The following is a 56,184-nucleotide window of genomic DNA, read 5'->3' on the forward strand; positions in this document are numbered from 1 at the left end:
GCCGTCCTGGAACATGGACAGGTCCACCTGGCCGCTCACCGAGTCGGCGACCGCCTCCAGGATCTCGTCCTTGGTGCGGAAGTGGTTGTAGAGCGAGGGCCCGCTGACCCCCAGTTCGGCGGCGAGCCGCCGCGTGGAGACGGCCGCGAGGCCCTCGGCGTCCACGAGCGCGCGGGCCGTCTCGACGATCCGGTCAGTGCTGAGCAGGGGCTTGCGCGGTCGGGCCATGGCGCACATAGTAGGGGTGGACACAAAACTAGCAGTGCTAATTTAAATGTACGGCTTTCAAATGGGGTGACTCGTGGTGAATCTGGAGCTCAGCGAGGAGCAGAGCGCGGTACGGCGGCTCGCGCGGGACTTCGTGGAGCGGGAGATCACCCCGAACGTCGTCGAGTGGGACCGCGCCGAGGAGGTCGACCGCGCGATCGTCAAGAAACTCGGGGAGGTCGGCTTCCTGGGGCTGACGATCGACGAGGAGTACGGCGGCTCCGGCGGTGACCACCTCGCGTACTGCCTGGTCACGGAGGAGCTCGGCCGGGGCGACTCGTCCGTGCGCGGCATCGTCTCCGTCTCGCTGGGGCTCGTCGCCAAGACCGTCGCCGCCTGGGGGAGCGAGGAGCAGAAGCGGCGCTGGCTGCCGGGGCTGACGTCCGGCGAGTCGGTCGGCTGCTTCGGCCTGACCGAGCCCGGCACCGGATCGGACGCGGGCAACCTCACGACCCGGGCCGTACGCGACGGCGGTGACTACGTCATCAACGGCACCAAGACGTTCATCACCAACGGCACCTGGGCCGATGTCGTCCTCCTATTCGCCCGCTCCACGGACGCCCCTGGCCACAAGGGCGTCTCCGCCTTCCTCGTCCCGGCCGACACGCCCGGCCTGACCCGCCGCGCCATCCACGGCAAGCTCGGACTGCGCGGCCAGGCCACCGCCGAACTCGCCCTGGAGGACGTGCGCGTACCGGCCTCCGCGATGCTCGGGGAGGAGGGCAAGGGGTTCTCCGTCGCGATGTCCGCCCTCGCCAAGGGCCGGATGTCCGTTGCGGCCGGGTGCGTCGGGATAGCCCAGGCGGCGCTGGACGCGGCGGTGCGGTACGCGGGCGAGCGCGAGCAGTTCGGCAGGACCATCGCCCACCACCAGCTCATCCAGGAGCTGATCAGCGACATCGCCCTGGACGTCGACGCCGCCCGGCTGCTTACCTGGCGGGTCGCCGATCTGGTCGACCGGGGGCAGCCGTTCGCCGTCGAGTCGTCCAAGGCCAAGCTGTTCGCCTCGGAGGCGGCCGTCCGCGCCGCGAACAACGCCCTGCAGGTCTTCGGCGGGTACGGCTACATCGACGAGTACCCGGCGGGCAAGCTGCTTCGGGACGCCCGCGTGATGACCCTCTACGAGGGCACGAGCCAGATCCAGAAGCTGGTCATCGGGCGGGCGCTGACGGGGGTCTCGGCGTTCTGAGTACGCGCCTGAGTACTTCGGCGGATGTGGCGCGGGCCGCGTCCGCCGGAAACTTGCCCCATGAGTGAGACACCGGGCAGCAAGCAGCAGAACACGGCCGCCTTCTACGGCCAGGCCGTCGCCTCCTTCTCCGTCGCCATGGCGGCCACCGCGGTCGGCATCTACCAGCTGAGCGCCGACGCCTGGGTGCGGGGCTTCCTCGCCATCGCAGTCCTGTACCTGGTCACCTCCTCCTTCACCCTCGCCAAGGTGATCCGGGACCGGCAGGAGGGGGCGGCGGCGCCCTCGTACGGCCCCTTCGAGAAGCACTGACCGGCCGGAGTGCGCGGTCGCGCCGACGCTCGCGCCTGCCGGCCGGACTAAGCGACCGCTCACCTTCGGCGGTATGGTGTTGTCCCTGTCAGTGGAGAGGGGCGAGTGATGAGTACGGCGGAGGAGACGGCCGGCGGCGAGGCGCAGGCGTGGGGCGAGGTCACGCCCGACGCGGCGCGGCGGCTGCTGATCGCCGCGGTGGAGGCCTTCGCCGAGCGTGGCTACCACGCCACGACGACCCGTGACATCGCGGGTCGCGCCGGGATGAGCCCGGCCGCGCTCTACATCCACTACAAGACCAAGGAAGAGCTGCTGCACCGCATCAGCAGGATCGGGCACGAGAAGGCCGTGGAGATCCTGCGGACGGCGTCCCGTCGCGAGGGCAGCCCGGCCGAGCGGCTCGCCGACGCGGTCAGCTCCTTCGTGCGCTGGCACGCGGGCGGCCGGACCACCGCGCGGGTCGTGCAGTACGAACTCGACTCGCTCGGGCCCGACGCCCGCGCCGAGATCCTCGCGCTGCGGCGCCAGGTCGACGCGGAGGTACGCGGGATCATCGAGGAGGGCGTGCGGTCGGGCGAGTTCGAGGTCATCGACGTGCACGGGACGACGCTGGCGGTGCTGTCGCTGTGCATCGACGTGGCCCGGTGGTTCAACGTAGACGGGCCCCGGACGCCGGAGGAGGTCGGCGCGCTGTACGCCGACCTCGTGCTGCGGATGGTCGGGGTGGCGGGCCCGGGGGCCGTGCCTCAGAAGTAGTAGCGCGAGACGGACTCGGCGACGCAGACGGGCTTGTCGCCGCCCTCGCGTTCCACGGTGAAGGCGACGGTCACCTGGACGCCGCCCGGCACGTCGTCGACGCAGGTGATCGTCGCGGTGGCGCGCAGGCGGGAGCCGACGGGGACGGGTGCGGGGAAGCGGACCTTGTTCGTGCCGTAGTTGACGCCCATCTTCACGCCCTCGACGGAGATCAGCCGGGGGCCGAAGAGAGGGAGCAGCGACAGGGTCAGATAGCCGTGCGCGATGGTGGTGCCGAAGGGGCCCGCGGCGGCCTTCTCGGGGTCGACGTGGATCCACTGGTGGTCGCCGGTGGCCTCGGCGAAGAGGTCGATCCGCTTCTGGTCGACGTCGAGCCAGTCGGTGTACCCCAGCTGTTCGCCCACCGCCGCCTTCAGGTCGTCGACGGACGTGAAGATCCTCGGCTGTGCCATGTCGTCCAGGCCTCTCGTGTACGGGGAGACTGCGTGCGCTAGGTCTAAGCGACTGCTTAGCATGGTCGGCCTCGGCACCTGTGTCAACGGACTCGGTAGGGTTCGAGGGGTGCCTCAGATTTCAGAGAAGATCCATGAGCTCACGGTCGGCCAGCTCGCGGCGCGCAGCGGAGCCGCCGTTTCCGCCCTGCACTTCTATGAGTCCAAGGGCCTGATCAGCAGTCGTCGGACGGCGGGCAACCAGCGCCGCTACACGCGTGACACGCTGCGCCGGGTCGCGTTCATCCGGGCCGCGCAGCGGGTCGGTATCCCGCTGGCGACGATTCGCGAGGCGCTGGCGGAGCTTCCCGAGGAGCGCACGCCGACTCGGGAGGACTGGGCGCACCTGTCGGAGGCCTGGCGTTCGGAGCTGGACGAGCGCATCAAGCAGTTGAACCGCCTCCGGGACCACCTCACCGACTGCATCGGCTGCGGGTGTCTGTCCCTCGACACGTGCGTCCTGTCCAACCCGGGGGACGTGTTCGGTGAACGGCTGGCTGGTTCGCGCCTGATGGTGGAACGCGAGGGTGGGGGCGACGCGTAGCGGTTGCGCGGGTGGGGTGGCGGTGCGCTGCCGGCGTCTGCCGCGTGTCGCCTGTCGCCGGGTGATGGGTCGGGGCCGCGCCGGGGGTGTCCGTCCTCGGAGCGGCGCGATGGGGTCTTCAACTGCTGGGCGCTGGCGCACCTGGCCGGCGCCCCGCGCGGCCGGCGTCTATCCGCCCCCGTGCTCGATCAGCGCCGCCGCGACCAACTCCGCGTTGGAACCAGCCCGGTGCCCGTCCGGCAGGACCAGCACATCCTCCAGCCCGACCCGCGTGGCCAACCCCAGCCTCCCCGCGAGCCGCAGCACCGGCCACGCGCCCCCGTCCTCCCCGTGCAGCAGGACAGGGCGACCGTGGGCGGCGCCAAGGCCGGACAGCAACGCCCGGGCGGATTCCACCGCACTCGACGGGTCGGTGTCCGTCACCTCGGCCAGGACCCGCAGCACCTTCGGCCCCAGCGGCGAGGCGGCGAACCGCTCCGTGCCGTCCGTCCCGGACCAGACGCCGGCCTCCACACCCACCCCGAGACCGAGGAGCAGGGCGGCGACCTCCTCCGCCCCGGGCTCATGCCAGTTGACCGAGGCGTGGTCGGGCAGGACGGTCCAGCCCCGTATCCGCTCCAGCCTGGCGGCAGGGTCCGGCTCGGCCCACGCCCCCGTGGTCACACCCACCGGCACCGGCACCCGCGCCCGGATCGCCGACAACGTCACCGCGAGCACCCGCGGCGACAGCGTGTCCCGCCCGCACGGCGTCTTGGGATGGACATGGATGTCCGTGGCCCCGGCCGCGACGGCGTCGGCGGCGGACTCGGCCATGGATTCGGGCGTCAGCGGCACCGCCGTACCGTCGGCGGCGGTCCGCGGACCGTTCAGACACACCTGCACCATGCCGACGATGGTGTCAGGCCCCACCGACAGTGGGGGTGCCGCATCCCCGGCGCCCCCCGCGCACCCGCGTCCGTCAAGCCGACACCAGCAACCTGGCCCGCCTGGCGTCCGCCAGGGCCTCGGGGGTGAGTACGGGACGCGGTACCAGGATTCCGCAGTCCACGCAGACGGGACCCGCCGAGGGCTCGTGGTCCAGGCCGTACCTCCAGGTGAGCTGCGCACCGCCGCACACCGGGCACTCCGAGCCCGGTTCGCGCTCCAGCGCGGCGATCAGCCGGCGCAGTACCTCGGCCAGCGGTTCACGGGGGTGGACCGCCGGATCGTCGCACCACGCCACACCGAACCCGCCCCAGGTCAGCCGGTGCCAGTCGTCCACGCTGCCCGGCCTGCGCAGCCCGTCGTGCTTCTCCTTCTTGCGGCGCTCGGCGAACTCGACCTCGTAGGCCAGCCAGACCGCCCGCGCCTCCTCCAGTTCGTCCAGTGCGGCCACGAGCCGCACCGGATCGGGGGAGCGGTCCTCGGGACCGAACCCTGCCCGGGAGCACAGGTGGTCCCAGGTCGCCCTGTGCCCGTAAGGGGCGAACCTTTCAAGGCACTTGCGCAGCGAATACCGTCGCAAGGCCAGATCGCACCGCGGATCGCGGACCTGTCTCGCCAGACTTCGGAAACCGGCCATCGTCCTGCACCTCCGTCACACCTGCACCTGAAATCCGGTCACTTCGGCGTCGTCGTAAGGACGTCGTCGAATAGACGTATCGACAAGCGAATCGGCTCCATCCGATTTCAAATGGCCTCCATAAGCCCTCCGAAGAGGCTCGCGTGTCGACTCCCCCGGTCCGTGTGCCTGTTGTGCTGACTTCCGAAAGTGACGCTTGTTCATCTTCAATCGTGGGGATACCGGCGGTAACGCCCCGCCCACCCCACGGGAGGAACCCCCATGCGCCGGCGTCACCCACGCACCCTTCTCGGCAGAATGAGAACTCCCCGCGGAATCCCCGGGTTCCTGAAGACCGCTTCGGTATGCGCCCTGATCGCAGGTCTCTTGTCGCCGCTTGCCCCCGCCGCCGCCTCGGAGACGGAGACCGCGCGGGTCGCGGCCGCCCCGAACGACCATTGCGGCAACCAGTGTTCGGACATCCTCCCGCCCGGTCAGAACGGCAACGCCACCCTCGCCCAGATCCTTCTCAACCAGGCCTTCGGCACCCAGCCCGAGCACGCCGACGACCAGCTCGGGCCCTATGCCGGCCTCGCCAAGGGCTACACCGGCCTCACCAACGACAAGATCAACACCTTCTTCAACGACGCGTCCTTCGGGGTGCCCGCCGATCAGGTCGCCTCCACCGTCAGACCCGCCGGGCGAGACGACGTGACGATCGTCCGGGACAAGAAGACCGGTGTGCCGCACATCACCGGCACCACCCGCTACGGCACGGAGTTCGGCGCCGGCTACGCGGCCGCCCAGGACCGGCTGTGGCTGATGGACGTCTTCCGGCACGTCGGGCGCGGACAGCTGACGTCCTTCGCGGGCGGCGCGCCCTCCAACCAGGGCCTGGAGCAGCAGTTCTGGCGGCACGCTCCCTACACCGAGGCCGATCTCCAGGCACAGATCGACAACGTCGCCGCCACCAACGGCGAGCGCGGCGAGCAGGCCCTCGCCGACGCCAGGGCCTACCTCGAAGGCATCAACGCCTACATCGACGCCTCCGACAAGGGCCGCTACTTCCCCGGCGAGTACGTCCTCACCGGGCACAAGGACTCGGTCACCAACGCCGGGAGGATAGAGCCCTTCAAGATCACCGACCTGGTCGCGCTGGCCTCGGTCATCGGGGCGCTCTTCGGCTCCGGTGGAGGCGGCGAGGTGAACAACGCGATCTCGCTCCTGGCCGCCCAGGAGAAGTACGGCGTCACCGAGGGCACCAAGGTCTGGGAGTCCTTCCGGATGCGCAACGACCCGGAGGCCGTCCTCACCCAGCACGACGGCAGCTTCCCCTACGCCACGAGGCCGGACACCCCGCAGGGGACGGCCCTGCCCGACGCCGGCTCGGTGAAGCCGGAGCCCCTCGTGTACGACCGCACCGGCAGCGCAGCCACCGCCGGCGCCACCGGCGCGTCCCGCGAGGCGGCCGAGGCGGCCCTGTCGTCCGCCAAACGCGGCATGTCCAACGCCCTCGTGGTCAGCGGCGAGCACACCGCATCCGGCCACCCCGTCGCCGTGTTCGGCCCGCAGACCGGCTACTTCGCCCCCCAGCTGCTGCTGCTCCAGGAACTCCAGGGCCCGGGCATCAGCGCCCGCGGCGCCTCCTTCGCGGGCCTGAGTTTCTACGTCGAACTCGGCCGCGGCCAGGACTACGCGTGGAGCGCCACGACCTCCGGCCAGGACATCATCGACACGTACGCCGTCGAACTGTGCCAGGACGACTACCACTACCTCTACCGCGGCACCTGCACGCCGATGGAGAAGGTCGAGCAGAAGAACGCCTGGAAGCCGACCGTCGCCGACGGCACCGCGGCCGGTTCGTACACGATGCGGGTGTGGCGCACCAAGTACGGGCCCGTCGACCACCGCGCGACGGTCGGCGGCAAGAAGGTCGCCTACACCACCCTGCGCTCGTCCTTCCTGCACGAGGCCGACTCCATCATCGGCTTCCAGATGCTGAACGACCCCGGCTACGTCAAGGGCCCGGAGGACTTCCAGAAGGCGGTGCAGCACATCAACTACACCTTCAACTGGTTCTACGCCGACTCCGAGCACACCGCGTACTACAACAGCGGCGACAACCCGGTGCGCGCCACCGGCGTCGACGCCGAGTTCCCGGCGTGGGCGCGGCCGGCGTACGAGTGGCGCGGCTGGGACCCGGCGACCAACACCGCCGACTACACCCCGCCCTCCGCCCACCCCCACTCCATCGACCAGGACTACTACATCTCCTGGAACAACAAGCAGGCCGAGGACTACGCGACCGCGCCCTGGGGCAACGGCTCCGTGCACCGCGGCAACCTCCTCGAGGACCGGGTCAGGAAGCTGGTCCAGCGGGGCGGGGTGACCCGGGCCGCGCTGGTGCGGGCCATGGCGGACGCCGGGATCACCGACCTGCGGGCGGAGGACGTCCTGCCCCGGCTGCTGAAGGTGGTCGGCAGCGCGCCGGTCACGGATCCCGCCGCCGCGGCGGCCGTGAGCAGACTCCAGGCCTGGGTGGCGGCCGGCGGCAAGCGCACCGAGACCACGGCCGGCTCCAGGAAGTACGCCGACGCCGACGCGATCCGCATCCTGGACGCCTGGTGGCCGCTGCTGGTCAAGGCCGAGTTCCAACCGGGCCTCGGCAGCGAGCTGTACACGGCCATGACCGCCAACCTGCCCGTCGACGAGTCCCCGTCGGCCGCGCACGGCCCGACCGGCTCGCACGCCGGAAGCTCCTTCCAGTACGGCTGGTGGAGCTACGTCGACAAGGACATCCGGGCCGTCCTCGGCGAGCAGGTGAAGGGCCCCCTGGCCCGCACGTACTGCGGCGACGGCAGCCTCGGCGCCTGCCGCGACGCCCTCCTCGCCACCCTGAAGGAGGCGGCCGGCAAGACCGCGGCTCAGGTCTACCCCGGCGACGACGTGTGCCCGGCGGGCGACCAGTGGTGCGCCGACTCGATCAGCCACCGCACCCTCGGCGGCATCAAGCACACCACCATCAGCTGGCAGAACCGGCCGACCTACCAGCAGGTCGTGGAGTTCACCTCGCACCGGTGACGCGCGGTGGGCGGCGGGTCAGCGGATGCGGCCCGCCGCCGGCACCAGCCGGGCCGGCTCCTCGTGCGGGACGTCGCTGAGCGCGCCGGCCGGCGGGCCGTCGCGTCCGGCCACGTGGCCGCGGCGCCGTTCACGCACCCCGGGGCGGGGGCGGTCCCGCCTCCGGGGCCTCGGCGAGGGGATGCGCGCGTGCCCGGCACCGCCCGCACCCGCTGCATGGCGTGGAGCCCGAAGCGTCCGGCGCACCGCGGTGCTCACGCGGGCCGCCGCCGAGGCCCGGTGATCATCTCCGGTTCGCCGTCAGCGGTAGAGAAGGTACTTCCGCCGCATCCTGCGGAAGGCCGCCAGCTCGTCCTGCCACCCGGCGACGACCTCGTCGGTGTCCGCGCCGGCGTCGATCATCGTGCGTACGCGCGTGCTGCCGGTGAGCTTGTCGATCCAGTTGTCCGGGCGCCAGGCGAAACCGCTCCAGACCCGCTTGGCGGTCACCAGCAGGGCGATCCCCGTGCGTACGGGATCGAAGGCGGCCCGGTCGTGCACATGGACCTGCACACCGCCGATCGTCCTGCCCTGGAACTTCGAGAAGACCGGCGCGAAGTAGGCCTCCCTGAAACGCACTCCCGGCAGGCCGAGTCCGTTCGCCTCGGCGGCCCAGCGCCGGTCGATGCCCTCCGCGCCCAGCAGTTCGAACGGCCGGGTCGTGCCCCGCCCCTCCGACAGGTTCGTGCCCTCGAACAGACACGTCCCCGCGTAGACCAGGGCGGTGTCCGGCGTGGGCATGTTGGGGCTCGGCGGCACCCAGGGCAGTCCGGAGGCGTCGTAGAACGCCGAGCGCTTCCAGCCCGACATCGTGACGGTCTCCAGCGGCACGGGCTCGGTCAGGAACTCCCCGTTGAACAGCCGCGCCAGCTCGGCGACGGTCATGCCGTGCGCCTGGGAGATGGGCTGCCGTCCGACGAACGAGGCGAACTCCCTGTGCAGGACGGGACCCAGGGCCGCCCGTCCGGTCACCGGGTTGGGCCGGTCCAGCACCACGAACCGCTTCTCCGCGAGCCGCGCGGCCTCCATGCAGTCGTACAGCGTCCAGATGTACGTGTAGAAGCGGGCGCCGACGTCCTGGATGTCGAAGACGACCGTGTCCACGCCGGACGCGGTGAAGATGTCGGCGAGCGGGCGGCCGCTCTTGAGGTACGTGTCGTAGACGGGCAGGCCCGTCGCCGGGTCGTCGTAGCGGCCCTCGGAGCCGCCGGCCTGGGCGGTGCCGCGGAAGCCGTGCTCCGGGCCGAAGACGGCGGTGAGGTCGACGCGGTCGTCCGCGTGCATGACGTCGACGATGTGGCGCACGTCCCGGGTGACGCCGGTGGGGTTGGTGACGATCCCGGTCTTCCGGCCGTCGAGCAGGGCGTAGCCGTCGCGGGCGAGGCGTTCGAAGCCGGTGCGCGGTCCCCGGTGACGCTGGGTCGCGGCGACGGGTGTGACGGCTGCGGCGGGTGCGGCGGACACGGCTGCCGCCGTGGCCGCGGTGAGGACGGCTCGTCGTGAGGGGCGCATGCGGTGACCTCCTTGAGGGAGCGGGACCGGTCGGCATGGGCACGGTATGTGCTCCCTCCGGCCCTGGGGAGCCTGCGGGCCGGTTGCGGCTCGGCCGCCCCCACGCGGGTGAGCCGCACATGGGTTCCGCCCCGCGCCCCTTCCGGGGCGTCGCCGGAGCATCCCTTCCCTGGTACATACCGACCGGTTAGTCTGACGCTGTTGCAGAGCCGCGTCTAAGGAGACCGATGGTGGGTGCCTTTCAAGGGTCCGGGGTCGTCGTCACGGGGGCCGGGAGCGGAATCGGGGCCGCGCTCGCCCGGCGCTTCGCCGCCGAAGGGGCCCGGGTCGTCGTCAACGACCTGGACGCCGGGCGGGCCGAGCTCGTCGCCGACGAGATCGGGGGGACCGCCCTGGCCGGCGACGCCTCGGCGATCGTCGGGGCCGCCCGGGACGCGCTCGACGGGAACGTCGACGTCTACTGTGCGAACGCCGGTGTCGCCTTCGAGGGCGGGAACGCCGACGGGCCACTGGACGAGACGGCCTGGGCCGCCTCCTGGGACGTGAACGTCATGGCGCACGTCCGGGCCGCCCATGCGCTGCTGCCCGACTGGCTGGAGCGAGGAAGGGGACGTTTCGTCTCCACCGTGTCCGCCGCCGGGCTGCTCACGATGATCGGCGCGGCGCCCTACGCCGTCACCAAGCACGGGACGCTCGCCTTCGCCGAGTGGCTGTCCCTGACGTACCGGCACCGGGGTGTGAAGGTGCACGCCATCTGCCCGCAGGGCGTGCGCACCGACATGCTGGCCGCCACCGGCAGCGCGGGCGACCTGGTGCTCCAGCCGACCGCGATCGAGCCGGAGGCCGTGGCGGACGCCCTGGTGAAGGGCATCGAGGAGGACCGGTTCCTGATCCTGCCGCATCCCGAGGCCGCCGCCTACTATCAGGCCCGGGCCGGTGACCCCGACCGATGGCTGACCGGCATGAACCGCATCCAGCAGCAGTGGGAGAAGAACCGGTGACCGAATCCCGTTACGCAGCCAAACCCTGGTTGGACCTGCTGAGCGACGCCCAGAAGGGCGCGATCAGCCCCGCCGGCTCCCTCGTGCACGCCCTGCGCCGGGCCGTGGCCGAGACGCCCGGCAGCGACCTCCTGGCCTACTTCGACGGGCGCCTGACCTACCGGGACGTCGACGAGCTCAGCGACTCCGTCGCCGGGCACCTCGTGGCGCGCGGACTGGAGCGCGGCGACCGGGTCGCGGTCCTGCTGCAGAACTCCCCGCACTTCGTGCTCGCCGTGCTCGGCGCCTGGAAGGCGGGCGCGGTCGTCGTGCCCGTCAACCCGATGTACAAGTCGGGCGAGGTGGCCCACGTCCTGCGGGACGCCGAGGTCGCCGCGCTCATCTGCTCGGACCGGGCCTGGGAGTCGTACCTGCGTGAGACGGCGGCGGACTCGCCCGTGCGGGTCGTGCTCACCGGATGCGAGCTGGACTTCCAGACGCGCGGCGACGCGCGCGTGCTGACCTTCGAGCGGCTCCCGCAGGCCCCGGACGCGGACGACCTGGAGGCCGTGGCGCGGGCCGGGCACAAGGCGCCCGGGGACCGGGACCCCGCCCCCTCCGACCTCGCGCTGATCAGCTACACCTCGGGCACCAGCGGCACACCCAAGGGCGCCACCAACACGCACGCCAACATCATGTACAACGCCGAGCGGCAGCGCACGGGCCTCGGCCTGCCCGAGCGGCCCGTGTACTTCGCGCTGGCGCCGCTCTTCCACATCACCGGCATGGTCTGCCAGTTCGGCGCCTGCCTGAACAGCGGGGGCACGCTCGTGCTCGCCTACCGCTTCGAGCCGGGCGTGGTGCTCGACGCGTTCGCCGAGCACCGGCCGCACTACACCGTCGGCCCGTCCACGGCCTTCATGGCGCTGGCCGCCCACCCGTCCGTCACCCGCGACCACTTCTCCTCCTTTCGGGTGATCTCCTCCGGCGGCGCCCCGCTGCCGCCCGCGCTGGTGGAGAAGTTCCGGGCGGGCTTCGGGCCGTACCTCCGCAACGGCTACGGGCTGACCGAGTGCACCGCCCCCTGCGCATCCGTGCCGCCCGGCTTGGAGGCGCCCGTCGACCCGGTCTCCGGGACCCTCGCCGTGGGCCTGCCCGGCCCCGACACAGTCGTACGGATCGTCGACGACAGCGGCGACGAGGTGCCCTTCGGAGAGCAGGGCGAGATCGCCGTCCGCGGCCCGCAGGTCGTGCCGGGCTACTGGCGGCGCCCCGACGCCACCGCCGAGACCTTCCCCGGCGCCGAACTGCGCACCGGCGACATCGGCTTCATGGACGAGCGGGGCTGGCTGTACGTCGTCGACCGCAAGAAGGACATGATCAACGCGTCCGGCTTCAAGGTGTGGCCGCGCGAGGTCGAGGACGTGCTCTACACGCACCCGGCGGTACGCGAGGCCGCGGTCGTCGGCGTACCCGACGGCTACCGCGGGGAGACCGTCAAGGCGTACGTCAGCCTGCGTCCGGACGCTGCGACGGACCCGGATGCGCTCGCCGCCTACTGCAAGGAGAGACTGGCCGCCTACAAATATCCGCGCCAGGTGGAGATCCTGCCGGACTTGCCGAAGACGGCCAGTGGGAAGATCCTCCGTCGGGAGCTTCGTTCCCGGACGCGCGGCAACTGACAGCTGAACGGAAAGGCAGGTGGCGGCAGTGCCCAGGACCACGGACTCGGACGGCACTCCCGTCCCGCAGCGGCTCCTGGCCGCCGCCACCCGGCTCTTCGCCGAGCAGGGCTACGACCGCACCTCGGTGCAGGAGATCGTCGAGGCGGCCGGTGTGACCAAAGGGGCGCTGTACCACTACTTCGGCTCCAAGGACGACCTCCTGCACGAGGTGTACGCGCGGGTGCTGCGCATCCAGCAGGAGCGGCTGGACGCGGTGGCGGGCGCCGACGAGCCGGTGGAGAAGCGGTTGCGGGCCGCGGCGGCGGACGTCGTGGTGACGACGATCGACAACCTCGACGACGCGATGATCTTCTGGCGGTCGATGCACCATCTGAGCCCGGAGAAGAACAAGCAGGTGCGTGCCGAGCGGCGGCGCTACCACGAACGCTTCCGCGCGCTGATCGAGGAGGGCCAGCAGTCGGGCGTCTTCTCCCAGGCGACTCCGGCGGACCTGGTCGTCGACTACCACTTCGGCTCGATCCACCACCTGTCCACGTGGTACCGCCCCGACGGCCCCCTCACGCCCCAGCAGGTCGCCGACCACCTGGCCGACCTGCTGCTGCGCGCCCTGCGCCCGTAAGGACTTCCGGGCACCCGGCCCGTCCGGCGTCTTGAGGCCGAGGCCGTTCAGGCCGTTGGGGGCCAGGGCGGCGGGGGCGACGAACCCCCACCGCCCGCGCCGCGTCAGAGGTACCGCTTCAGCTCCCGCCGGGCCAGCGACCGCTGATGCACCTCGTCCGGCCCGTCCGCGATCATCAGCGTCCGCGCCGCGGCGTACAGCTCCGCCAGCGGGAAGTCCTGGCTCACCCCACCCGCCCCGTGCAGCTGGATCGCCCGGTCGAGGATGTCCACCACCGCCCGCGGCGTCGCGATCTTGATGGACTGGATCTCGGTGTGCGCCCCCCGGTTGCCCACCGTGTCCATCAGCCACGCGGTCTTCAGCACCAGCAGACGCAACTGCTCCACCGTCACCCGCGCGTCCGCGATCCAGTTGTGCACCACGCCCTGCTGCGCCAGTGCCTTCCCGAACGCGGTCCGCGACACGGCCCGCCGGCACATCAGCTCGATCGCCCGCTCCGCCATGCCGATCAGCCGCATGCAGTGGTGGATCCGCCCGGGCCCGAGCCGCGCCTGCGCGATGGCGAAACCCCCGCCCTCCTCACCGATCAGGTTCGCCACCGGCACGCGCGCGTGGTCGAAGACCACCTCGGCGTGACCGCCGTGGTAGTGGTCCTCGTACCCGAACACCCGCATGGCCCGCTTGACGGTGACGCCCGGGGTGTCGCGCGGCACCAGCACCATCGACTGCTGGCGGCGGATGTCCTCGCCGTCCGGGTCGGTCTTGCCCATCACGATGAAGATCTTGCAGTCGGGGTGCATGGCCCCGGAGATGTACCACTTGCGGCCGGTGATGACGTACTCGTCCGTGCCGTCGGAGGCCCGCTCGATATGCGTCGTGATGTTCGTGGCGTCCGAGGAGGCCACCTCCGGCTCGGTCATCGCGAACGCCGAGCGGATCTCGCCGGCCAGCAGCGGCTCCAGCCACTGCTTGCGCTGCTGCTCGTCGCCGAACTGTGTGAGCACCTCCATGTTGCCGGTGTCGGGTGCCGCGCAGTTCGTCACCGTCGGCGCCAGCTGCGGCGAGCGGCCCATGATCTCGGCGAGCGGCGCGTACTGGAGGTTGGTGAGCCCGGCCCCGTACTCGGAGTCCGGCAGGAAGAGGTTCCACAGGCCCTGCCTGCGGGCCTCGGCCTTCAGTTCCTCCACCACGGGCACCGTCTCCCACGGCGAGGCGAGCCGGGCGCGCTGCTCGTCCGCGACCGCCTCGGCGGGGTAGACGTACTCGTCCATGAAGGCGAGGAGTCTGGCGCGCAGCTCTTCGGTGCGCGCGTCGAAAGCGAAGTCCATACGGATCAGCCCTCCTGGAGGCCTTCGTGAAGCGTGGTCAGTCCGTGCCGGACGAAGACGGGCACGAGGTCGCCGATGCGGTCGAAGCCGAGCCCGACCGTCTGGCCCAGCGTGTAGCGGTAGTGGATGCCCTCGAGGATCACGGCGAGCTTGAACCAGGCGAACGCCGTGTACCAGGAGACGGCCAAGACGTCGCGCCCCGAGCGCGCGGCGTACCGCTCGATGAGTTCGGACGGCGCCGGATGCCCGGGGGCCTCGGCGGTCGTCGAGACGGGCGACTCGGGCATGCCCAGCGGCATGCTGTACATCACCAGCAGGCCGAGGTCGGTGAGCGGGTCGCCGAGCGTCGACATCTCCCAGTCGAGGATGGCCCTGATTGAGTCGTCCTCGCCGATCAGCACGTTGTCGAGCCGGTAGTCGCCGTGCACCACGGCGGGGGCGGGGGAGTGGGGCAGCTCGCGCCCGAGGGCGGCGTGCAGCTCGTCGATGCCGTCCAGGTCGCGGTTGCGGGAGGCGTCCAGCTGCTTGCCCCAGCGCCGCAGCTGCCGGTCCAGGAAGCCCTCGGGCCGGCCGAAGTCCGCCAGACCCACCTCGCCCGGGTCGACCGCGTGCAGCTCCACCAGCGTGTCGACCAGGTTCAGCATCGCGCCCCGGGTGCGCTCCGGGCCGAGCGGGACGAGCTGGTCGGCCGTGCGGTAGGGGGTGCCGTCGACGAACTCCATGACGTAGAACGGCGACCCGAGCACCTCCTCGTCCTCGCACAGCAGCACCGGCCGCGGCACCGGCACGGCGGTCGGGTGCAGTGCGCTGATCACCCGGTGCTCGCGCTTCATGTCGTGCGCGGTGGCCAGGACGTGACCGAGCGGGGGCCGTCGGACGACCCAGCGGGAGGCGCCGTCGCAGACCGCGTAGGTGAGGTTCGACCGTCCGCCCTCGATCAGCCGGCCGGACAGCGGGCCGGTCACCAGGCCGGGCCGCTCGCGGTCGAGCAGGCCGCGCAACCGGTCGAGATCGAGTCCGGGCGGGTGGTCGGGGCTCATGAATCGCTCCTACGGGCAGGCGAACAGTTCCCGACTCATGATGCCGACCGGTCGGTATGTCGTCCAGAGCGGGACCGAAACGTGATCGGAGCCACGATAGGCCGATCATTCCCCCCGCGGGGCGCCCGGGAGGTTCCTGCCGCTTCGTTCAGGCCATCCGGCTTGCGTGCCGCCCCGCGAACCCGGAAGGTCAAAGCCATGAAGGCCATCAGCTACTCACGGTACGGCGGACCCGAGGTGCTGGCGTTCGGTGAGGTGCGCGACCCGGTGGTCGGCCCGGACGCGGTGCTGGTGAAGGTGCGGGCGGCAGCCGTGAACCCCATCGACTGGAAGGCCCGTGAGGGGTACCTCGACGGGCTCATCGCCCCTGTCTTCCCCGTGGTGCCCGGCTGGGACGTCTCGGGTGTCGTCGTACGTCCCGGCGCCGCCGTCTCGGAGTTCGACGTCGGGGACGAGGTCATCGGCTACGTACGGGAGGACTTCCTCTCCCGCGGCACCTTCGCCGAGTACGTGGCCGCACCCCTGCGCACGCTCGCCCGCAAGCCGCGCAACCTCTCCTTCGAGGAGGCGGCCGGGCTGCCGCTGGCCGGCCTCACCGCCCACCAGGTGCTCACCAAGCTGCTGCGGGTGAGGCGGGGCGAGACCGTCCTGGTGCACGCCGCGGCCGGCGGCGTCGGCTCGATCGCCGTGCAACTCGCCAGCCACCTCGGCGCGCGGGTGATCGGCACGGCGAGTGAGCACAACCACGACTTCGTGCGCGGCCTCGGCGGGGAGCCGGTGACGTACGGCGAGGGCCTCGGCGAGCGGGTGCGCGGGCTGGCGCCCGAGGGTGTGGACGCGGCGTTCGACACGGTCGGCGGGGACGCGCTGAAGGCCTCGGCGAACCTGCTGGCCCCCGAGGGCCGCCTGGTGTCGATCGCCGACAACGGCGTCGTGAACTACGGCGGCCGCTACCACTTCGTCCGCCCCGACGCCGAGGACCTCCTGCGGCTGACGGAACTGGCCGAGCAGGGTGTCCTCAGTGTGCACCTCCACGAGACCTTCCCCCTGGAGCGGGCGGCGGACGCGCACCGGCTGAGCCAGGAGGGCCGGACCCGCGGCAAGATCGTCGTGACGGTGGACTGGGAGAGCGACGGTGAATGAGGCCCGGGGCGTCCTGGGGTCGTCCTAGAGCACGAGTGCCGCCCCGCACACCGCAATCGCCACCGTGCACACCACCGCGGCCGCGGCGTGCCGGGGCGTGAACGCCGCGGGGCTCGGGGTGGCCGCGAGCGTGCGGAGCCGACGGTGGGCGATGAGCAGGAAGCCCAGCCAGAGCACACAGCACAGGGCGCACGCGAGAATCCGGGGCACCGAAAGTCCGCCGTGCAGCGCGGTCCTCACGGCGAGCACGGTGGCCACGGCGCCCGACAGGGTCGTACGCCGCCACGCCAGCCGGGTCCGCTCCGGCTGCAGCCCCGGGTCGCGGTCGGGATCCCGCCGGCGGGCCGCCGGCCCGCTCACCCCTCCCACCCCACGAGCACCACCAGGACCATGGCGACGGCCACGACCGCGACGACCAGGCTCAGCAGCGCCGGGAACCGGGAGACCGGCAGGTCCTCGCCCCGCCGCATGGCCCGCTCGCAGCGTACCCAGTGGTTGACCGCCCGCAGCGAGCACAGCACGCCCGCGGCCAGCAGCGCGAGCGCCAGCCCGACCCGCCAGCCCCAGCGCAGGTCCGGCAGGAACTGGTCCACGGCGAAGCCGCCGCCGATCAGCGCCAGCGCGGTGCGCAGCCAGGCCAGGAAGGTGCGTTCGTTCGCCAGCGAGAACCGGTAGTCGGGCGTATCGCCGTCCTCCCGGACCTCCGCGGGCGCGAACCACAACCGGACGTTCCGTACGAACTCGATCACGTGCGCGACCCTACCCGGCAGCCGCCCCGCCGGGCGTGGCCGGTGCCGCCCGCTACCCGTCGAGGAGGCGGTGGAGCGGATGCCGGCAGCGCTCACGGCCGTCGGCGTGCCGGCGGAGGAGGCTCCCGAGGTGGCGAAGGGGCTGCTGGACCACCGGTACCGGCACGGCCCCGTGTCCGCGCCGGGTGACAGCCCGTTCAGCGGCGGCACCGCGGGGGAGCGCCCGCTGCGCGGTTTCCCGCCCGGCTCGGGGCGGGTGCGCTCAGCTCCCCGAGCGGAATGCCTTGAGCCGCTCGTAGGCCGCCAGTCCGTCCGGCACCCACTCCCAGTCGCCCAGACGCCGTTCCACCTCGTCCTCGGGCAGGAAGTCGTGCCAGGCGACCTCTTCGGCCTGCGGCTGGACGGGCAGCTCGCAGCGCACCTCGTACACCGCCGACCACCAGGACCGGCCCGTGCCGTCGTCGTAGAGGAAGGTGAAGAGGTGGTGTGGGGCCGGCAGGCCGGTCACGCCCAGTTCCTCCTCGGCCTCGCGCAGGGCCGCCGCGTCGTAGGCCTCGCCCGCGCCGACGACTCCGCCGACGAACATGTCGTAGAGAGAGGGGAAGACCTGCTTGGCCGGCGTCCGCCGGTGTACGAAGATCCGGCCCTCGGCGTCCCGGGCCTGGATGAACACGCAGCGGTGCCGCAGTCCCCGGGCGTAGGCCTCGCCCCGGGGGGACTGCCCGACGACCCGGTCGTTCTCGTCGACGATGTCGAGGATCTCGTCAGCGGCACTCATGCCCTCATCCAAGCAGGGCGCGGACCGGGAGCGGGGGAGGGGCCGTCAGAGTGACGCCGGGCTCACCGCGGGCGTGGCGACCCGTGCACGCTCCGGCGCCGTTCCCGTCGGCATCGCCGGATGCAGACCCAGCAGCACGATCCCGGCGACCACGGCCAGCAGGCCGCCGGCCTCCCAGCCGAGCGCCAGGGCGTCGGTCCGCAGCCGGTCGCCCAGGAAGCCGACGCCGCAGATGATCCCGGCGAGCGGCTGGGCCGCGGTCAGAGCGGGCAGCGACTTGCGCAGGGACGCGGTCTCGAAGGCGCTCTGCACGAGGACCAGGCCGGTGACGCCGAGCGCGAGGACCGCGTACGGCTGCCAGCCGGTCATCAGCTCGGCGAAGCCGCCCTCGGTGAACTTCTGCCCGCTGACCCGGGTCAGTGCGTCCTGTACGCCGTACAGCAGCCCGGCGGCCAGGGCCAGCAGTACCGGGCCGGAGCTCAGCCGGCGCCGCTTGCCCCGCGCCGTGAGCAGCAGGGCCAGTCCGATCATGACCCCGATGATGAGCCACTGCCGCACCGGATCGGCCGTCGCGGTGCCGCTCTCCGGTTGCCCCGCCACGATGAACGCCGTCACTCCGCCGGCCAGCAGCAGCAGGCCCGACCAGCCCTGGCGGCCCAGCGGCTGCCGGGTCTGCCTGCGGGACAGTGCGAGCGCGAACAGCAGGTTCGTCGCCAGCAGCGGCTCCACCAGGGAGAGCTCGCCCTGCCCCAGCGCCGCGGCGCCCAGTGCCGTGCCGACCACCATCAGGCCGATGCCGCCGAGCCAGCGCGGCACCTTCACCAGGTCGATCAGCAGCCGGAAGGAGAGGAAGTCGCTCAGCGGGGCACGCTGAGCTGCGTTCTGCTGCAGGACGAAGCCGAAGCCCAGACAGCAGGCGGCGCTCAGAGCGAGCGCCAGAACTAGAACCGACACGCGGTGTACCTCGATCGTCAGGTCGGGTCACGGTTGCGTAAGGGCCGACTGTGCCGGCCGGCTCCGCCCGGCGCGCCCGTACGTCATGCCATCGTCGGGGGCGCTCGTGGGTGACGCTATGACGCACGTCACAAAGGGCGAAACGGGTAAATCGGATGGCGGCCACAGAGTCCCTCCGGCTCCCCTTCGGTCACAGGGGCCTCACGTGCGCCGTCAATTGACGCGTGTAACGCCACGGCGCCCCTTGACGTCAACCGTTGGCGGGGGATTTGCTGTCTGTGATCGGCTCATGGCAGTGCGCACACGCGCGCCCCATCGGTCGCCGTGAGCCGGAACACAAGAAGAGCGCGTGAGGAAGTCCCGCGGTGTCCCCACCCCCGCCTCCCTTCGGCCGTGGCCGCAGACGTACGGCGCAGGCCTTCGACGAGGCCCTCGACGACGCCGAACTCGTGGCCGCGCGCGCCGCGCTGGCGCAGGGCCGATGGCAGAACGCCCGCTCCCTGCTGGTCCACACGGGCGACGACTGGGACCGGCGCGGCCACCGGGTCACTGTCCTCGCGCGGGAGCCGTACTGCGCCGCCTGGGCCCGTGAGTGGCTGCTCGCCGAACCGGAATCGGCCGATGCCCCCACCTTGCTCGCCCTCGCCCAGGTCAGGCGCGCCCTGCACGGAAAGGGCAAACCGGCCCGCGCCCGTGAGGCCTGCCGACAGGCCGCCGACCGCGTCCCCGCCGACCCCACGCCCTGGCTCGGCCTGCTCATGCTGGAGTGCGCGGTCGGCACCGACCAGGACATGGTCCGGACCTTCGAGCAGGTCCGTGGCCGGTACGCCGACCATCACCACGCCCACCACCTGATGGTCGCCCGGCTCGCGGCACGCCGCACGGAGGCCGGCCCGGACCCGCTGCACGAGGCCTACGACTTCGCCACCTGGGCCGCCGAACAGGCACCCGCCGACTCCCCGCTGGCGATCCTGCCGGTCATCGCCCACGCCGAGCGCTACCGCGTCCTGGCCGCCGCCGGGCACGAACCGGCCGACCCGGCCGCCTCGGGCCACTGGACCGGCCGCCGCGCCCGGCAGGTGATGAAGGCCGCCTTCGACTGGTGGCTGGAGTGGGAGCAGGAGGGACACCCGCGGCGGCTGATCGACCTGAACTTCCTCGCCCACGCCAAGGTCTGCGAGGGGCGGGGTGCCGAGGCAGCCGCCCTGTTCCACCGGATCGACCGCTACGCCACCCCGGCGCCCTGGTCGTACCCGGACCGCGACCCGCACACCGCTTTCGCCGCCGCCCGCGCCGGCGCGCTCGGCACGGCCTGACCCCCCGTACCCCACAAGTGAGGACGCCGATGACCACGGACAGTTCGCGCACGAGCACAGCCGCCCCCGGTGGCGACATCAGTACCTTCAAGGGGCAGGAGCGCGCCCTGCGCGCCGACCGCCTCGGCACCGGGGGACTGCTGCTCTCCGTCCTCGCCGCGACCGCCCCGCTCATGGTGGTCGCGGGTGTCATGCCCACCACATTCGCGGTGATGGGCATCGTCGGCCAGCCGCTGCTCTTCGTCGTCCTCGGGACCGTCCTGGTCCTCTTCAGCGTGGGCTACGCCGAGATGAGCCGCCACGTCCACAACGCGGGCGCCTTCTACGCGTACATCTCCCGCGGCCTCGGCGGCACCGCCGGCGCGGGCGCCGCCCTGGTCGCCCTCGTCGCCTACAACGCGCTCCAGATCGGCATCTACGGCATCTTCGGCTTCGAGGTCTCCGGGCTCCTCGCCACCTACGCCGGGATCGAGGTCGCCTGGTGGATACCGGCCCTCGTGGCCGCCATCGCCGTCGGCCTGCTGGGCTGGCTGAAGATCGACGTCAACGCGCGCGTGCTCGGGGTGCTGCTCGTCATCGAGGTGCTCCTCGTGGTGATCTTCGACGTCGCCGCCCTCGCCGACCCCGGCAAGGAGGGACTGTCACTGCACGCCTTCAACCCCGACACCCTCACCGGGGCCGGTGTCGGCACCGCGCTGTGCTTCTGCGTCGCCGCCTTCCTCGGCTTCGAGCAGGCCCCGGTGTACGCCGAGGAGACCAGCCGCCCGCACGTACTGGTGCCGCGCGTGATGTTCCTCGCCGTCGGCGGGGTCGCCGTCTTCTTCGCGCTGAGCAGCTGGGCCCTGACGGTCGCCACCGGACCGGCCGCCATCGTCGGCACAGCCCAGAAGCAGAGCGCCGGACTGCTGTTCTTCCTCACCGAGTCCCGCCTCGGCGGCACCTTCACGGACGTCCTGCACGTACTGTTCGTCACCGGCATGTTCGCCGCGCTCCTCAGCTTCCACAACGTCGTCGCCCGGTACGCCTTCGCCATGGGGCGCGAGGGGCTGCTGCCCGCCGCCTTCGGGCGCACCAGCGGCAGCAGCGGAGCCCCCGGCACCGGCTCGCTGCTGCAGAGCACCGTGGCCGTGGTGGTCGTGATCGCCTTCGCGATCGCCGACGACAAGCCGGCCGGCGACCCGACCGTGCCCGTCCTGCGGCTGTTCACCTGGCTCGGCAACATCGGCGCCCTCGGCGTGATCGTCCTGATGGCGGCGGCCTCCCTGTCGGTCGTCGCCTTCTTCGTCCGCCGCGGCGCCGCCGGCGCCCAGGCCTGGCGTCTGGTCACCTCCGCGCTGGCGGGCGTCGCCCTGCTGGTGATCGCCGGCTACACGGTGAAGGACTTCGAGGTGCTGGTCGGCGCCGGCCCGGACTCCTCCCTGAGCTGGATGCTGCCCGGCGTGATCGGCCTCGCCCTGGCCGCCGGCCTGGTCCTCGGCCTGGTGCTGCGCGCCCGCGCCCCCGAGAAGCACGCCCGGATCGGGCTGGGCAACGAGGCGTTCCAGCTGGACAAGGCGGCGTCCTCCTGACCACGCCCCCGTAAGAAGTGGTTACGGAATTCTGACGAGCACCCGCGATCCCTGTCCCGAAGGGGCCGCGGGTGCTCGAATGGGTGCGTGAACGAGGACGTGGACAAGGGTGTGAGAGAAGACCACCCCGAGGAACGGGGCACCCCGATCGGCCGTCGCGTCTTCCTCGGCACCCTCGCCCTGGGCGCCGCCGGCGTCGCCGCCGCGCCCCCGCTGCAACGCGGTCTGGAGGGCTTCCTCGGCGGCGCCGCCGACAAGGACCCCACGGGCCTGACCGGCCTGCTCCCCAACGGCGGCGGCTTCCGCTACTACTCGGTCGCCTCGTCCGTCCCCCGGAAGAACGCCCGCAGCTACCGCCTCACGATCGACGGCCTGGTCGACCGCCCGGCCACCTACACCCTCGCCGACCTCAGGGCCCTGCCCCAGACCCGCATGGTCCGCGACGTCCAGTGCGTCACCGGCTGGCGCGTCCCCGACACCCCCTTCGAGGGCGTCCGCCTGTCCCGGCTCCTGGACGCCGCCAGGGTCCGCCCCACGGCCAAGGCCATCCGGTTCACCTGCTTCGACGGCACGTACACCGAGAGCCTCACCCTCGACCAGGCCCGCCGCGCGGACGTCCTGGTCGCCCTGCGTATGCAGGACAAGGACCTCGGCCACTCCCACGGCGGCCCGGTCCGCCTCTACGTGGCCCCCATGTACTTCTACAAGTCCGCCAAGTGGCTCTCCGGCATCACCGTCACCGACGAGGTCCGGCCGGGCTACTGGGAGGAGCGCGGCTACGACATCGACGCCTGGGTGGGCCGCTCGAACGGACGGGACGATGAGCCTACGAGCTGAGACACCGTCATCGACGGTCGAGATCCGGCGCTTCAGCACGGCGCAGCGCTGGATCCACCGCGCCACGGCCGCACTGATGGGCGTCTGCGTGGTCACGGCGGCCTGCCTCTACGTCCCCCAGCTCGCCGAACTCGTGGGCCGCCGGGCCTTGGTCGTCACCCTGCACCAGTGGTCGGGTCTGGCCCTGCCCGTTCCCGTCCTGGCCGGCCTCGCCTCCCGCGCTTTCCGAGCCGACCTGGGCCGCATCAACCGCTTCGCCCCGCACGACCGCACCTGGCTGCGCGCCGCCCTGCACTGCGACAGACGCCCCGCGTCCCGCCCGGCGGGCAAGTTCAACGCCGGCCAGAAGCTCTACGCCTCCTGGATCGCCGGTGCCACCCTCGTCATGCTCGGCACGGGCCTGATGATGTGGTTCACCCACCTCACCCCCCTCCTCTGGCGCACCAGCGCGACCTTCGTGCACGACTGGCTGGCCCTCACCATCGGCATCGTCCTGGCCGGCCACATCGGCATGGCCCTGGCGGACCCGGAGTCCAGAAGGGGCATGCGCACGGGCAAGGTGAGCAGCGAGTGGGCGGACCGGGAGCACCCTTTGTGGCGCGGGTAGGTTGCCCAGGGGCGCGGGGAACGCGGACAACCACGAACGGACCCGCACCCGCACCCGCACCCGCCCACGACGACAACCCCCTACGGCGCCGAGGCGAAATCCAACAGCACCTTGCAAGCCCGGCTCCGATCAGCGGCCGGCGCGAACGCGGACGCGGCGTCCGCCACCGGAACCACCGCACTGATCAGCCCGTCGAACGCCGGCTTCACCGCCAGCAGGGCCAACGCCTCGTCGAACTCCGCGTCGAACCGGCACGTCCCCCGCAGCTCGATCTCCCGGCTCACCACGAGGTGCCCCGCGAACCGACTGTGCCCGGGCGGCAGCATCCCCACCTGCACGACGACCCCGCCCTGAGCCGTCATCGCCGCGGCACTCCTAGATCACGAGGGACAACAGAAGGACGATGCCGCCGGCGACCACGGAGATGATCGTCTCCATGACCGACCAGGTCTTGATGTTCTGGCCGACACTCAGCCCGAAGTACTCCTTCACCATCCAGAACCCGGCGTCGTTGACGTGGCTGAAGAACAGCGAGCCGGCACCGATGGCGAGGACCAGCAGGGCGGCGTGCGTGCTCGACATGTCGGCCGCGAGCGGGGCGACCAGACCGGCGGCCGAGACCGTCGCCACCGTCGCCGAACCGGTCGCCAGCCGGATCGCCACGGCGATCAGCCAGGCCAGCAGCAGCGCGGGAATCGCCCAGTCCTCGGAGATGTCCAGCACCATCTGGCCCACCCCGGTGTCGATCAGGGTCTGCTTGAAGCCGCCGCCCGCGCCGACGATCAGCAGGATGCCCGCGATCGGCATGAGGCTCTTCTCGACGAGCGGCGAGATCCGCTCCCTGGAGAACCCGGCGGGCCGCAGCAGCGTGAAGATGCCGACCAGCACCGAGGCGAGCAGAGCGATCATCGGGGCGCCGATGACGTCGAAGACGCGCTGGACCGGGTTCTCGGGGTCGTCCACGACGATGTCGACCAGCGCCTTGGCGAGCATAAGGATCACCGGCAGCAGGACCGTGAACAGCGTGGCGCCGAAGCCGGGCCGCTTGTCGAGCTCGTCGGAGGCGCGCTGAGGGATCATGTTGTCGGGGGCGGGGACGTCCACCCAGCGGGCCGCGTACTTGGAGAACACCGGACCGGCGATGATGACCGTGGGTATGGCGACGAGCACGCCGAGCGCCAGCGTCACGCCCAGGTCGGCCTGGACGGCGTCGATCGCGACCAGCGGACCGGGGTGCGGCGGCACCAGGCCGTGCATCACGGACAGGCCCGCGAGCGCCGGGATACCGATGCGCATCAGCGAGTAGTTGCCGCGCTTGGCGACCATCAGTACCACGGGGATCAGCAGCACGATGCCGACCTCGAAGAACAGCGGCAGCCCGATCACGGAGGCGATCAGCACCATCGCCCACGGCATGGACCGTCCGCCGGCCTTGTCGAGGATGGTGTCGACGATCTGGTCGGCGCCGCCCGAGTCGGCGAGCATCTTGCCGAGGATCGCGCCGAGGGCGATCAGCACACCGACGCCGGCGACCGTGGAGCCGAGGCCGGCGCTGAAGCTGATGAGGACCTTGTCGAGCGGCGCCCCGGCGAGCGCGCCGAGCGTCAGCGCCCCGAGTGTCAGCGCCAGGAAGGCGTGCAGTCTGAACTTGGTGATGAGCAGGACGATGACGGCGATGCCCGCCAGGACGGCGATGCCCAGCTGAGCGTGGCCGGCCGAGGTGATCGGCTCGGGTGCGTCCGCTGCCAGCATCTCGACGCTGAGTCTGGTCACGGTGGGTTCCCTTGCGTTGAGGGGAGAAGGGGAGGGGAGTGGGCCGTCAGGGGATCACTGCACGGGCTCGGGGAGGTCCGCCAGGGCGTGCGCCGCCCGCTCGGTGATCTCCTCCGGGCTGCCCGTGACGTCCACGCCGACCCCCGCCTCGTCCGCCTCCAGGGGTTGGAGCGTGGCGAACTGGGAGTCGAGCAGCGCCGTGGGCATGAAGTGCCCCTGCCGGTGCGACATCCGGTCCTCGATCAGCGCGCGGTCGCCCGTGAGGTGTACGAAGACCACGCCGGGCGCGGCGGCCCGCAGCCGGTCGCGGTACGACCGCTTCAGCGCGGAGCAGCTGACCACCCCGCCGAGCCCGGCACGCCCGTGCGCCCAGTCGCCGATGGCGTCCAGCCAGGGCCGGCGGTCCTCGTCGGTGAGCGGCGTACCGGCCGACATCCTGGCGATGCTGGCCGGCGGGTGGAAGCCGTCGCCCTCGGCGTACGGAACGCCGAGCCGGGCCGCGAGCAGGGGACCGACGGTGGTCTTCCCGGTGCCCGCGACGCCCATGACCACGACGACATGGGGGGTGTTCATCGCTGCCTCACTGTCTGTTGTCCGGGGTCGACACGTGATGTCGACGCAACTGAAACCCATTAGGTATGACGAATTCAAGAGGCGGTGATGAATAAGTCTGACTTTTTGTCTCCGTGATCTACCCCGTACGCTGAGTGCATGAGCACACCGGGCCGGGGGCTGCACGGCCACGTACTGGACACCCTCGGCCCCGAGATCACGGCGGGGGAGTATCCGCCGGGCAGCGTCCTGCGCACGGATGAGCTCGCCCAGCGTTTCGACGTGTCCCGCTCCGTGATGCGCGAAGCGGTCCGCGTCCTGGAGTCCATGTACCTGGTCGAGTCCCGCCGCCGCGTCGGCGTCACGGTCCGCCCCAAGTCCGAGTGGAACGTCTACGACCCGCAGGTCATCCGCTGGCGACTGGCCGGCGCCGACCGCCCGCAGCAGCTGCGCTCCCTCACGGTGCTGCGCTCGGCGATCGAACCGGTCGCGGCCGGTCTCGCCGCCCGGCACGCCACGTCCGAGCAGTGCGCCCGACTCACGGAGTGCGCCCTCGGCATGGTCGCCCACTCACGCGGCCACAAACTGGAGGGGTACCTCGTCCACGACATGGCCTTCCACCGCGTCATCCTCGACGCCTCCGGCAACGAGATGTTCGCCCGCCTCGGCGATGTCGTCGCCGAGGTCCTCGCCGGTCGCACGCATCACGACGTGATGTTCGAGGACCCCGACCCGGCCGCCGTCACCCTGCACGTCCAGGTCGCCGAGGCGGTCCGCGCGGGCGACGCGGCCCGGGCCGAGGAACTGACCCGCGAGATCACGGTCGGCGCCCTCCAGGAACTCGACATCCTGGCGCCGTAGCACCCGCTACCGCGGAAACTCGCCGTCGACGTACACCCAGGCCCCGTCGATCCGCTCGAACCGGCTCCGCTCGTGCAGCGCCCCGCCCCGGTACGACGCACGGAACTCCACGGTCCCGGTGGAGTGGAACGCCGACCCGTCGGTTGTGCTGAGGATCTCCAGCCCGGTCCACCGCATCCCCGGGTCCAGCTCCAGGGTCCCGGGCCGCGTCCGCGGATGCCAGGTCCGCAGCAGATACCCGGCGTCCCCCTGCACGAAGGCGCAGTACCGCGACCGCATCAGTGCCTCGGCGGTCGGCGCGGCGGCAGGTCCGATGGGGGTGCCCCCGGTCGAGCCTGTTCGAGACGGGGAAAGGAACCGGCCGCAGCACGCCTCATAGGCCTGGGGAAGCCCGCACGGGCAGGAACGCCTGGTCATGGTCACCTCTCCGCGGCAACGCCTGAGGGCCGTGACCTCGCGGTCACGGCCCTCAGCTTCATGTGTCCGAGGGGGGACTTGAACCCCCACGCCCGATAAAGGGCACTAGCACCTCAAGCTAGCGCGTCTGCCATTCCGCCACCCGGACAAGGTGTCTGTCGCGCGGGTTCTCCCCGCGGCGACGACGTAAACATTACCAGGCTTTCGAGGGTGGCCGATCACCCCCCGTCCGCACCCCGGCAGGGCGTGAACCGCGTGTGACGGGCGGGGAGCGCTCTTGGGGAGCGGGCCGGGGAGAGGGAGGATGAGGGGGACCCACCAGCAGTGACACCGGGAGGAAGCACGTGAGCGAGACGGACACGGCCAGGAGCGTCACCGGCGAGGACGAGGTCGTGGACCTCTGCCGCGAGCTGATCCAGATCGACACCAGCAACTATGGCGACCACTCGGGTCCGGGCGAGCGCAAGGCGGCCGAGTACGTCGCCGAGAAGCTCGCCGAGGTGGGACTCGAACCGCGGATCTTCGAGTCGCATCCGGGCCGCGCCTCCACGGTGGCCCGCATCGAGGGCGAGGACCCGTCCCGGCCCGCGCTCCTCATCCACGGCCACACCGACGTCGTACCGGCCAACGCGGACGACTGGACCCACCACCCCTTCTCCGGCGAGATCGCCGACGGGTGCGTGTGGGGCCGCGGAGCCGTCGACATGAAGGACATGGACGCGATGGCCCTCGCCGTCGTACGGGACCGGCTGCGCAGCGGGCGCAAGCCGCCGCGCGACATCGTCCTTGCGTTCCTCGCGGACGAGGAGGCCGGCGGCACGTACGGGGCCCGCTACCTCGTCGACCACCACCGGGACCTCTTCGAGGGCGTCACCGAGGCGATCAGTGAGGTGGGCGGGTTCTCGTTCACGGTGAGCGAGGAGCGTCGGCTGTACCTGATCCAGACGGCCGAGAAGGGCATGCACTGGATGAAGCTGACCGTGGCCGGCACGGCAGGGCACGGGTCGATGATCCACCGGGACAACGCGATCACCGAGCTGTCGGAGGCCGTCGCGCGGCTGGGGCGGCACACGTTCCCGGTGCGGGTCACCAAGACCACCCGTGCCTTCCTCGACGAGCTCGGTGACGCGTTCGGCACCGAACTCGACCCGGAGGACATGGAGTCGACCCTCGCGAAGCTCGGCGGTATCGCCAAGCTCATCGGCGCGACCCTGAGGAACACGGCCAATCCCACGCAGCTCGGTGCCGGCTACAAGGTCAACGTCATCCCGGGCGAGGCGACCGCCCACGTCGACGGCCGGTTCCTGCCCGGGTTCGAGGACGAGTTCCTCGCCGACCTCGACCGGATCCTCGGCCCCAAGGTGCGGCGCGAGGACGTCCACGCCGACAAGGCCGTCGAGACCACCTTCGACGGGGCGCTCGTGGCGGCGATGCAGTCCTCGCTGCTGGCCGAGGACCCGACCGCCAAGGCGATCCCCTACATGCTCTCCGGCGGGACGGACGCGAAGTCCTTCGACGACCTGGGCATCCGGGGCTTCGGCTTCGCACCGCTGAAGCTGCCGCCGGAGTTGGACTTCGCCGGCATGTTCCACGGCGTGGACGAGCGGGTGCCGGTGGAGGGCCTGCAGTTCGGTGTGCGGGTGCTCGACCGGTTCATCGACGCGTCCTGATACCGCCCCTGCGGAGCGCCGCATTCGGTCGCGCGTGCGAAATCGACTGGGAAGAGTGAATGCGACCATAAGCTCGTAGCCTCATTACACCCTCCTCGTTACAGGTAATGCGATCGCAAGATGGGTCGCTTTGCCAACTAGGAGGAATAATGATCAAGAAGGTCGTCGCTGTTGCGGCTGCCACCGGTGGGCTGGTTCTCGCGAGCGCGGGTCTCGCCGTCGCCGACTCGGGTGCTCAGGGTGCCGCCGTGCACTCCCCGGGCGTCCTGTCCGGCAACGTTGTCCAGGCTCCCGTTCACGTCCCGGTGAACGTCTGCGGCAACACGGTCTCCGTGATCGGGCTGCTGAACCCCGCCTTCGGCAACACCTGCGTCAACAAGTGACGCTTCCCCCTCTTTGAGGGGAGTTCAAGAGCCATCGGTCCCGGAGCGCGTGCCATGCGCTCCGGGACCGAACGCTTCTTTCGAGGAATTCGAGAAGAATTCGAGACAAGGGTCGAAGGCAGGTATTCAGTAATGCGACAGGTCACCCGCAAGGGTCTGATGACCGTGGCGGCCGCGACCGGCGTGATCGCCGCCGCGGGCGGCTCCGCGCACGCCGACTCGGGCGCCCTGGGCTCCGCTTCGGGCTCGCCCGGCGTGCTGTCCGGGAACTCGGTGCAGGCACCGGTGCACGCGCCGGTCAACGTCTGCGGGAACACGGTCAACGTCATCGGCGTGCTCAACCCGTCGGTGGGCAACTCGTGCGCCAACCAGGGCGGTGGATCGTCGTCGGGGGGATACGGCGATTCGGACGGCCACGGCGGCTCGCAGGCGGGCGGCCACACCGCCGACTCGCCCGGCGTCGGCTCGGGCAACCACGTCCAGGCCCCCATTCACGCGCCGGTGAACGTGTGCGGCAACAGCGTCGACGTCATCGGCGTCGGCAACCCCAGCACGGGCAACGACTGCTCGAACGGCGGCTCCGGCGGCGGCCACGAGACGCCCGGGCAACCGGGCGGGCCGGGCAACCCCGGTGACCCGGGCGTTCCCGGTGACCCTGGCAACCCTGGTGACCCTGGCGACCCGGGGAGCCCGGGCAACCCCGGTGACCCGGGTCACCCCGGCAACCCCGAGCAGCCGGGCGGCCCCGGAACCCCGGACGGTCCTGGCACCCCGGACGGTCCCGGCGCCGACGGCGAGACCCAGGGCGGCTCCTCGCACGGCAACCAGCCGGGCAGCCAGTTCGCCACCCAGCCCGAGGGCGCCCCCCAGCTCGCGAGCACCGGCAGCGACCTGCCCCTCGGCCTCGTCCTGCCGGCCGGCGCTGGCGCGCTGCTGGCGGGCGCGATCCTCTACCGCAGGGCGCGCGCCTCGGCCTGACCCCCGCAAACGGAGCGGGCCCCGCGCTGCGGGGCCCGCTCCGTCATGTGACTTCTCCCAGTGCGCCGTCCCAGCTCACCACGTGGCCCGCACCTGGCGGATGATGCGCCGGCGCAACCGCACCTTGCGGCTGCCGTCGCGCAGCAGACTCAGACGGTGCAACTCCCAGTGTCCGTACTCCGCATGGTCCGTCAGCAGACGTGCCGTCTCCTTGCGGGAGACCCCGCGAGGTACGTACACGTCGACAAATTCGTATTCCGGCATCGCATCTATTGTGCGGGCTGGGGCCTGGTACGGATAGCGTCTGCACTATGTCTGATGCTGCGCAGCCCACCGCTGCCGAGGTACGCGCCGCCGCCGAGGCGGTCAAGACCGCGCTCGACCGCCACCTGGCCGCGGTCGAACGCAGGTCGGGGGAGGACGACCCGGCCGTCTACGAGGCGTTCAACCAGCTGGCCGCGGCCGCAGAGGTGTACGACGAACTGCTCTACGACCGCTATGACGAGGTCACCCCCTTCGAGATCCCGGGTGCGGAGGACGCGCTGCCCCCGTACACGGGCCCCGAGGAACCGAACGCGCTGAGCGTACTGATCCGCCGCGACTACGCCGTCGTCGAACCACAGCGGTTGCTGACCCAGGCACAGCGGATCGAGGCGGCGGACGGCGACGACGGCGCCCAGGCCTCCGGGACGGTGCACGGCGCGCTCGGCCTGCTGTTCGGCGAGTTCGAGCCGGACGAGATCGCCTCCCGGCACAAGGAGTTCGGGCTGGAGGAGGGCGATTCCACGCTCTGGGTGACGGCGGCGGACGAACCGGCCGAGCCCGGCGAGTGGCTGGAGGCGCCGTTCGAGCAGGTCGATCCGCAGCAGGTGGTCTGCCGCTTCGACGTCAGCGCCGTCTTCGACGACGAGATCGACATCGTCGACGATGTCGACGAGGACGAGGACGAGGACGGGGAGGGCATCGGGGAGGACCTCGACACCAACCTGGACGAGGACGAGGACCTGGAGCCGCTGGACGCGGACCGCCGCTGAGCGCACGCGCAGGGGACCACGAGGGCGGTGGGCACAGGTCCGGACCCGTGCCCGCCGCCCTCGTCACACGCCGCTGACCTGCGGGGCGAGCAGCACCGGAAGCCGGGTCGTGCGCGGCTTCGCCGGTACCTCGGCCACGGCGCGGGGGAGTGCCTGCTCCACGCCGTGCACCACGGACAGGTGACGGTCGGCCCGCCCGAACGCCGTGTACACCCATGGCCGGCTGAGGGCCTGTGCCGCGTCGCCGGGCAGCACCACGACGGCCGCGGGCCACCGGCTTCCCACCGCTTGGTGCGCGGTGACGGCCCACCCGTGCCGCACGGACTGCTCCACCCGCTCCTTCGGTACGACGACTTCCTCGCCCTCGCACGACAGGTGCAGTCCCTCGGCGTCCGCCTTGACCACACGGCCCGGCAGCGCACGCCCCGGGACAGGGGAGTGGACGATCCGGTCACCGGGGTCGAAGCCGCCGAAACGGCCCGGGCCCGGGTTCAGCCGTTCCTTCAGCGCCGCGTTGAGCGCACGCGTGCCGGCGGCTCCGGCGTGCCCCGGTGTGATCACCTGGGTCTCCTCGGCCGGTACGCCGATCGCCCGCGGCACCGAGTCCACGACGAGCTGCACCGTCCGGTGCACAGCCTCGCCGGCGTCCCGCACCGGGACGATCACGACCTCCTTGCCGGGGGCCTCGACCTGGTTCAGCTCTCCGATGCCGATCCCGGAGACCAGCTCGCCCAGCGGGCCGGGGTCCGGCCGCCGCGAGGCGACCTGCGGGCAGATCCGCGCCCCGAGCAGATCCGCGAACACCCGCCCCGGCCCCACGGACCACAGCACCGCGGGGTCCCCGGCCAGCACCAGCCGCGCCCCGTCCGGCAGCGACTCCGTCAGCAGGGCCGCCGTCTCGACATCCAGCTGCGGCGCGTCGAGGACGACGAGCAGATCGAGATCGAGGGCTCCGTCGGCATCCCGGCCCGGCCCTTCGAGGCCGGAGAGCAGTCCGGAGACGGTGGCGACGGGGGAGTCGGCGGACGTCTCGCCGGCTTGCCCGGGGACGTCCGCTGCCTGGCCGGACCGCCGCACCAGCGCCGCGAACCGGTTCCGCCCGATGGGTCCGTGCGCGGCCGCCCAGGCCCGCAGCCCGAGGGTACGCGCGGCGTGCAGCAGCGTCGCGGGCTCGGCCAGGGACACCTCCCCGCCGGTGTGCAGCACCAGGCCGTGACCGGCGACCGCGCGGAGCAGCTCCGCCGCCGAACCCTGGACCCCGGCGGCGACCCGCTCCCACTCCCCGGCCGAACCGTCCTGCTTGGGCACCGAGTTGACCAGCCGGGCCAGGCCGTCGGCCAGGCTCTCCTCCGCCAGCGCGTACCGCTCCAGCCCCACCAGGACACGGACCGGAGGCTCCTCGTCCTCCGCCACGCCCTCCGCGTCCGCCGGGGCCGATGGGACCGGAACACCGGGCTCCTCCAGGGCGTCCTGGAAGACCAGCGCCGCACCCTCGGCGATCGTGTCCTGCACGGCGCCGTCGGGCTCCGGTACGCCCCGCTGTGCCAGGGCGGCAAGGAGCGCCGGCATCTCCAGAGCGGTGTGCCCGGCCAGCGCTGCCTGCTCCAGGAGCCAGACGGTGACGGCCCGGCCCCGCCGCTCGTCGTCCGGGCCGCACTCGGCGCCGAGCAGGGCCCGCGCGAACCCGTCGGCCTGTTCGGGCCGCACCCCCGCGACGCGCAGCAGCTGCCAGGGATCCGCCCGCAGCAACTCGTCCGCACCCTCGCCGAGCGCCGCGGCCACCTGCGGCGCGAGACCCTCCGGGGCCCCGCCTCCGGCGAGCACCTGCCGCACGGCCTGCACGGCCTGCGGCGCGGGAGCCGACGACGCGGCGACGGTCTCGGCCGCCACCGGCTCCGGCCGCCGTACCTGCTCCGGGGCGGGGCGCCGGGGAGCGGGCGGGGGTTCCTCGAACACCGTGGCCACCGGCTTGTCTCCGCTCTCCACGGCCCGTACGGCCGCGAGCAGATCGGCGGCCTTGCCGCTCAGCTTGGTGCCGGCCTCGACCGTCTTCTTCTCGGCCTTGCGCTGCTCGATGCGCTCCCGCTCGGCCCGCTGAGCCCGCAGCTCCGCCTCGGCCTCGGACACCTGCCCGGCCCCGGCTCCACCGTCCTCGCCCTCGGACGCCCTCCCGGCTTCGGGCACCTGTCCGGCTCCGGCTGCTTCACCACCCTCGGCGTCGGTCACCTGCCCGTCACCGGCTTTGCCGCTCTCGGTCTCGGCATCGCCGGCCGGAGCGCTCTCGGCACCCGGCGTCCCCGGCCCGTCGTCCTCCGTGGTCTCGGGCTCCGTGCTCACAGCGTGCTCCAGTCGTGATCGGGATAGCGGTGCACAGGCGCCGACACATCGTCGAGCGCCCGGCAGATCTCGTCAGGAAGACTAAGGCTCTCCACTGACAACGCCGCCGTGAGCTGCTGCGCGTTGCGCGCGCCGACGACCGGGGCGGCCACGCCCGGCCGGTCGCGGACCCACGCCAGGGCCACCTGGAGGGGCGTCACCGCCAGCCCGTCGGCCGCGGTCGTCACGGCGTCCACGATGCGGCTCGCCGTGTCGTCGAGGTACGGCGCGACGAACGGCGCGAGATGCTCCGAGGCACCGCGCGAGTCCGGTGGTGTCGAGTCGTCGCGGTACTTGCCCGTGAGCACCCCGCGCCCGAGCGGGGAGGACGGCAGCAGTCCGATGCCCAGATCCAGCGCGGCCGGCAGCACCTCGCGCTCCACGCCGCGCTGGAGCAGCGAGTACTCCAGCTGCGTGCCGGCCAGCCGCGTCCGGGTGCCGGGGGCCGCCAGCTGCCAGGTCGCGGCCTTGGCCAGCTGCCAGCCGCAGAAGTTGGAGACGGCCGCATACCGGGCACGCCCGCTGGAGACCGCGAGGTCGAGGGCCTGGAGGGTCTCCTCCAGCGGGGTGTCCGGGTCGAAGGCGTGCACGTGCCACAGGTCGACGTAGTCGGTGCCGAGCCGGGAGAGCGAGCCGTCCAGCGCGGAGAGCAGATGGCCGCGGGAGCCGTCGAAGCGGCGGTCGGGGTCCGGCACACTGCCGGCCTTGGTCGATATGACCAGGTCCCGGCGCGGCACCAAGCCGTCCATCAGCCTGCCGAGCAGGTACTCGGCCGCACCGTCCCCGTACACGTCCGCGGTGTCGACGAGGGTTCCGCCCGCTTCCCAGAACGTCTTCATGAGGTCCGCGGTGTCGTGCTCGTCGGTGTCCCGTCCCCAGGTCAGGGTGCCGAGCCCGATCCGGGACACACGGAGGCCGGTGCGGCCGAGATACCTCTGCTCCATGAACGCCGAGATTACTGGCCAGAACCTGCCGTGTGGGTGGCGGCGGACGACCGATTTCCGGGTGTGGACGGTGACTGCCCCCGAGCCGGCCGCGGCCCGGTGTCCTCGGTCAGCACCTGCCGTCCGACACCTGAAGCCCCTTGTTGGCTCCGGCCGTCCGGCTCACGATGGCCGGCACGCAGCCGGCCGCGTCGAGACCGTGGGAGTAGGGGATGGCCACCGTGGTGTTCGACTTCGGGTCGGGGCCGGCCGGTCGGTTCTTGCTCCCCGGCGTGGACCAGGTCACGTTGTCGAAGACGTTGCCGCCGACCTGCCAGTAGCCGGCCTCGTCGGTGTAGAAGGTGCCCAGGACGTCCTTGGAGTCCTCGAAGTAGTTGTTGTCCACCTTGGCGCGGGCGCCCGCCCTGGAGTTGATGCCGGAATCGTTCAGCCTCACGTAGTGGTTGTTGTACATGTGCGCGATGCCGCCACGCAGCAGCGGGGCGCGGGAGTCGATGTTCTCGTAGCGGTTGTGGTGGTAGGTGATGAAGCCGTTCGATCGGTCGCTCTCGCTGCTGCCGACCAGGCCGCCGCGGCCGGAGTTGCGCAACACGCTGTAGGACAGGGTCACGTACTGGGTGTTGTTCTTCATGTCGAACAGGCCGTCGTAACCCTCCGACTCGCCGCCCGAGGCCTCCAGGGTGGTGTGGTCGACCCAGACGTTGCGGACGTTCTTCTCCATGCCGATGGCGTCGCCGCCGTTGGAGGTGGGGGAGCCGGACTTCTTGACGTTCCGGACGGTCACGTTCTGGATGATGATGTTCTTCGACTCGCGGATGTGAATGCCGAGTTGGTCGAAGACGGCGCCGTTGCCCACCCCGACGACGGTCACGTTGCTGACCTTCTTGAGCTCGATGACGCCGTCGGCGGTGTCGCAGCTGCTGCCCGAGACCTTCTTGGTGTTGCCGTGGTTGATGGTCCCCTCGACCTGGATGGTGATCGGTGTGCTGCTGCTCGCCCGGCCGCACAGGGCGGCGTGGATCGCGGTGCCCGTCGTCGCCCGGACCGTCTGCCCGCCGGCACCGCCGGTGGTCCCGCCGTTCCGGGTCGCGTAACCGGTGGCACTGCCGGTCGCCGCCGACGCCTCGGGCATCGACACGAGCGTGCCGGTCGCGGCTGCCAGGGCCATCGTGGCCAGTACCGCGTGGAGCCGTGGTGAGACTGGTCGCTTCATCCTTGCCTCTCCGTCCGTCTTCGGGATGCGGTGATGGAAAGCGCTTTCCAGTGAAGGTAAGGAGCTGCCGTGAACGCGTCAATGGTCGCGTCCTTGATTTCTGTTCATCCATATGAAAGCGGGTCGGGTGTGGCGGTGTCCCGCGCCCCGCCCCCGCGCTATGGTCTGGACACAAGGCACGTTACTGATCAGTAAGGGGAATCGGCATGCAGCTCGGTATCAACCTCGGCTACTGGGGTGCCGGAATGGACGCGGACAATCTGGCCGTCGCCCAGGAGGCCGACCGCCTCGGATACGCCGTCTGCTGGGCCGCCGAGGCCTACGGCTCCGACGCCGCCACCGTACTGAGCTGGGTCGCCGCCCAGACCGAGCGCATCGACGTCGGCTCCGCCATCTTCCAGATCCCGGCCCGCCAGCCCGCGATGACGGCCATGACCGCCGCCACCCTCGACTCCCTCTCCGGCGGCCGCTTCCGCCTCGGCCTCGGCGTCTCCGGCCCGCAGGTCTCCGAGGGGTGGTACGGCGTCAAGTTCGACAAGCCCCTCGCCCGCACCCGCGAGTACGTCGAGATCGTCCGCAAGGCCATGACCCGCGAACGCCTGAGCTACGAGGGCCAGCACTGGACCCTGCCGCTGCCCGGCGGCCCGGGCAAGCCGATCAAGCTGACCGTGCACCCGCAGCGCGAGCACATCCCGCTGTACATCGCCGCCATCGGCCCGAAGAACCTCGAGCAGACCGGTGAGATCGCCGACGGTGCCCTGCTGATCTTCCCGTCCGCCGAGCATCTCGAGGACACGACGATCACGTACCTGCGCGCCGGGCGCGAGAAGGCCGGCAAGACCCTCGACGGCTTCGACGTCTGCCCGACGCTGCCGCTCGCCGTCGGCGACGACAAGGACGTGGCCGCCCTGGCCGACACCTTCCGCCCCTACACCGCGCTGTACGTCGGCGGCATGGGCAGCCCCAAGCAGAACTTCTACAACCAGCTCGCCCAGCGCATGGGCTACGAGAAGGAAGCCGCCGAGATCCAGACCAGGTACCTCTCCGGCGACAAGCAGGGCGCCGCGGCAGCCGTACCGCACGACCTGATCGACAAGACGACCCTGCTCGGTTCCGTGGACCGGATCGCGGACCGGATGCGGGCCTACGCCGCGGCCGGGGTGACCACCCTGTCCCTCGCCCCGGCGGGCTTCACGCTCGACGAGCGGCTCGCGTCCCTCCGCGCCGGCATGGAGGCCCTGGAGCGCGCCGGGCTCGCCTGAGGTTTCAGCGGCCGTGGTGGGGGCTCGGGGGTCTTCCCCGCCACGGCCGTCACGCGGAACAACGCGGCCGGCCCGAAGCGGTTACGCCGTACCGTCCTCGCTGAGCCGGGCGCAGGCCCCCTCATGTCCCCCATTCGGCGGAGACGTCCCTCACTCCTGTTGCAGCACCCTCCCCGCCGCACTTGACTCGTTCTTCGCGGAAACCTGCGGAATCCTGCAGTTCGCACGCGCGCGGGAGAGGTGCCCACGATGCTCTCGGCCAAGAGCCTGTTCCAGGAGATCCTCGACAACGACGGGTCCTTCGCCCTGTTCTGCTCCATCGCCGCGAGCGGTGAGTCCCAGGGAGGCTGGGAGAACGCCCGCATCGCCGCGCTCGTCCCCGACGGCGAACGCGAACTCGCCCCCAAGATCGCCCGGCACGGTGCCGACGAGGACAAGCACGGCCGGATCTTCAACGCCCTGCTGAAGAAGCGCGGCCTCGACCCCGTCCCGGTCCCGCCGGAGACCGACTACACCTTGCTCCTGGAGAAGAACGGCATCGGCCTCGCGCACGAGCAGCTGGGCCGCGACGAGCGGCTCACGGTCTTGGACCTCGTCATGTACCTCGCGCACAGCAGGGTCACCGAACAGCGCGCGTCCGAGCAGATGGACCTGCTGCGCCGGCACTTCGCCGACGACCCCGGCATCGGCCGCGCGGTCAGGCGGATCTCCCACGACGAGCACAACCACCTCGCCTACTGCCACGAGGAGCTGCTGCGCTTCGCGTACGCGGGGCACGGCCGGGCCATCCAGCGGACCCTGCGCGCGTGCGCCCTCGCCGAGATCCGGATCCACCGGGACGTCAGCCTCGCCGTCATGGCGCACATGGGCCGCATCCTCGGCTGGTCCAAGGCCAGGTCGGCGGTGCTCGTGGCGGGCATCCACGGCGTGTACGCCTACGAACGGATGGGCGGCTGGCGCCGGATGGTGTCGCTGAAGACGCCCGCGCGCCGCAACGCCCTCGGCGGACCCGCCACCGTCGAACCCGAGTTCGCCTGAGCCGGGCCGCTCCCTCGGCGGCCGGCCCCGGGCGTCAACCAGCCCCGCCTACAACCACCCCCGCCGCTTGAACAGCCGGAACACCATCATCTCCAGCCCGGCCATCAGGGCGATCAGCGCCGGATAGGACCAGACCCAGCGCAGCTCGGGCATGTGCTCGAAGTTCATGCCGTAGATCCCCGCGAACATCGTGGGGATCGCGGCCATGGCCGCCCAGGCGGAGATCTTCCGCATGTCGTCGTTCTGCCGGACGCTCATCTGCGCCAGATGCGCCGAGAGGATGTCCGACACCAGGCGGTCCAGGTTCTCCACGGACTCGTTCACGCGCGTCAGGTGGTCGCTGACGTCCCGGAAGAACGGCCGGGCCCGGTCGTCCACGAACGGCACCGCCACGCCGTACGGCGCCGTGCCCGCCAGCCGGCTCATCGGCAGGGCCAACGGCCCGGTCGCCCGGCGGAACTCCAAAACCTGCCGTTTGAAGTCGTAGATCCGGGACGCGGTGTTCCGTGAGCCCCCGCCGTCCGGCGAGAAGACCTCCGCCTCCAGCACCTCCAGGTCGTTCTGCAACTCGGTGGCCACGTCCAGGTAGTGGTCCACGGCGGCGTCGGCGACCGCGTACAGCACGGACGTGGGGCCGTTTCCCAGCAGCTCCGGCTCCTGCTCCAGCCGCTGGCGCAGGGCCTGGAGCGAGGCGCCCTCGCCGTGCCGGACGGTCACCACGAACGAGTCGCCCAGGAAGATCATGAGCTCGCCGGCGGAGACGGTGTCGCTCTGGGGCTCGTACGCCACCGGCTTGAGCACCACGAACAGCGAGTCGTCGTACACCTCCAGCTTGGGCCGCTGGTGCGCCTTGAGGGCGTCCTCCACGGCCAGCGGATGCAGTCCGAACTCCCGGGTCACACGGTCGAATTCGCGCTCCGTCGGCTCGTGCAGCCCGATCCACACGAAACCGCCCTCCGTGCGGGCCTCACCCAGGGCGTCGGAGAGGTCCCCAGGGCCTTCCGTCCGCTGTCCGTCGCGGTAGATGGCACAGTCGACGATCACGAAACGAGTCTCCCGTCACTCGAACGACACCGCACGCGTGCGTGCGCCTACGCTGGACCGCATGCCCACGCTGATCCTGGTCAGGCACGGACGCTCCACCGCCAACACCGAGGGACTGCTCGCCGGCTGGACGCCCGGTGTCGCCCTCGACGAGCGCGGCGCCGCGCAGGCCGCCGCGCTGCCCGGGCGTCTGGCCGAACTGCCCCTCGCCGAAGTCGTCACCAGCCCGCTCCAGCGCTGCCAGGAGACGATCCGGCCCCTGCTCGAGGCCCGGCCGGACCTGAGCCCCCACACCGACGAGCGCATCGGCGAGTGCCACTACGGCGACTGGTCCGGTCGCAAGCTCGCCGAGCTCAGGGACGAGCCCCTGATGGAGGTGGTGCAGGCGCACCCGTCCGCGGCGGCGTTCCCCGGCGGGGAGTCCATGCGGGCCATGCAGACGCGCGCCGCCGAGGCCGTGCGCGAGTGGAACGCGCGCGTGGAGCGCGACCACGGCGCCGACGCCGTCTACCTCATGTGCTCGCACGGCGACCTCATCAAGTCCCTCGTCGCCGACGCACTCGGGCTTCATCTGGACCTCTTCCAGCGGATTTCCGTCGAACCGTGTTCCATCACGGCGATCCGCTACACACGGCTGCGGCCGTTTCTCGTCCGCCTCGGCGACACCGGCGACTTCACGTCCCTGGCGCCGTGCGAGGAACCGCCGGGCGACGAGGCCGAAGTCGGGGGTGGTGCGGGCGCACCGTGATCGTCGGCCGCAGTAGGGTGAAGCGGTCGCAGCAGTGCCGTGCTCACACGGTTCCCACGATTCCCATGGAGACAGGACGTGTCCCGTCAGGTGTTCCTCTACGACCATCCGGAGCGCTTCGTGGCCGGTACGGTCGGACTGCCCGGGCGCCGTTCGTTCTTCCTCCAGGCCTCCGCCGGCTCCCGGGTGACCAGCGTGGCCCTGGAGAAGACCCAGGTCGCAGCGCTCGCCGAACGCATGGACGAACTGCTCGACGAGGTTGTACGCCGTAGCGGCGGCAGCGCCTCCGTCCCCGCCGTCGCACCGTCGGACACCGACACCGCCCCGCTGGACACCCCCATCGAGGAGGAGTTCCGGGTCGGCACCATGGCGCTCGCCTGGGACGGCGACGAGCAGCTCATGATCGTCGAGGCGCAGGCGCTCGTGGAACTCGACGCCGACTCCGAGGAGGACCTCGCCGAGGCCGAGGAACGGCTGCTCCAGGACGAGGAGAACGGCCCCCCGATGCTGCGGGTCCGGCTCACCGGCACGCAGGCCCGGGCCTTCGCCAAGCGCGCCCTCGACGTCGTCAACGCCGGGCGGCCACCGTGCCCGCTGTGCAGCCTCCCGCTCGACCCGGAAGGACACGTATGTCCGCGCCAGAACGGATACCGCCGCGGAGCGTGACACCTCCCCCGGACGCCGGCGAGCTGCTCTCACGGGGCGAACTCACCGTGCGCGGACGCATCCGTGAGGCGTCCAACGCGGCCCTGTACTGCACGGTGTCCCACGACGGCCGGGAAGCGGCCTGCGTCTACAAGCCGGTCGCCGGGGAGCGGCCCCTGTGGGACTTCCCCGACGGGACGCTCGCCCAGCGCGAGGTCGCCGCGTACGAGGTCTCCGAGGCGACGGGCTGGGGCCTCGTACCGCCCACGGTGCTGCGCGACGGCCCGTACGGCGAGGGTATGTGCCAGCTGTGGGTCGAGGCGACGCCGGAGCCGGAGCTGCTCGCCCTGGTCGACGGGGAGGAACCCGGGCCGGGCTGGAAGGCGATCGGCTTCGCCGAGGCCGGCGAGGGGCGCACCGCGCTGCTCGTGCACGCCGACGACGAGCGGCTGCGGCGGCTCGCGGTGCTGGACGCCGTGATCAACAACGCCGACCGCAAGGGCGGGCATCTGCTGCCCACCGGCGAAGGACGGCTGTACGGGATCGACCACGGGGTCACCTTCAACGTCGAGAACAAGCTGCGGACCCTGCTGTGGGGATGGGCGGGGGAGAGCCTCACCCAGGAGGCCGTCCAGGTCCTCGAAGGCCTGCGGAAGGCACTGGCGGAGGGCGGAGCGCTCGCCGCGCGGCTCGCACCGCTGATCACCGGCCCCGAGATCGCCGCCACACGCGCGCGGGTCGGCGCGCTGCTCGCCTCGGGAACGCATCCGGAGCCGAGCGGCGAATGGCCCGCGATTCCCTGGCCGCCCGTCTAGAAGGCCGGCCTGTGCCACGCTGTAATCCGGGACGAGCGGGGGGCAGGCATGGCGCAGGGCGCGGACGACGGTGTGGAGCGGGACGGCACCAGGAACGACCTGTCGGGGACCGTCTTCGGGCCGGTGGTCCAAGCCGGCACGGTCAAGGGCGGCGTGCACACGCACATCCACGAGCCGGGACTGCCGCTGGCATCGGACGTCCACGCGTTCACGCCGGTGGCGAACCCGCCACGGCCTCCGTCCGGTCGACTGTGGGGCCGCGACGACGACCTGGACGAAGTCGTCCGGCTGCTTGGGGCGCCCTCGGACGACGGCTTCGGCGTGGCACTCGTCGGCATGCACGGTGTGGGCAAGACCGAACTCGCCCTGCACGCCGCCCGCGCGCTGCGAGAGCGGTATCCGATCACCTGGTGGGTCAGCGCGCAGGACGGCATAGCCGTGACCCGGGGCCTCGCAGCCCTGGCCCACCATCTGCTACCCGGACACCGGCGCTGGCGCACACCGGCGGATGCGGCCGCCTGGGCCATGGACTGGCTGCACCACCACGACGGCTGGATGCTCGTCCTCGACAGTGTCGAGACGCCGAGTGACGTGGCCGTCGTGCTGGCCCGGATCGATCGCGGGACGGTGGTCGTGACCACGCGGTGGGACGTGGACTGGACGGAGTGCGGGCTGGCCGTGAGGACCGTCGAGCCCCTGCCCGCCCCCGTCGGAGCGGCGTGGCTCTCCGGGCACACGGGCCTGGACGCCGACGACGGCGCCCACCGGCTGGCGGCTGACCTGGGAGGGCTCCCGCTCGCCCTCCAGCAGGCCTCGGCCTACATGCGCGCACAGGGCCTGTCCTGCGAGAGCTATCAGGGGCTGCTCGACGCCGAGCCCGGCGAACTCCTCGACTCACCGGCATGGACGGACGTGCACCGCCGCAACACGGCGCGAAGCCTGCGCCTGAGTGTCGACGCCGTCGCTGCGTTACGGCCGAGTGCCGTCCGCTTCCTCAAGACGACCTGCTGCTACGCGCCCGACACCGTCCCGCTCGGCTTGAGGCTGCGTGGTGAAGGAGAGCCCGGAGAAGTCCCGGCCTTGCAGCACAGGCCCGTACTGGTTGCCCCCGCTGATGGTGTTGCGCACGTCGCCGTCCTTCGTGAGGATCAGCCTCGCCCTCTCGTGCCACTGCCGCAGGCCGGCGCCGAAGTCGGGGTCCAGCGAGGCGCGATCGGCGAGGGCGGTGCTGAGGGCCCGTGCGCGCGCCTGGTCGTCCGGCGCCTGCCCCAAGGCCGCCAACTCCGGCTCCCCGGTACTGACCTGAGGGGCTTGTGCCGCGTCCCGCCAGCGCCGGAACGGCTGCCGCACCAGGGCACTCAGCCCCGCCCATGCCTGCCGGCCCAACTCGCCACCCGCACCGCCCGCCAGGGCGGCGAGCAGCCCTATCGCTATCGGATCCACGCCGAGACACCCTCCGTGAGTGGATGTTCACCATGAGTGGAAACGCTCGGGCGGGCGGCTCGGTTCCCGTCGGAGTCCGGCCCGTCGCGCCCTTCGCTCGTCGTCCGACCGGCATCCCGCCGGCAGCGGCACGCCGGGCTTGCGCCCGGTGCGGGCGCGTGGGGGCACATCCCACGCGCCCGCACCGGGAGGGGGAGCGTGCCCGGGCGTCGCAACGGGGCGAACGTCGGCTGTCGCGGCACCAGCCGCACAGCCGCCGCCTCACCGCAAGAGCGCCTTCTCGGCCGTCCGGCCCGCTCCCATTCGTAGATGGAACTTCAGTCCGGTTAGGCTCAAGGCATGCATGCCTGGCCCGCTTCCGAGGTCCCCGCCCTGCCTGGTCAGGGCCGCGACCTGAGGATCCACGACACCGCGACCGGCGGCCTCGTCACCCTCGCCCCCGGTCCCGTCGCCCGTATCTACGTCTGTGGCATCACCCCGTACGACGCCACGCACCTGGGACACGCGGCGACCTACAACGCGTTCGACCTCGTGCAGCGCGTGTGGCTCGACACCAAGCGGCAGGTTCACTACGTCCAGAACGTCACCGACGTCGACGACCCCCTCCTGGAGCGGGCGCAGCGCGACGGACTCGACTGGGCCGCGCTCGCCGAGAAGGAGACGACCCTCTTCCGCGAGGACATGACGGCCCTGCGGATGCTGCCGCCGCGGCAGTACATAGGCGCCGTGGAGGCGATACCGGGGATCGTCCCGCTCGTCGAGCGGCTGCGGGACGCCGGTGCCGCGTACGAACTCGACGGCGACGTCTACTTCTCCGTCGAGTCCGACCCGCACTTCGGCAAGGTCTCGAATCTGGACGCCGCGGCGATGCGGCTGCTGTCCGCCGAACGCGGCGGCGACCCGGACCGGTCGGGCAAGAAGAACCCGCTCGACCCGATGCTGTGGATGGCGGCCCGCGAGGGCGAGCCCAGCTGGGACGGCGGATCGCTCGGGCGCGGACGGCCCGGCTGGCACATCGAGTGCGTGGCCATCGCCCTCGACCACCTCGGCATGGGCTTCGACATCCAGGGCGGCGGCTCCGACCTGGCCTTCCCGCACCACGAGATGGGCGCCTCGCACGCCCAGGCCCTCACCGGCGCGTTCCCCATGGCCAAGGCGTACGTGCACGCCGGCATGGTCGCCCTCGACGGCGAGAAGATGTCCAAGTCCAAGGGCAACCTCGTCTTCGTCTCCAGGCTGCGGCACGAGGGCGTCGACCCGGCCGCGATCCGGCTCGCGCTGCTCGCCCACCACTACCGCGCCGACTGGGAGTGGACCGACCAGGTCCTGCGGGACGCGGTCGCACGGCTCGGCCGCTGGCGGGCCGCTGTGTCCCGGCCCGACGGGCCGCCGGCGGAGGCGCTCGTGGAGGAGATCCGCGAGGCCCTCGCCAACGACCTGGACGCCCCGGCCGCGCTCGTCGCGGTCGACCGCTGGGCCGCGCGGCAGGAGGAGAGCGGCGGCACGGACGAGGGCGCCCCGGGGGTCGTCTCCCGTGCGGTGGACGCGCTGCTCGGCGTAGCGCTCTGACCGAAGACGAACCGAGGGGCGTCTCCCGTTGGGGAGACGCCCCTCAGGCGTTCGCGAGGCATCCGGTCCGGCCCCCCGCTCCCGGTCCGCTCGCCGTCGCCGGCGGCGGCCCGGGTGGCAGTGGCCCGCCGGGGGCTCAGTCCTCCGACGACTCCTCGTCGTCGGTGCCCGGCTTGGACTTCTTCGGCGGGCGGTTGCGGCCGCCCGGGTTGTCCCGCAGGTACGACGTGCTGTCGCTGCCGTCCGCCGTGGCGTGACCTCCGGAGGAGGGCGGTCCGCCTCCGTCACGGCGGCGCAGATAGCGCTCGAACTCGCGGGCGATCGCCTCGCCCGACGCCTCCGGCAGCTCCGCGGTGTCCCGGGCCTCCTCCAGCGACTGGACGTACTCGGCGACCTCGCTGTCCTCGGCGGCCAACTGGTCCACACCGACCTGCCAGGCGCGCGCGTCCTCGGGCAGCTCGCCCAGCGGGATGCGCACGTCGATCAGGTCCTCGAGCCGGTTCAGCAGGGCAAGCGTGGCCTTCGGGTTCGGCGGCTGCGACACGTAGTGCGGCACCGCCGCCCACAGGGACACGGCCGGTACCCCCGCGTGCGTGCAGGCCTCCTGGAGGACGCCGACGATGCCCGTGGGGCCCTCGTACTTGGTCTCCTCCAGGTCCATGCGCCGGGCCAGGTCCGGGTCGGACGTCGTCCCGCTGATCGGAACCGGACGCGTGTGCGGGGTGTCGCCGAGCAGCGCGCCCAGGACGACCACCAGTTCCACGCCCAGCTCGTGTGCGAAGCCGAGCAGTTCGTTGCAGAACGAACGCCACCGCATGGACGGCTCGATGCCCCGGACGAGGACGAGATCGCGCGGCTTCTCACCGCCGACCCGGACGACCGACAGCCTCGTCGTGGGCCATGTGATCTTGCGGACGCCGGCTTCCATGAACACCGTGGGGCGGTTGACCTGGAAGTCGTAGTAGTCCTCGGCGTCCAGCGCCGCGAACACCTCGCCCTTCCACTCCTTGTCCAGATGCGCGACCGCGGTGGAGGCGGCGTCGCCGGCATCGTTCCAGCCCTCGAACGCGGCCACCATGACCGGGTCGATCAGCTCGGGAACCCCCTCGAGCTCGATCACCCAGCGCCTCCTTCCGACGTGCCCTCGCTTGACCACCCAACCTTACGGCGTGCCACGGGGGCGCCCGCAGCCCCCTCACAGGGGGAGTGCCCCCATCACTGCCCCGCGATCCGCCCCCGAACACCCGGGATTCATCCGAGCTGTCCGTGAGGCCCTGGTCACAGCGTGGAGCGCAGCCACTGCTCCACACTCGCGATGTGCACGGTCGCCCACGAGCGGGCCGCCTCGGCATCCCGGTCGCGCAGGGCGGCGAGGATCGCGCGGTGCTCGCGCAGGGTGCGGGCGACGGCGTCCTCCTGGGTGAGGCCGCGCCAGATCCGGGCCCGGGTGGTGGGGCCCGACAGCCCGTCGAGCAGCGAACACAGCACGGAGTTGCCCGAGCTGTGCACGATGCCCCGGTGGAACTCCAGGTCACAGGCGACCAGATCCTCCACGGACGGGTTCTCGCCGAGCTTGTCCATCTGGGCCGTCAGCGCTTCCAGTTGCCCCTCGCTGATCCGCCCGGCCGCCATCGCCGTCGCGGCCGGTTCCAGGATGCGGCGTACGGCCAGGAACTCCAGGACCGTGTCGTCGCGGTGGAAGTCCACGACGAAGCTCATCGCCTCCAGCAGGAGTTGCGGGTCGAGGCTGGAGACGTAGGTGCCGTCGCCCTGCCGGACGTCCAGGATCCGGATGAGGGACAGGGCGCGTACGGCCTCCCGCAGCGAGTTGCGGGACAGGCCGAGGGCGGCCGCGAGTTCGCTCTCCCTGGGCAGCCGGTCGCCCGGGCGCAGCTCGCCGGAGACGATCATGCCCTTGATCTTCTCGATCGCCTCGTCGGTGACTGCCATGGACGGCCCTCCCTGTCGCTCAAGACCTCCGACGTATCACGTCATTATGAGGGTCGGGAACGACGGGAGGGGCGGATCCGCGGCGTGGACCGCCCCTCCCGGCAACGGGATCCCCGGGTCGTGCCTACTTCTTGTCGAGCAGGTCCTGCACCTTGGCGCGAACGTCGTCCGTGGCCAGGCCCCGGATGGTCAGCGTGGTCCGGCGGCGCAGCACGTCGTCCTGGGTCTCGGCCCACTCGTGGTCCCGGGCCCAGGCGACCTGCGCCCAGATCTCCGGGGCGTCGGGGTGGACGCGCTCGGCGAGCTCGGGGCTCTCGTTGGCCAGGCGGGCTATGTCGAAGGCCAGCGAGCCGTAGTGCGTGGCCAGGTGCCGGGCCGTGTCGGCCGCCATGCGCGGACCGGGCGCCGGGCGGTCGGTGAGCAGCCGGTGGGCGACCGCGCGCGGGTTGGCGATCCCGGGCAGCGGCAGCTTCTTCGGCAGCGAGCTGATCGGCTCGAAGTCGTCGCCGAGCGGGTGGCCCGGCAGCGCCTCCAGCTTCTTCATGATCGTCCGGCCGATGTGGCGGAACGTGGTCCACTTGCCGCCCGCGACGGACAGCATGCCGCCCCGGCCCTCGGTGACGACCGTCTCGCGCTTGGCCTTGGAGGTGTCGCCGGGGCCGCCCGGCAGCACCCGCAGGCCCGCGAAGGCATACGTGATGAGGTCGCGGCTCAGCTGCTGGTCGCGCACCGAGAAGGCGGCCTCGTCGAGGATCTGGGATATGTCCTGCTCGGTGACCGCGACGTCCGCCGGGTCGCCCTCGAACTCCTCGTCGGTGGTGCCGAGGAGCAGCATGTCCTCCCAGGGGAGGGCGAAGGTGATGCGGTACTTGTCGATCGGGGTGGCGAGCGCGGCCTTCCAGGGGGAGGTGCGCTTCAGGACCAGGTGCGCGCCCTTGGACAGGCGGATGGAGGGAGCCGCGTTCGGGTTCTCCATCCTGCGCAGGTGGTCGACCCACGGACCGGTCGCGTTCAGCACCAGCCGGGCGTTGACACCGAACTCGTCGCCGGACAGCCGGTCCTTGAGCTCGGCGCCCGTGACGCGGCCCTGGGTGAAACGCAGGCCGGTGACCTCGGCGTGGTTGAGGACGACCGCGCCGGCCTCGACGGCCCCGCGGACCGTCATCAGCGCCATACGCGCGTCGTTCATCTGGTCGTCGCCGTACACGGCCACGGCCTTGAGGTTCTCGGTGCGCAGCTCGGGCACGTCCTGCGCCGCCTTGGCGGGGGAGAGCAGATGCCCGACGCCGTCACCGAACGCGGAGAGCGCGGAGTAGGCGAAGACGCCCGCCCCGAGCTTCGCCGCGCCGTGCGGCCCGCCCTTGTACACGGGGAGGTAGAAGGTGAGCGGGTTCGCCAGGTGGGGGGCCACCTGGCGGGAGACCGCACGGCGCTCGAAGTGGTTCTCCGCCACCAGCTTCACCGCGCCGGTCTGCAGGTAGCGCAGACCGCCGTGGAGCAGCTTGGAGGAGGCGGAGGACGTGGCGCCGGCGAAGTCGCCGGCGTCGACCAGAGCCACCCTGAGGCCGGACTGCGCGGCGTGCCAGGCGGTGGAGATGCCCAGGATGCCGCCGCCGATCACGAGAAGGTCGTACGACGCCTTGGCGAGCTGCTCCCTGGTCTCGGCTCGGCTCGGGTTCGAGCCGGAGGCCGGGCGCGTCCCCAGGGCAGGCACGGACTGCAGGGTGGACTGAGTGGTCATGCTGTTTCTTACTCCTCGTCCTCGAGCCAGCCCATGGTCCGCTCGACGGCCTTGAGCCAGCTCTTGTACTCACGGGCGCGGGTCTCCGCGTCCATGCGGGGGGTCCACTCGGCGGCCCGGCGCCAATTGGCACGCAGGTCGTCGGTGCTGTTCCAGAAGCCGACGGCGAGGCCGGCGGCGTAGGCGGCGCCGAGGCAGGTGGTCTCGGCGACCATCGGACGCACCACGGGGGCGTCCACGAAGTCGGCGAGGGTCTGCATCAGCAGGTTGTTGGAGGTCATGCCGCCGTCGACCTTGAGGGCGGCCAGCTCGACGCCGGAGTCCTTGGTCATGGCGTCGGCGATCTCCCGCGTCTGCCAGGCGGTGGCCTCCAGGACGGCACGTGCCAGGTGCGCCTTGGTGACGTACCGGGTCAGGCCGGCGATCACACCGCGGGCGTCGGAGCGCCAGTACGGGGCGAACAGGCCGGAGAAGGCCGGCACGAAGTAGGCGCCGCCGTTGTCCTCGACCGACAGGGCGAGGGTCTCGATCTCGGCTGCCGTGGAGATCAGGCCCATCTGGTCGCGCATCCACTGCACCAGCGAACCGGTGACGGCGATCGAGCCCTCCAGGGCGTAGACCGTGTCCTGGTCGCCGATCTTGTAGCCGACGGTGGTCAGCAGGCCGCTGTACGAGTTGATGATCTTGTCACCGGTGTTCATCACCATGAAGGTGCCGGTGCCGTAGGTCGACTTGGTCTCGCCCTCGGCGAAACAGGTCTGGCCGAACAGGGCCGCCTGCTGGTCGCCGAGCGCGGAGGCGACGGGGATGCCGCCGAGCAGGTCGCCCAGCTTGCCGCCGGTGATCTCGCCGTAGACCTCGGCGGAGGAGCGGATCTCGGGCAGGATCTGCTGCGGGACGCCGATCGACTCGCAGATCTTGTCGTCCCACTGCATGGTGTGCAGGTTCATGAGCATCGTGCGCGAGGCGTTGGTGACGTCCGTGACGTGCTTGCCGCCGTCGACACCGCCGGTCAGGTTCCAGATGACCCAGGTGTCCATGGTGCCGAAGAGGATGTCGCCCGCCTCGGCGCGCTCCTTCAGCCCGTCGACGTTGTCGAGCAGCCAGCGGGCCTTCGGGCCGGCGAAGTAGGAGGCGAGGGGCAGACCCGTCTCGCGGCGGAAGCGGTCCTGGCCGACGTTGCGGCCGAGCTCGCGGCAGAGGGCGTCGGTGCGGGTGTCCTGCCAGACGATGGCGTTGTGGACGGGCTCACCGGTGTTCCTGTCCCACAGCACGGTCGTCTCGCGCTGGTTGGTGATGCCGATGGCCTTGATGTCGTCGCGGGTGATGCCGGCCTTGGCGATGGCCCCGGCGACGACCTCCTGGACGTTGGTCCAGATCTCGGTGGCGTTGTGCTCGACCCAGCCCGGCTTCGGGAAGATCTGCTCGTGTTCCTTCTGGTCGACGGAGACGATCCGGCCGTCGCGGTCGAAGACGATGCAGCGGGAGGAGGTGGTGCCCTGGTCGATGGCGGCGATGAAGGGGCCGGCGGTGTGCGCGTCGGTCACTGTGTGCTCCTGGAAAGTTCCGGGTTTATGGGGCTTTACGTACGGCGCGTGCCGAGAGTTTCGCAAAGGGGCGAGGATCGCTTCTAGGCGAACGCGACGTTGTAGATGCCTGCCGCGATGGCGCCGCCGATCAGCGGACCGACCACCGGGACCCAGGCGTAGCCCCAGTCGGAGCCGCCCTTGTTGGGCAGCGGCAGCAGGGCGTGCACGATACGCGGACCGAGGTCACGGGCCGGGTTGATCGCGTACCCCGTCGGGCCGCCGAGGGACAGGCCGATGGAGACCACGACGAGCGCGGTGATCAGGGCGCCCAGGGTGCCCAGGCCGTTGCCCTCGTCGTTCAGGCCCTGCGTGAGCACGGCGAGCACCAGCACGATCGTGCCGATGACCTCCGTGGCGACGTTCTGCCAGGCGACACGAACCTCGGGGCCGGTGGAGAAGACGCCCAGCACGGGGCCCGCGCCCTTCTCCTGGGCCTCGACGGCCTTGACCGTGGTGTCCTGCGCACCCGGACCGCCGACGATCTCCCGGTCGGTGAGGTGCGCGTGGAACTGGCCGTAGTAGGCGATCCAGACCAGGGCCGCGCCGATCATGGCACCGAGGACTTGCCCGGTCAGGTAGACCGGGACGTTGCTCCAGTCGCCGTCCTTGATCGCGAGAGCGATGGTCACGGCCGGGTTGATATGGGCGCCGGACAGCGGCGCCGCCGTGTAGACGGCCGTGAGCACCGCGAAGCCCCACCCGAAGGTGATGGCGAGCCAGCCGGCGTTGCGGGCCTTGGAGGCCTTGAGCGTGACGGCGGCGCAGACGCCGCCGCCGAGCAGGATGAGTATGGCGGTACCGATGGTCTCGCCGATGAAGATGTCGGAGCTGGACACCCGCGACTCCTTTGTCCTTCGTCCAGGGGTGAAAGTGCGATACCGGCCTGGCGTTGTCACACTCTAGCGCGTATTGCCGGTAGCTGTTCGACAATGTCGACCGATGGACGGGAGTCTTGCTTCGGCGTTACGAGCACGTCAAGGGCTGTGTAGTCGAAAACACGATCGTTACTGATCGCCCCGGACGTATGCATCCTTGCCGCAGGTGAGCGCGGACATGCCAAACGCCGGGACGCCGTACGGCGTCCCGGTCCGGTCGTGTGCCGTCAGAACCGGCCGGCGCCGAGGTCCCGCGAGACCGCGCGGGCGCAGTCGCGCACCGCCGCGATCAGCTCGGGCCGCAGCGCTCCCTCCTCGTCGGACCGGCACAGCCGCTCCACGGCCCCCGTGATCCCGACCGCGCCGACCGGCATGCGCCGCCGGTCGTGGATGGGCGCGGCGAGGGAGGCGACACCCTCCCACGTCTCCTCCACGTCCGCCGCGTACCCGCGCGCGCGGGTGACGTCGAGCAGGTGCTCGAAGTCCTCCGGCTCGCACACCGTCCGGTCGGTGAACGCTTTGCGGTCGGCCTCCAGGGCCTCGCTGTGCGCCACCGGGTCGTAGGCGGACAGCACCTTGCCCAGCGCCGTGGAGTGCAGCGGCTGCATGGCCCCGATCTCCAGGACCTGCCGGCTGTCGTCGGGCCGGAAGACGTGGTGCACGATCAGCACGCCCTGCTGGTGCAGCACGCCCAGGTAGACGCTCTCGCCGCTGGAACGGGCCAGGTCGTCGGCCCACACCAGGGCGCGCGCCCGCAGTTCGTGGACATCGAGGTAGGTGGTGCCCAGGCGCAGCAGCTCCGCGCCCAGCTGGTAGCGCCCGGAGGTGTTGTCCTGCTCCACGAAGCCCTCCTGCTGGAGGGTGCGCAGGATGCCGTGGGCGGTGCCCTTGGCCAGGCCCAGCGACGAGGCGATGTCCGACAGGCCGAGCCGCCGCTCGCCGCCCGCGAGCAGCCGCAGCATCGCGGCCGCCCGTTCGAGCGACTGGATGTTCCGTGCCATCGCCGTACTGCCTCCGTCCCCTTCGACCGCCGACGAGCTGCGTCCGCAGTCATCGTTCGGCAATGTCGAACACTACCGGTCGTTGCCGACCTCTCGCTAATGGCCGGTCGCCATTTGTTGCGTCACGGGTGGCTGATCGTCACCGATTCGTCGCACACCGGCCGTCCCCGGTGCCCTCGGGTGTCCGTCCCCGGTACCCCCGGCGTCCGTCCCGTGGACGCGCTGCCCATCCAAGCCCACTCCCGGTTACGCTGGCGCCGTGCGCCCGCCCCCGGATGCCCTCCGGACGTCCGGGAAGCCGCAAAGCCGACAGCCGTCGCATCCGAGGGAGCCCCTTACATGGCCTCGTTGCCGCCGACCCCTTCCGCAGACAGCCGGACCCGTGTGTCCGCCCTCCGTGAGGCCCTGGCCACCCGTGTGGTCGTGGCCGACGGAGCCATGGGCACGATGCTCCAGGCGCAGGACCCGACGCTCGAGGACTTCGAGAATCTCGAAGGCTGTAACGAGATCCTCAACCTGACCCGGCCGGACATCGTCCGCTCCGTCCACGACGCGTACTTCGCGGTCGGTGTCGACTGCGTCGAGACCAACACCTTCGGCGCCAACCACACGGCGGCGGCGGAGTACGAGATCGCCGACCGCGTGCACGAGCTGTCCGAGGCGGGCGCCCGGATCGCCCGCGAGGTGGCCGACGAGTACGCCGCCGGGGACGGCCGGCCGCGCTGGGTGCTCGGTTCGGTCGGCCCCGGCACCAAGCTGCCCACGCTCGGCCACGTCACGTACGCCACCATCCGCGACGGCTACCAGGCCAACGCCGAGGGCCTGCTCGCCGGCGGCGCGGACGCGCTGCTCGTGGAAACCACGCAGGACCTGCTCCAGACCAAGGCGTCCGTCCTGGGCGCCCGCCGGGCCATGGAGGCCACCGGTGTCGAGGTGCCCCTGCTGTGCTCGATGGCCTTCGAGACCACCGGCACCATGCTGCTCGGCTCCGAGATCGGCGCGGCGCTGACCGCGCTGGAGCCCCTCGGTATCGACATGATCGGCCTGAACTGTTCCACCGGTCCGGCTGAGATGAGCGAGCACCTGCGCTATCTCACCCGGCACTCCCGCATCCCGCTGCTGTGCATGCCGAACGCCGGCCTGCCGATCCTCACCAAGGACGGCGCGCACTTCCCGCTCGACCCCGAGGGCCTGGCCGACGCCCAGCAGAACTTCGTCCAGGACTACGGCCTCTCCCTCGTCGGCGGCTGCTGCGGCACCACCCCCGAGCACCTGCGCCGGCTGGTCGAGCGCGTCCGGGACGTGGCCCCGACCGAGCGCTCCCCGCAGCCCGAGCCGGGTGCCGCCTCCCTGTACCAGAGCGTGCCGTTCCGGCAGGACACCTCCTACCTGGCCATCGGTGAGCGCACCAACGCCAACGGCTCGAAGAAGTTCCGCGAGGCCATGCTGGACGGCCGCTGGGACGACTGCGTGGAGATGGCCCGCGAGCAGATCCGCGAGGGCGCGCACATGCTCGACCTGTGCGTGGACTACGTCGGCCGCGACGGCGTCGCCGACATGGAGGAACTGGCGGGCCGCTTCGCCACCGCCTCCACGCTGCCGATCGTGCTGGACTCCACCGAGGTCGACGTCATCCGGGCCGGTCTGGAGAAGCTCGGCGGCCGCGCGGTGATCAACTCGGTGAACTACGAGGACGGCGATGGCCCCGAGTCCCGCTTCGCCCAGGTCACCCAGCTCGCCAAGGAGCACGGCGCCGCCCTCATCGCCCTCACCATCGACGAGGAGGGCCAGGCCCGCACCGCCGAGAAGAAGGTCGAGATCGCCGAACGGCTCATCGACGACCTGACCGGCACCTGGGGCATCCACGAGGAGGACATCCTCGTCGACTGCCTGACCTTCACCATCTGCACCGGCCAGGAGGAGTCCCGCGGGGACGGCATCGCCACCATCGAGGGCATCCGCGAGCTGAAGCGGCGCCACCCGAAGGTGCAGACCACGCTCGGCCTGTCCAACATCTCCTTCGGCCTCAACCCGGCCGCCCGCATCCTGCTCAACTCCGTCTTCCTCGACGAGTGCGTCAAGGCGGGCCTGGACTCGGCGATCGTGCACGCCTCGAAGATCCTGCCGATCGCCCGCTTCAGCGAGGAGGAGGTCCAGACCGCTCTGGACCTCGTCCACGACCGCCGCGCCGAGGGCTACGACCCCCTCCAGAAGCTCATGCAGCTGTTCGAGGGCGCCACCGCCAAGTCCCTCAAGGCCGGCAAGGCCGAGGAACTGGCCGCCCTGCCGCTGGACGAGCGCCTGAAGCGGCGCATCATCGACGGCGAGCGCAACGGACTCGAAGCCGACCTGGACGAGGCCCTCCAGGAGCGGCCCGCGCTCGACATCGTCAACGAGACCCTGCTGGAGGGCATGAAGGTCGTCGGCGAGCTGTTCGGCTCCGGCCAGATGCAGCTGCCCTTCGTCCTCCAGTCCGCCGAGGTCATGAAGACGGCCGTCGCCCACCTCGAACCGCACATGGAGAAGACCGACGAGGACGGCAAGGGCACCATCGTGCTCGCCACCGTGCGCGGCGACGTGCACGACATCGGCAAGAACCTCGTCGACATCATCCTGACCAACAACGGCTACAACGTCGTCAACCTCGGCATCAAGCAGCCGGTCTCCGCGATCCTGGACGCCGCCGAGGAGCACCGGGCCGACGTCATCGGCATGTCCGGCCTCCTGGTCAAGTCCACCGTGATCATGAAGGAGAACCTGGAGGAGCTGAACACCCGCGGCCTCGCGGCCCGCTTCCCGGTGATCCTCGGCGGCGCCGCCCTCACCCGCGCCTACGTCGAGCAGGACCTGCACGAGCTCTACGGGGGCGAGGTCCGCTACGCCCGCGACGCCTTCGAGGGCCTGCGCCTGATGGACGCCCTCATCGGCGTCAAGCGGGGCGTGCCCGGCGCGAAGCTGCCCGAGCTGAAGCAGCGCCGCGTGCGGGCCGCGGCCCCGGCCGCTGTGGAGGAGCGCCCCGAGGAGGGGCACGTTCGCTCCGACGTCGCCACCGACAACCCCGTCCCCGAGCCCCCCTTCCGCGGCACCCGCGTGATCAAGGGCATCCAGCTCAAGGAGTACGCGAGCTGGCTCGACGAGGGCGCCCTGTTCAAGGGCCAGTGGGGCCTGAAGCAGGCCCGCACCGGCGAGGGCCCGTCCTACGAGGAACTCGTTGAGAGCGAGGGCCGGCCCCGGCTGCGCGGACTGCTGGACAAGCTCCAGACGGAGAACCTGCTGGAGGCGGCCGTGGTCTACGGCTACTTCCCGTGCGTCTCCAAGGACGACGACCTGATCATCCTCGACGACCAGGGCAACGAGCGGACCCGCTTCACCTTCCCGCGCCAGCGCCGGGGCCGTCGCCTGTGCCTGGCCGACTTCTTCCGCCCGGAGGAGTCCGGCGAGACGGACGTCGTGGGCCTCCAGGTCGTCACGGTCGGCTCGCGCATCGGCGAGGAGACCGCGCGTCTCTTCGAGTCCAACGCCTACCGCGACTACCTCGAACTGCACGGCCTGTCCGTGCAGTTGGCCGAGGCGCTCGCCGAGTACTGGCACGCGCGCGTGCGCTTCGAACTCGGCTTCGCCGGCGACGACCCGGACGAGATGCAGGGCATGTTCGAGCTGAAGTACCGGGGCGCCCGCTTCTCCCTCGGCTACGGCGCCTGCCCCGACCTGGAGGACCGGGCCAAGATCGCCGACCTGCTCCAGCCGGAGCGCATCGGCGTCCACCTGTCCGAGGAGTTCCAGCTGCACCCCGAGCAGTCCACGGACGCCATCGTGATCCACCACCCGGAGGCGAAGTACTTCAACGCCCGCTGACCGGCCCCGCCGGGCACACGCCGCAGCCGCCCCGGCGTGTGTTCTGTGTTGCCCGAGGGGCACAGCGGTTAAACGAGGCGCTTCGGCCGCGCACGACGTAGACTGGTCGGTCCACTGCAGGCCGGTTCCCCTCGTGGGAGCCGGCCTGATCGTCCCCTCAAGGAGGTAGGTGGATGACCAGTACGGTCCCCGCGCTCGGCACACGCACGGCCGAAGGCTCGGCCCTGCAGGCCGTGCTCCTCGACATGGACGGCACCCTGGTGGACACGGAGGGCTTCTGGTGGGACGTCGAGGCCGAGGTCTTCGCCTCCCTCGGCCACACGCTCGACGAGTCCTGGCGCCATGTGGTGGTCGGCGGCCCCATGACCCGCAGCGCGGGATTCCTGATCGAGGCCACCGGCGCCGACATCACCCTCGACGAGCTCACCGTGCTGCTCAACGACAGCTTCGAGGAGCGTATCGACCGCGCCCTGCCGCTGATGCCGGGCGCCGGCCGGCTGCTGGCGGAGCTCTACGAGTACGAGATCCCCACGGCCCTGGTCTCCGCCTCGCACCGGCGCATCATCGACCGGGTGCTCACCTCGCTGGGCGCGCACCACTTCGGCCTCACGGTCGCCGGTGACGAGGTGCCGCGCACCAAGCCGCATCCCGACCCGTACCTGGCGGCCGCCGCCGGCCTCGGCGCGGACCCCGTCCGGTGCGCCGTCATCGAGGACACCGCGACGGGGGTCGCCGCCGCCGAGGCCGCCGGCTGCCGGGTCGTGGCGGTGCCCTCCGTGGCTCCCATCGCCCCGGCCCTCAGGCGTACGGTCGTCAGCTCCCTCGAAGAGGTCGACCTGACATTTCTGCACGGACTGATGACGGAAATGCGCTAGGTGTTCACCCAGCGTACAGCGGTGTTAAGGGTGCAATTCCGAAAGTGAATTCGAACTCCTCCGGATGACTGAATTCCCGTACCTGTGAACCCGTTTACGTGTGTGACGTTCCCCACGCGGTTCGGGGTCGACAGTGGATCCGACGTGTGCTGCGCACCCCCTCCGGGAGGCCGCCGGCGTGCCCTTGTGTCCCGATTG

At 71.4% G+C, this 56,184-nt stretch carries 51 protein-coding genes, 1 tRNA gene and 2 pseudogenes (1 of these 54 running past the window's edge); 27 read left to right on the top strand and 27 right to left on the bottom strand.

Going from position 1 to position 56,184, the window contains the following annotated elements; translation table 11 throughout:
- Nucleotides 1-228, bottom strand: partial view of a TetR/AcrR family transcriptional regulator gene (locus ACZ5TL_RS13300; RefSeq protein WP_468589654.1) — the start only. The gene continues 414 nt to the left of window position 1, outside the view; only the first 228 of its 642 coding nucleotides appear in the window; the start codon lies at nt 226-228; its stop codon lies beyond the left edge, outside the window.
- Nucleotides 229-304: 76 nt separating this feature from the next.
- On the opposite strand from ACZ5TL_RS13300, the gene ACZ5TL_RS13305 reads away from it, so the two are divergent.
- The 3 genes from ACZ5TL_RS13305 (at nt 305) to ACZ5TL_RS13315 (ending at nt 2,524) form a co-directional block, all read left to right on the top strand.
- Nucleotides 305-1,456 (top strand): acyl-CoA dehydrogenase family protein, encoded by a 1,152-nt coding sequence (locus ACZ5TL_RS13305; protein WP_468590029.1) that lies wholly within the window; start codon nt 305-307, stop codon nt 1,454-1,456.
- A 60-nt stretch (nt 1,457-1,516) separates the two neighbouring features.
- Nucleotides 1,517-1,768 carry a YiaA/YiaB family inner membrane protein gene (locus ACZ5TL_RS13310; RefSeq protein WP_468589655.1) on the top strand — a complete coding sequence of 84 codons (252 nt, stop codon included), beginning with the start codon at nt 1,517-1,519 and terminating at the stop codon, nt 1,766-1,768.
- A gap of 108 nt (nt 1,769-1,876) precedes the next feature.
- Nucleotides 1,877-2,524, top strand: coding sequence for a TetR family transcriptional regulator (locus ACZ5TL_RS13315; protein ID WP_468589657.1), 648 nt, complete (start codon nt 1,877-1,879; stop codon nt 2,522-2,524).
- On the opposite strand, the gene ACZ5TL_RS13320 is transcribed toward ACZ5TL_RS13315, so the two are convergent.
- Nucleotides 2,515-2,976, bottom strand: a complete 462-nt coding sequence (locus ACZ5TL_RS13320) for a MaoC family dehydratase (protein ID WP_468589658.1) — start codon at nt 2,974-2,976, stop codon at nt 2,515-2,517. The genes ACZ5TL_RS13315 and ACZ5TL_RS13320 overlap by 10 nt on opposite strands.
- Nucleotides 2,977-3,085: 109 nt before the next feature.
- Between ACZ5TL_RS13320 and soxR the strand changes: the two genes are divergently transcribed.
- Entirely contained in the window at nt 3,086-3,559 is a 474-nt protein-coding gene (gene soxR / locus ACZ5TL_RS13325; RefSeq protein ID WP_468589660.1) for a redox-sensitive transcriptional activator SoxR, read from the top strand.
- A 168-nt stretch (nt 3,560-3,727) separates the two neighbouring features.
- Here the strand turns inward: soxR and ACZ5TL_RS13330 are convergent, their stop codons facing one another.
- On the bottom strand, nt 3,728-4,444 hold the full coding sequence (locus ACZ5TL_RS13330; protein WP_468589661.1) for a 3-keto-5-aminohexanoate cleavage protein: 717 nt from the start codon (nt 4,442-4,444) through the stop codon (nt 3,728-3,730).
- Between the two features lie 73 nt (nt 4,445-4,517).
- Entirely contained in the window at nt 4,518-5,120 is a 603-nt protein-coding gene (locus ACZ5TL_RS13335) for a hypothetical protein (protein ID WP_468589662.1), read from the bottom strand.
- A gap of 261 nt (nt 5,121-5,381) precedes the next feature.
- Here ACZ5TL_RS13335 and ACZ5TL_RS13340 point away from each other — a divergent pair, with 261 nt between their 5' ends.
- Nucleotides 5,382-8,180 (top strand): penicillin acylase family protein, encoded by a 2,799-nt coding sequence (locus ACZ5TL_RS13340; protein WP_468589663.1) that lies wholly within the window; start codon nt 5,382-5,384, stop codon nt 8,178-8,180.
- Nucleotides 8,181-8,480: 300 nt separating this feature from the next.
- Here ACZ5TL_RS13340 and ACZ5TL_RS13345 read toward each other — a convergent pair whose 3' ends face one another.
- Nucleotides 8,481-9,731: an exo-beta-N-acetylmuramidase NamZ family protein gene (locus ACZ5TL_RS13345; RefSeq protein WP_468589665.1), complete on the bottom strand. Its 1,251-nt coding sequence runs from the start codon at nt 9,729-9,731 to the stop codon at nt 8,481-8,483.
- A gap of 227 nt (nt 9,732-9,958) precedes the next feature.
- Between ACZ5TL_RS13345 and ACZ5TL_RS13350 the strand changes: the two genes are divergently transcribed.
- Genes ACZ5TL_RS13350 through ACZ5TL_RS13360 form a run of 3 tightly spaced genes read left to right on the top strand, consistent with a single transcriptional unit; the run spans nt 9,959 to nt 13,015 of the window.
- Nucleotides 9,959-10,732 (top strand): SDR family oxidoreductase, encoded by a 774-nt coding sequence (locus ACZ5TL_RS13350; RefSeq protein ID WP_468589666.1) that lies wholly within the window; start codon nt 9,959-9,961, stop codon nt 10,730-10,732.
- Nucleotides 10,729-12,393, top strand: a complete 1,665-nt coding sequence (locus ACZ5TL_RS13355; protein WP_468589668.1) for a class I adenylate-forming enzyme family protein — start codon at nt 10,729-10,731, stop codon at nt 12,391-12,393. The genes ACZ5TL_RS13350 and ACZ5TL_RS13355 overlap by 4 nt, the downstream gene beginning before the upstream one ends.
- Before the next feature lie 28 nt (nt 12,394-12,421).
- The gene (locus tag ACZ5TL_RS13360) at nt 12,422-13,015 is read left to right on the top strand and encodes a TetR/AcrR family transcriptional regulator (protein WP_468589669.1); all 594 of its coding nucleotides are present in this window, start codon (nt 12,422-12,424) and stop codon (nt 13,013-13,015) included.
- A gap of 104 nt (nt 13,016-13,119) precedes the next feature.
- Here the strand turns inward: ACZ5TL_RS13360 and ACZ5TL_RS13365 are convergent, their stop codons facing one another.
- Both ACZ5TL_RS13365 and ACZ5TL_RS13370 read right to left on the bottom strand, forming a co-directional pair.
- Nucleotides 13,120-14,343 (bottom strand): acyl-CoA dehydrogenase family protein, encoded by a 1,224-nt coding sequence (locus tag ACZ5TL_RS13365; RefSeq protein ID WP_468589671.1) that lies wholly within the window; start codon nt 14,341-14,343, stop codon nt 13,120-13,122.
- Between the two features lie 5 nt (nt 14,344-14,348).
- A complete protein-coding gene (locus ACZ5TL_RS13370) occupies nt 14,349-15,383 on the bottom strand; it encodes a phosphotransferase family protein (RefSeq protein WP_468589673.1) in 1,035 nt (344 codons plus the stop codon).
- Nucleotides 15,384-15,581: 198 nt separating this feature from the next.
- On the opposite strand from ACZ5TL_RS13370, the gene ACZ5TL_RS13375 reads away from it, so the two are divergent.
- Nucleotides 15,582-16,526, top strand: a complete 945-nt coding sequence (locus ACZ5TL_RS13375) for an NADP-dependent oxidoreductase (RefSeq protein WP_468589674.1) — start codon at nt 15,582-15,584, stop codon at nt 16,524-16,526.
- A 24-nt stretch (nt 16,527-16,550) separates the two neighbouring features.
- Here ACZ5TL_RS13375 and ACZ5TL_RS13380 read toward each other — a convergent pair whose 3' ends face one another.
- The 4 genes from ACZ5TL_RS13380 to ACZ5TL_RS13395 all read right to left on the bottom strand — a co-directional run bounded on the left by ACZ5TL_RS13380 (nt 16,551) and on the right by ACZ5TL_RS13395 (nt 19,007).
- A complete protein-coding gene (locus ACZ5TL_RS13380; protein ID WP_468589676.1) occupies nt 16,551-16,886 on the bottom strand; it encodes a DUF202 domain-containing protein in 336 nt (111 codons plus the stop codon).
- A complete protein-coding gene (locus ACZ5TL_RS13385; RefSeq protein WP_468589677.1) occupies nt 16,883-17,275 on the bottom strand; it encodes a YidH family protein in 393 nt (130 codons plus the stop codon). Before ACZ5TL_RS13385 ends, ACZ5TL_RS13380 begins: the two co-directional genes overlap by 4 nt.
- Before the next feature lie 262 nt (nt 17,276-17,537).
- On the bottom strand, nt 17,538-18,053 hold the full coding sequence (locus ACZ5TL_RS13390; RefSeq protein ID WP_468589678.1) for an NUDIX hydrolase: 516 nt from the start codon (nt 18,051-18,053) through the stop codon (nt 17,538-17,540).
- A gap of 45 nt (nt 18,054-18,098) precedes the next feature.
- Nucleotides 18,099-19,007, bottom strand: coding sequence for a DMT family transporter (locus ACZ5TL_RS13395; protein ID WP_468589679.1), 909 nt, complete (start codon nt 19,005-19,007; stop codon nt 18,099-18,101).
- Nucleotides 19,008-19,372: 365 nt separating this feature from the next.
- On the opposite strand from ACZ5TL_RS13395, the gene ACZ5TL_RS13400 reads away from it, so the two are divergent.
- The 4 genes from ACZ5TL_RS13400 (at nt 19,373) to ACZ5TL_RS13415 (ending at nt 23,335) form a co-directional block, all read left to right on the top strand.
- On the top strand, nt 19,373-20,323 hold the full coding sequence (locus ACZ5TL_RS13400) for a hypothetical protein (protein WP_468589681.1): 951 nt from the start codon (nt 19,373-19,375) through the stop codon (nt 20,321-20,323).
- A 29-nt stretch (nt 20,324-20,352) separates the two neighbouring features.
- Nucleotides 20,353-21,891 carry an APC family permease gene (locus tag ACZ5TL_RS13405; RefSeq protein WP_468589682.1) on the top strand — a complete coding sequence of 513 codons (1,539 nt, stop codon included), beginning with the start codon at nt 20,353-20,355 and terminating at the stop codon, nt 21,889-21,891.
- Nucleotides 21,892-21,978: 87 nt separating this feature from the next.
- Nucleotides 21,979-22,728: a molybdopterin-dependent oxidoreductase gene (locus tag ACZ5TL_RS13410; protein ID WP_468589684.1), complete on the top strand. Its 750-nt coding sequence runs from the start codon at nt 21,979-21,981 to the stop codon at nt 22,726-22,728.
- Entirely contained in the window at nt 22,712-23,335 is a 624-nt protein-coding gene (locus ACZ5TL_RS13415) for a cytochrome b/b6 domain-containing protein (protein ID WP_468589685.1), read from the top strand. The genes ACZ5TL_RS13410 and ACZ5TL_RS13415 overlap by 17 nt, the downstream gene beginning before the upstream one ends.
- Before the next feature lie 80 nt (nt 23,336-23,415).
- On the opposite strand, the pseudogene ACZ5TL_RS13420 reads toward ACZ5TL_RS13415, so the two are convergent.
- The 3 genes and pseudogenes from ACZ5TL_RS13420 to ACZ5TL_RS13430 form a co-directional block, all read right to left on the bottom strand.
- A pseudogene (locus ACZ5TL_RS13420) lies at nt 23,416-23,688 on the bottom strand (L-idonate 5-dehydrogenase); the annotation flags it as partial.
- A gap of 22 nt (nt 23,689-23,710) precedes the next feature.
- Nucleotides 23,711-25,108, bottom strand: a complete 1,398-nt coding sequence (locus ACZ5TL_RS13425) for a GntT/GntP/DsdX family permease (protein WP_468589687.1) — start codon at nt 25,106-25,108, stop codon at nt 23,711-23,713.
- A gap of 54 nt (nt 25,109-25,162) precedes the next feature.
- Nucleotides 25,163-25,681 carry a gluconokinase gene (locus ACZ5TL_RS13430; protein ID WP_468589689.1) on the bottom strand — a complete coding sequence of 173 codons (519 nt, stop codon included), beginning with the start codon at nt 25,679-25,681 and terminating at the stop codon, nt 25,163-25,165.
- A 138-nt stretch (nt 25,682-25,819) separates the two neighbouring features.
- Here ACZ5TL_RS13430 and ACZ5TL_RS13435 point away from each other — a divergent pair, with 138 nt between their 5' ends.
- A complete protein-coding gene (locus tag ACZ5TL_RS13435) occupies nt 25,820-26,521 on the top strand; it encodes a FadR/GntR family transcriptional regulator (protein ID WP_468589690.1) in 702 nt (233 codons plus the stop codon).
- Nucleotides 26,522-26,527: 6 nt separating this feature from the next.
- Here the strand turns inward: ACZ5TL_RS13435 and ACZ5TL_RS13440 are convergent, their stop codons facing one another.
- On the bottom strand, nt 26,528-26,938 hold the full coding sequence (locus ACZ5TL_RS13440) for a YchJ family protein (protein ID WP_468589692.1): 411 nt from the start codon (nt 26,936-26,938) through the stop codon (nt 26,528-26,530).
- A 63-nt stretch (nt 26,939-27,001) separates the two neighbouring features.
- Nucleotides 27,002-27,086 (bottom strand) — tRNA-Leu (locus tag ACZ5TL_RS13445).
- Between the two features lie 196 nt (nt 27,087-27,282).
- Between ACZ5TL_RS13445 and ACZ5TL_RS13450 the strand changes: the two genes are divergently transcribed.
- From ACZ5TL_RS13450 to ACZ5TL_RS13460, 3 genes are all read left to right on the top strand, one after another.
- Nucleotides 27,283-28,608 carry a M20/M25/M40 family metallo-hydrolase gene (locus ACZ5TL_RS13450; protein ID WP_468589693.1) on the top strand — a complete coding sequence of 442 codons (1,326 nt, stop codon included), beginning with the start codon at nt 27,283-27,285 and terminating at the stop codon, nt 28,606-28,608.
- 149 nt (nt 28,609-28,757) lie between these two features.
- Nucleotides 28,758-28,991: a chaplin ChpH gene (gene chpH / locus ACZ5TL_RS13455; RefSeq protein WP_468589694.1), complete on the top strand. Its 234-nt coding sequence runs from the start codon at nt 28,758-28,760 to the stop codon at nt 28,989-28,991.
- 132 nt (nt 28,992-29,123) lie between these two features.
- Nucleotides 29,124-29,969: a chaplin gene (locus tag ACZ5TL_RS13460; RefSeq protein ID WP_468589695.1), complete on the top strand. Its 846-nt coding sequence runs from the start codon at nt 29,124-29,126 to the stop codon at nt 29,967-29,969.
- A 75-nt stretch (nt 29,970-30,044) separates the two neighbouring features.
- On the opposite strand, the gene ACZ5TL_RS13465 is transcribed toward ACZ5TL_RS13460, so the two are convergent.
- A complete protein-coding gene (locus ACZ5TL_RS13465; protein ID WP_010045410.1) occupies nt 30,045-30,233 on the bottom strand; it encodes a DUF5703 family protein in 189 nt (62 codons plus the stop codon).
- 47 nt (nt 30,234-30,280) lie between these two features.
- Between ACZ5TL_RS13465 and ACZ5TL_RS13470 the strand changes: the two genes are divergently transcribed.
- Nucleotides 30,281-31,003 (top strand): hypothetical protein, encoded by a 723-nt coding sequence (locus ACZ5TL_RS13470; RefSeq protein ID WP_468589697.1) that lies wholly within the window; start codon nt 30,281-30,283, stop codon nt 31,001-31,003.
- Nucleotides 31,004-31,066: 63 nt separating this feature from the next.
- Here the strand turns inward: ACZ5TL_RS13470 and ACZ5TL_RS13475 are convergent, their stop codons facing one another.
- The 3 genes and pseudogenes from ACZ5TL_RS13475 to ACZ5TL_RS13485 form a co-directional block, all read right to left on the bottom strand.
- On the bottom strand, nt 31,067-33,340 hold the full coding sequence (locus ACZ5TL_RS13475) for a helix-hairpin-helix domain-containing protein (protein WP_468589699.1): 2,274 nt from the start codon (nt 33,338-33,340) through the stop codon (nt 31,067-31,069).
- Nucleotides 33,337-34,323 (bottom strand): aldo/keto reductase, encoded by a 987-nt coding sequence (locus tag ACZ5TL_RS13480; RefSeq protein ID WP_468589700.1) that lies wholly within the window; start codon nt 34,321-34,323, stop codon nt 33,337-33,339. The genes ACZ5TL_RS13475 and ACZ5TL_RS13480 overlap by 4 nt, the downstream gene beginning before the upstream one ends.
- A gap of 112 nt (nt 34,324-34,435) precedes the next feature.
- Nucleotides 34,436-35,536: pseudogene (locus ACZ5TL_RS13485) on the bottom strand (pectate lyase family protein); the annotation flags it as partial.
- 206 nt (nt 35,537-35,742) lie between these two features.
- On the opposite strand from ACZ5TL_RS13485, the gene ACZ5TL_RS13490 reads away from it, so the two are divergent.
- Both ACZ5TL_RS13490 and ACZ5TL_RS13495 read left to right on the top strand, forming a co-directional pair.
- The gene (locus ACZ5TL_RS13490; RefSeq protein WP_468589702.1) at nt 35,743-36,798 is read left to right on the top strand and encodes an LLM class F420-dependent oxidoreductase; all 1,056 of its coding nucleotides are present in this window, start codon (nt 35,743-35,745) and stop codon (nt 36,796-36,798) included.
- Nucleotides 36,799-37,047: 249 nt separating this feature from the next.
- Complete coding sequence (locus ACZ5TL_RS13495) at nt 37,048-37,836, top strand: ferritin-like domain-containing protein (protein ID WP_468589704.1); 789 nt, start codon at nt 37,048-37,050, stop codon at nt 37,834-37,836.
- Nucleotides 37,837-37,884: 48 nt separating this feature from the next.
- On the opposite strand, the gene ACZ5TL_RS13500 is transcribed toward ACZ5TL_RS13495, so the two are convergent.
- On the bottom strand, nt 37,885-38,880 hold the full coding sequence (locus ACZ5TL_RS13500; protein ID WP_468589705.1) for a magnesium and cobalt transport protein CorA: 996 nt from the start codon (nt 38,878-38,880) through the stop codon (nt 37,885-37,887).
- Between the two features lie 61 nt (nt 38,881-38,941).
- Here ACZ5TL_RS13500 and ACZ5TL_RS13505 point away from each other — a divergent pair, with 61 nt between their 5' ends.
- From ACZ5TL_RS13505 to mshC, 5 genes are all read left to right on the top strand, one after another.
- Complete coding sequence (locus tag ACZ5TL_RS13505; RefSeq protein WP_468589707.1) at nt 38,942-39,628, top strand: histidine phosphatase family protein; 687 nt, start codon at nt 38,942-38,944, stop codon at nt 39,626-39,628.
- Nucleotides 39,629-39,706: 78 nt separating this feature from the next.
- Nucleotides 39,707-40,294 (top strand): DUF3090 domain-containing protein, encoded by a 588-nt coding sequence (locus ACZ5TL_RS13510; RefSeq protein WP_468589708.1) that lies wholly within the window; start codon nt 39,707-39,709, stop codon nt 40,292-40,294.
- Nucleotides 40,258-41,088, top strand: a complete 831-nt coding sequence (locus ACZ5TL_RS13515; protein ID WP_468589709.1) for an SCO1664 family protein — start codon at nt 40,258-40,260, stop codon at nt 41,086-41,088. Before ACZ5TL_RS13510 ends, ACZ5TL_RS13515 begins: the two co-directional genes overlap by 37 nt.
- 48 nt (nt 41,089-41,136) lie before the next feature.
- The gene (locus ACZ5TL_RS13520) at nt 41,137-42,567 is read left to right on the top strand and encodes an NB-ARC domain-containing protein (protein ID WP_468589710.1); all 1,431 of its coding nucleotides are present in this window, start codon (nt 41,137-41,139) and stop codon (nt 42,565-42,567) included.
- A 303-nt stretch (nt 42,568-42,870) separates the two neighbouring features.
- Entirely contained in the window at nt 42,871-44,100 is a 1,230-nt protein-coding gene (gene mshC / locus ACZ5TL_RS13525; RefSeq protein WP_468589712.1) for a cysteine--1-D-myo-inosityl 2-amino-2-deoxy-alpha-D-glucopyranoside ligase, read from the top strand.
- A 136-nt stretch (nt 44,101-44,236) separates the two neighbouring features.
- Here the strand turns inward: mshC and ACZ5TL_RS13530 are convergent, their stop codons facing one another.
- The 6 genes from ACZ5TL_RS13530 to ACZ5TL_RS13555 form a co-directional block, all read right to left on the bottom strand.
- Entirely contained in the window at nt 44,237-45,220 is a 984-nt protein-coding gene (locus tag ACZ5TL_RS13530) for a PAC2 family protein (RefSeq protein ID WP_468589713.1), read from the bottom strand.
- A 158-nt stretch (nt 45,221-45,378) separates the two neighbouring features.
- Nucleotides 45,379-46,050 carry a FadR/GntR family transcriptional regulator gene (locus tag ACZ5TL_RS13535; RefSeq protein ID WP_468589714.1) on the bottom strand — a complete coding sequence of 224 codons (672 nt, stop codon included), beginning with the start codon at nt 46,048-46,050 and terminating at the stop codon, nt 45,379-45,381.
- 124 nt (nt 46,051-46,174) lie between these two features.
- Complete coding sequence (locus tag ACZ5TL_RS13540; protein ID WP_468589715.1) at nt 46,175-47,791, bottom strand: glycerol-3-phosphate dehydrogenase/oxidase; 1,617 nt, start codon at nt 47,789-47,791, stop codon at nt 46,175-46,177.
- A gap of 8 nt (nt 47,792-47,799) precedes the next feature.
- Nucleotides 47,800-49,338: a glycerol kinase GlpK gene (gene glpK / locus ACZ5TL_RS13545; protein WP_468589716.1), complete on the bottom strand. Its 1,539-nt coding sequence runs from the start codon at nt 49,336-49,338 to the stop codon at nt 47,800-47,802.
- 83 nt (nt 49,339-49,421) lie between these two features.
- Nucleotides 49,422-50,216, bottom strand: a complete 795-nt coding sequence (locus ACZ5TL_RS13550; protein WP_468589718.1) for an MIP/aquaporin family protein — start codon at nt 50,214-50,216, stop codon at nt 49,422-49,424.
- A 266-nt stretch (nt 50,217-50,482) separates the two neighbouring features.
- Nucleotides 50,483-51,256, bottom strand: a complete 774-nt coding sequence (locus ACZ5TL_RS13555) for an IclR family transcriptional regulator (RefSeq protein WP_468589720.1) — start codon at nt 51,254-51,256, stop codon at nt 50,483-50,485.
- A gap of 339 nt (nt 51,257-51,595) precedes the next feature.
- On the opposite strand from ACZ5TL_RS13555, the gene metH reads away from it, so the two are divergent.
- Both metH and ACZ5TL_RS13565 read left to right on the top strand, forming a co-directional pair.
- The gene (gene metH / locus ACZ5TL_RS13560; RefSeq protein ID WP_468589721.1) at nt 51,596-55,111 is read left to right on the top strand and encodes a methionine synthase; all 3,516 of its coding nucleotides are present in this window, start codon (nt 51,596-51,598) and stop codon (nt 55,109-55,111) included.
- 173 nt (nt 55,112-55,284) lie between these two features.
- A complete protein-coding gene (locus ACZ5TL_RS13565) occupies nt 55,285-55,986 on the top strand; it encodes an HAD family hydrolase (RefSeq protein ID WP_468589722.1) in 702 nt (233 codons plus the stop codon).
- Nucleotides 55,987-56,184 lie beyond the last annotated feature (198 nt).

It is taken from the genome of Streptomyces sp. NPDC033136, assembly GCF_055578235.1.

Bases quoted from the DNA above. Each gene is read 5' to 3' on its own strand.
- ACZ5TL_RS13505 (WP_468589707.1), top strand. From the start codon at position 38,942: ATGCCCACGCTGATCCTGGTCAGGCACGGACGCTCCACCGCCAACACC.
- ACZ5TL_RS13555 (WP_468589720.1), bottom strand. From the start codon at position 51,256: ATGGCACGGAACATCCAGTCGCTCGAACGGGCGGCCGCGATGCTGCGG.
- ACZ5TL_RS13370 (WP_468589673.1), bottom strand. From the start codon at position 15,383: ATGAGCCCCGACCACCCGCCCGGACTCGATCTCGACCGGTTGCGCGGC.
- ACZ5TL_RS13330 (WP_468589661.1), bottom strand. From the start codon at position 4,444: ATGGTGCAGGTGTGTCTGAACGGTCCGCGGACCGCCGCCGACGGTACG.
- ACZ5TL_RS13435 (WP_468589690.1), top strand. From the start codon at position 25,820: ATGAGCACACCGGGCCGGGGGCTGCACGGCCACGTACTGGACACCCTC.
- ACZ5TL_RS13315 (WP_468589657.1), top strand. From the start codon at position 1,877: ATGAGTACGGCGGAGGAGACGGCCGGCGGCGAGGCGCAGGCGTGGGGC.
- ACZ5TL_RS13310 (WP_468589655.1), top strand. From the start codon at position 1,517: ATGAGTGAGACACCGGGCAGCAAGCAGCAGAACACGGCCGCCTTCTAC.
- ACZ5TL_RS13495 (WP_468589704.1), top strand. From the start codon at position 37,048: ATGCTCTCGGCCAAGAGCCTGTTCCAGGAGATCCTCGACAACGACGGG.
- ACZ5TL_RS13540 (WP_468589715.1), bottom strand. From the start codon at position 47,791: ATGACCACTCAGTCCACCCTGCAGTCCGTGCCTGCCCTGGGGACGCGC.
- ACZ5TL_RS13490 (WP_468589702.1), top strand. From the start codon at position 35,743: ATGCAGCTCGGTATCAACCTCGGCTACTGGGGTGCCGGAATGGACGCG.
- ACZ5TL_RS13390 (WP_468589678.1), bottom strand. From the start codon at position 18,053: ATGAGTGCCGCTGACGAGATCCTCGACATCGTCGACGAGAACGACCGG.
- ACZ5TL_RS13470 (WP_468589697.1), top strand. From the start codon at position 30,281: ATGTCTGATGCTGCGCAGCCCACCGCTGCCGAGGTACGCGCCGCCGCC.
- ACZ5TL_RS13375 (WP_468589674.1), top strand. From the start codon at position 15,582: ATGAAGGCCATCAGCTACTCACGGTACGGCGGACCCGAGGTGCTGGCG.
- chpH (WP_468589694.1), top strand. From the start codon at position 28,758: ATGATCAAGAAGGTCGTCGCTGTTGCGGCTGCCACCGGTGGGCTGGTT.
- ACZ5TL_RS13515 (WP_468589709.1), top strand. From the start codon at position 40,258: ATGTCCGCGCCAGAACGGATACCGCCGCGGAGCGTGACACCTCCCCCG.
- ACZ5TL_RS13365 (WP_468589671.1), bottom strand. From the start codon at position 14,343: ATGGACTTCGCTTTCGACGCGCGCACCGAAGAGCTGCGCGCCAGACTC.
- ACZ5TL_RS13480 (WP_468589700.1), bottom strand. From the start codon at position 34,323: ATGGAGCAGAGGTATCTCGGCCGCACCGGCCTCCGTGTGTCCCGGATC.
- ACZ5TL_RS13340 (WP_468589663.1), top strand. From the start codon at position 5,382: ATGCGCCGGCGTCACCCACGCACCCTTCTCGGCAGAATGAGAACTCCC.
- ACZ5TL_RS13405 (WP_468589682.1), top strand. From the start codon at position 20,353: ATGACCACGGACAGTTCGCGCACGAGCACAGCCGCCCCCGGTGGCGAC.
- ACZ5TL_RS13440 (WP_468589692.1), bottom strand. From the start codon at position 26,938: ATGACCAGGCGTTCCTGCCCGTGCGGGCTTCCCCAGGCCTATGAGGCG.
- ACZ5TL_RS13320 (WP_468589658.1), bottom strand. From the start codon at position 2,976: ATGGCACAGCCGAGGATCTTCACGTCCGTCGACGACCTGAAGGCGGCG.
- ACZ5TL_RS13465 (WP_010045410.1), bottom strand. From the start codon at position 30,233: ATGCCGGAATACGAATTTGTCGACGTGTACGTACCTCGCGGGGTCTCC.
- metH (WP_468589721.1), top strand. From the start codon at position 51,596: ATGGCCTCGTTGCCGCCGACCCCTTCCGCAGACAGCCGGACCCGTGTG.
- ACZ5TL_RS13535 (WP_468589714.1), bottom strand. From the start codon at position 46,050: ATGGCAGTCACCGACGAGGCGATCGAGAAGATCAAGGGCATGATCGTC.
- ACZ5TL_RS13350 (WP_468589666.1), top strand. From the start codon at position 9,959: ATGGTGGGTGCCTTTCAAGGGTCCGGGGTCGTCGTCACGGGGGCCGGG.
- mshC (WP_468589712.1), top strand. From the start codon at position 42,871: ATGCATGCCTGGCCCGCTTCCGAGGTCCCCGCCCTGCCTGGTCAGGGC.
- ACZ5TL_RS13520 (WP_468589710.1), top strand. From the start codon at position 41,137: ATGGCGCAGGGCGCGGACGACGGTGTGGAGCGGGACGGCACCAGGAAC.
- ACZ5TL_RS13430 (WP_468589689.1), bottom strand. From the start codon at position 25,681: ATGAACACCCCCCATGTCGTCGTGGTCATGGGCGTCGCGGGCACCGGG.
- ACZ5TL_RS13345 (WP_468589665.1), bottom strand. From the start codon at position 9,731: ATGCGCCCCTCACGACGAGCCGTCCTCACCGCGGCCACGGCGGCAGCC.
- ACZ5TL_RS13565 (WP_468589722.1), top strand. From the start codon at position 55,285: ATGACCAGTACGGTCCCCGCGCTCGGCACACGCACGGCCGAAGGCTCG.
- ACZ5TL_RS13415 (WP_468589685.1), top strand. From the start codon at position 22,712: ATGAGCCTACGAGCTGAGACACCGTCATCGACGGTCGAGATCCGGCGC.
- ACZ5TL_RS13335 (WP_468589662.1), bottom strand. From the start codon at position 5,120: ATGGCCGGTTTCCGAAGTCTGGCGAGACAGGTCCGCGATCCGCGGTGC.
- ACZ5TL_RS13460 (WP_468589695.1), top strand. From the start codon at position 29,124: ATGCGACAGGTCACCCGCAAGGGTCTGATGACCGTGGCGGCCGCGACC.